The organism is Nocardia neocaledoniensis (genome assembly GCF_003182135.1).
Classification (GTDB): domain Bacteria; phylum Actinomycetota; class Actinomycetes; order Mycobacteriales; family Mycobacteriaceae; genus Nocardia; species Nocardia neocaledoniensis.
Genome location: NZ_QGTL01000009.1, coordinates 1 through 57671 on the forward strand (window position 1 = coordinate 1; position 57671 = coordinate 57671).

Below are 57671 nucleotides of genomic sequence, written 5' to 3' on the forward strand. Positions count from 1 at the left end.
AACTCGCCGACCACGTCCTGCCCGCCCTCACCGCCGCCATGACGTTGCTGGCCGACCAACCCACCGAAGCCGCCGACTTCCGCGCCACGGTCCTGGTCGCGGTCGACGCCGCCACCCACGCCGGCAAGCCGAGCCCTGCCGTCACGGCCATGGCAGCGAAGATCACCGCCGCCCTCGACGCCTGACGTGGATGGGGCTTCCGCGAGCGGCTCCGGGCTGGGTGGATGTCCTGGCTGTCGGCAAGCGCGGGCGTCACGTGGCGATGTGGGTGGGGCGGGTGGGTTCGTGGGGCTGTAATACGGTGGACGCGTGATCGTCGCGCTTATCGATTCCGGCCTCGGGCTGCTGCCTACGGCCGCCTGGTTGCGCAAGTTGCGGCCCGACGCGGATCTGCTGCTGCTGCTCGACCCCGATGGCGCGCCGTGGGGGCCCAAGCCGGAGGACTGGGTGGTCGAGCGGGTGCTGGGGGCGGCGCGGCAGGCGCTCGAGCTCGGGGCCGAAGTGATTGTGCTGCCGTGCAATACGGCCAGCGTGACCGCGCTCGCGCAGGTGCGAGCCGAGGTGGGCGAGGCGGTGCCGGTGATCGGGACCGTGCCCGCGATCAAGCCGGCGGCGGCCCAGTGCCGGTCGGTGGCGGTCTGGGCCACGGCGGCCACCACGGCCAGCCGCTACCAGGCCGACCTGATCGCCCGCTTCGCCGGTGACGCGAAGGTCGTCGGGGTGGCCTGCCACGGCCTGGCCGACGCCATCGACCGCGGCGACCTGCCCGCCATCGCCGAGTCCATCGCCGACGCGGCCGCCCGCACCCCCGCCGACGTCGAGGGCGTCGTCCTCGGCTGCACGCACTATCCGCTGGTCATCGATGCCATCGTGGCCGCACTGCCCGCCGGCGTCCGCCTGTTCGACAGCGCCCAGGCCGTCGCCGCGCAGACGATCCGCAAGATGGACGAACTGGGCCGCCCCACCACCGGCACCGGCACGGTCACGGTCCGCACCAGCGGCAGGCCGGGGGACCTGCCCACCAGCGCCGCGACCTTCGACTCCGGCCGCCTCCTCGGCGCCACCGGCCGCTAGCGGAAAGACACCGCTGACCGTCGGTGCTCCGGTGTTGAATGACAAAGGCTGGTGCAGCGCATCGATCGGAGGTAGGTCGTGACCGGGGAACCCACTGCCGCGCAGGTGCGCGCGGCCCTCGCCGAACAGGCCGATCCGGCCGACGCGATCCACCTGCAACGCTTCTTCAAGACCGGTCCGGGGGAGTACGGCGAAGGCGATGTCTTCCTCGGCGTCCGCGTGCCCGCCACGCGCCGGGTGGCCAAGGGGTTCACCACCCTCCCGCTGAAACAGATCGGCGACCTGCTCGACAGCCCGGTGCACGAGGAACGGCTCGCCGCGCTGTTCATCCTGAACGCCCGCTTCGCCGCCGCGTCGAAGCCGCGCACCAGGGACGAGCGGGCACGCGCGGAGATGGTCGAGTTCTATCTCGACGCGGTGCGGCGCGGCCGGGTGAACAACTGGGACCTGGTGGATTCCTCCGCCGAGTACGTCGTCGGCGCGTGGCTGCTCGACAAGGACCGCGCGCTGTTGTTCGAACTGGCGCAACGGGATTCGCTGTGGGAGCGCAGGGTCGCGCTGCTGTCCACCTTCGCCTTCATCAAGGCGGGCGATCCGAGCACGACACTGGAACTGGCCCTGCTGCTGCTCGACGACCGCCGCGACCTGATCCAGAAGGCGCTGGGCTGGATGCTGCGCGAGATCGGCAAGCGGAACGACCCGACGCTGCTCACCGACTTCCTCGACGCGCACGCGCCCGAACTGGGCCGCACCGCCCTGAGCTACGCGGTCGAACAGCTGACCCCGGAGCAGCGCACCGCCTACCGGGCGATGCGCTGAACCCCGCTCAGAACTGGATCTTCAGGCGATCGGTCACCGGTCGCGCCTGGCAGCCGAGGATGTAGCCGTTCTCGATGTCCTCGGGGTCGAGGATCTCGGCGTTCTCCATCTCGACCTTGCCCTCGAGCACGGTGCACGCGCAGGACCCGCACTCGCCCTCCTGGCAGGAGTAGGGCACGTCCAGGCCCTTGTCGAGCATGATGTCGACCAGGGTCTGCTTGCGTGGCCACGACAGCTCGTGCACCTGGCCATCGAGTTCCACCTCGACGGTGGCGGCGTCGGCGGCCTCCTCGTCGCTGATCTCCACGGGCGCGTGGTCGGCGAACGGGTCACCGGCCAGGGAGTTGAACACCTCGGCGTGAGTGCGGGCGCGCGGCACCTCGAGGGTGGCCAGCGCGTCGTGCACCAGGTCCATGAACGGCTTGGGACCGCACATGAACGCCTCGTAGGAGGTGTAGGGCCGCACCAGGGTGGCCAGCATGTCGGCGGTCGGCAGGCCGAGCAGCGGTTCGAGCCAGTGGATGACGCTGAGCCGCTGCGGATGCTTGGCGACGAGTTCGCGCAGTTCCTCGGCGAAGATCACCGAGCCGGCGTCGCGGTTGGCGTAGACGAGCACGATCTTGCCCGAGCCCTGCGACAGCGCCGACTTCAGGATCGACATCACCGGCGTGATCCCGCTGCCCGCGCCGAACAGCAGCAGGTCCTCGTCCAGGTTCTTCGGGGTGAACACGCCCGACGGCGGCAGCACCTCGATCTCGTCGCCGGCGGAGATGTTGTCGCACAGCCAGTTCGAGCCGTAGCCGCCCTCGGTGCGCTTGACCGTCACCTTGGGCAGGTCGTCGGTGAACGGCGAGCTGGCCAGCGAGTAGCAGCGGGCGACCGAGCCGGTCCGGTCGCTGGGGATGCGCAGGGTCAGGAACTGGCCCGGCGTGTACTTCATGCGTTCGCGGAGGTCGGCGGGCACCTCGAAGACCACGGAGTGGGTGTCGGCCGTTTCGGCGATCACCGCGGCGACCCGCAGCACCACCGAGCGCGAACCGTGCGGAACCTCGACTGTGGTCATGTCGTCCTCTCGAACAAAACTAGAACGTGTTTCAGTTTCATGCTAGGTCGGGACGCGCCTGCAGGGCAAGCTGTGCCTCGAGTCCGGCGACCAGCACCTCCATCCCGAAGTCGTAGGAGTACTTGCCGCGCAGGTCCGCCATGTACTTCGTGGCCCGTGCCACCGCCTCGGGCAACAGCACGTCGGCGGGGGCGGAACGGTCGCGCGGGTTCACCCGGCTGCGTCCGAACAGGTAGGTGTGGATGGTCGCATACGCGGCCAGCACGTTGCGGTCGCTGAACCCCGCGTCGAACAGGATCTCCATCACAGCGTCGATCAGGTCGAGCTGTTTGCCGAGCATCTGTTCCAGCAGGATGTCGCCGAGGCCGGGATGCCTGCGCAGTCTATCGTCGATCTGATCGATCAGATCGCGCAGGCGCTGCTGCCACGGTCCCGACTCGCGCGCCGGCTTGCGCACCCCGACCAGCGCGGCGCTCGCGACCAGGTCGAGCAGTTCGCGCTTGTCGGCGACGTAGTAGTACGGCGCCATCGGCGAGACGCCGAGTTCGCGGGAGAGCCGCCGCATCGACAGCTTCTCCACCCCGTCCTCCCGGACGACCCGCAGCGCCGCCTCGACGATCTCCGATTCCGAGAGGGTGGAATTCGCCCCGCTGCCCGCCCCTGCGTGGTTACGCAACCTCTGCCTCACCTCTACTGCCATCTCAGACCGTGTCGGCCCGGTTCCGTCCTGCTCTGGGCAGTCTAGAGGGGCGGCCGACCCGCGCGGGGCGCTGTGCGCCGCCGGACGCGGGACAGTGAAATTTTCGATTTCGCCTCTTTATGGCAGTCACTGACGTTATGGTCCGAAGTGACCGGCAACACCATGGAGGTAAGTCATGTCAGAGAACCCCACCCGCGCGACCGTCGAAACCGACGAGAACCTGGTCACCGAGACGCTGATCGAAGAGGTCAGCATCGACGGCATGTGCGGCGTGTACTGACGATGGCGGCAGGCGTGCTCGACCTCGACACCCGCTGGGCCCTGCACCCCAGGGTCTCGCTGCGACCGGAATCCTTCGGTGCGCTGCTGTACCACTTCGGCACTCGCAAGCTCTCGTTCCTCAAGAGCCGCGACCTGGTCGACGTGGTGCAGGCGCTGCCGGCCCACACCTCGGTGCGGGAGGCACTGCGAGCCAAGGGCGTCGGCGTATCCGACGCGCACATCAAGGCGCTGGCCCAGCTGGCCGACACCGACATGATCGTGCCCGCGCCGGGCCCGGTCACCGAGGTGTCACCGCTGCGCATGCCTGCCGCCACCGACACCACCCAGGGCGGCAGGCTGATCGACCGCTTCGAATCGGGGCTGGCCGCGCCGATCTGCCTCACCTGGGAACTCACCTACGCGTGCAACCTGTCGTGCGTGCACTGCCTGTCCTCCTCGGGCCGTCGTGACCCGAACGAGCTGACCACCGAGCAGTGCAAGGCGCTCATCGACGAGTTCGAGCGCATGCAGATCTTCTACGTCAACATCGGCGGCGGCGAGCCGACGGTGCGCCCCGACTTCTGGGAACTGGTCGACTACGCGACCGCCCACCACGTGGGAGTCAAGTTCTCCACCAACGGCGTTCGCATCAACGAGGAGGTCGCCGCCCGGCTGGCCGCCAGCGATTACGTCGACGTGCAGATCTCCCTCGACGGCGCCGACGCCGAGGTCAACGACGCGGTCCGCGGCCCCGGTTCCTACGCCACCGCCATCAAGGCGCTGGAGAACCTGGCGAACGCGGGCTTCAAGGACGCCAAGCTGTCCGTGGTGGCGACCCGCCACAACATCGCCCAGCTCGACGAGTTCAAGGCCATCGCCGACCGCTACGGCGCCACGTTGCGGCTGACCAGGCTGCGTCCGTCCGGCCGCGGCGCCGACGTGTGGGACGAGCTGCACCCGCTGCCCGAACAGCAGCGCGAACTCTACGAATGGCTGGTCCGCAACGGCGAGGGCGTGCTCACCGGCGACTCCTTCTTCCACCTGTCCGCGTTCGGCTCGGCGCTGCCCGGCCTGAACATGTGCGGCGCGGGCCGGGTGGTGTGCCTGGTCGACCCCGTGGGCGACGTCTACGCCTGCCCGTTCGCCATCCACGACCGGTTCAAGGCCGGAAACATCGTCGCCGACGGCGGTTTCGACGCGGTGTGGACGAACTCGGAGCTGTTCGGGGAACTGCGCGAGCCGGTCGACGGCGGCGCGTGCACCAAGTGCTCGCACTACGACGCCTGCCGCGGCGGCTGCATGGCGGCCAAGTTCTTCACCGGATTGCCCGCCAACGGCCCCGACCCGGAGTGCGTGCAGGGCTACGGCGAGGCCGCGCTGGCCATGCCGGGCCGCACGATTCCGCGTTCGGCGGTGGACCATTCGCGGCCGGTGCGGGCGCGCAATCGCGTGTCACTGCCGCTGACGGTGAAGCGGGCGCCCGCGAAGGCGTGCAACGAGAGTCCGCTCGGGTAGGCCGAACCGGTTGCCGAAAGTGCGCTGCCGATCTTGTTGACGCGTCCGGCTAACGGTCAGAGCGGCATTTCATGCGGACTTTCCTCCTTTTTTGTGGGGTGATGATGTCTGCGAGCGCGAGTGCGAATAGCATGCGAGGAATGCGCCATGATCGTCTGCCCGACGGCTTCGGGGTACGGATCGATCCACGGGTACGCGCATTTTCCGGGGGTCGGATCCTGATCGGCGGATCCCCCGCGCGGATGCTGCGCCTGGCCCCGGAGGCCGCCGAACTCATCGGCGACGGGTACCTGGAGGTGACCGATACCAAGTCCGCGATCGTCGCGCGGCGCCTGCTGGATTCGGGCGTCGCGAACCCGCGGCCGCGGCTGCTGCCCTCGCTCGACGACGTCACCGTCGTCATCCCGCTGTACAACAACGCCGACGGACTGATGCGGCTGCTCGCCACCCTGCGCGGGCACAACGTCATCGTCGTCGACGACGGCTCCGACGAGCCGGTGCGGATCCCGCCCCGGCAGGGCCGCGGTCAGGTGACGGTGCTGCGGCACGACACCCCGCTCGGCCCCGCCGCCGCGCGCAATGCCGGATTGCGGGCGGCGACAACGGGCTTCGTCGCCTTCCTCGACTCCGACGTGGTGCCGCGCAGCGGCTGGCTCGAGGTGATGCTCGGGCACTTCAGCGATCCGCAGGTCGCGCTGGTCGCGCCGCGCATCGTCGCGCTCGACAAGGAGTCCAACGCGCTGGCCCGCTACGAGCACACGCGCTCCTCATTGGATCTGGGCAGGCGCGAGTCGGCCGTGCACGCGCGCGGGGTGGTGTCGTACGTGCCGAGCGCGGCGCTGCTCGCGCGGCGCGCTGCCCTGCAGGGCGAGGGCGGTTTCGACGAGTCGATGCAGGTGGCCGAGGACGTCGACCTGTGCTGGCGGCTCGAACGGGCGGGCTGGCGGCTGCGCTACGAACCGGCCGCGCACGTCGCCCACGACCACCGGGTGGCCTTCCGCGCGTGGTTCGGCCGAAAGCTGTTCTACGGCACCGGCGCCGCGCCGCTGGGCAAGCGGCACGGGGGCATGGTCTCGCCGCTGTCGGTGCCCACCTGGACCGTGCTGGCGAGCCTGTTGTTCGCGACGCTGTCCAAGTGGGGTCTGCTCGGCGGGCTGGTCACCCTGGCCACGGCGCTGGTGCGGATGCGGCGGGTGTTCGCCGAGCTCGACAACCCCACCCGCATCGCGGCGGTGTATCTCGCGCGCGGCTACTTCGCCGGGATGTGGCGGCTGGCTTCGGCGATGTGCCGGGACTATTGGCCGGTGACGCTGCTCGCGGTGCTCGCCTCGCGGCGGATCAGGAAGATCGCGGTCACCATGGCGCTGGCGGACGGACTGGCCGACTGGTTCACCCACCGCGATTCCGGCGGGCTCGATCCGCTGCGCTACGTCGCCTACAAGCGCCTCGACGATGTCGCCTACGGCAGCGGCCTGTGGCTCGGCGTGATCAGGGCGCGCAGTTTCGAGGCGCTCAAGCCGAACGTGCCGCGGCGCTGAGTTCCCGCTGGTGACCAGCACGCTCGTCGTCGGCGCCGGGTCGGCCGGGTGTGTGGTCGCGGCCCGGCTCAGCGCCGACCCGGCCCACGCGGTCCTGGTGCTGGAGGCCGGACCGGTCTGGGCGTCGGCCGCCCTGATCCCGGGCCCGCTGCTCGACCCGGGGCACCTGCCGGTCGGCCCCGAGTCCGCGGTGGTCTGGCGATACCCAGGAAACCTGGTGCGCGGCAAGTTGATCGGCGGGTCCGGCGCCATCAACGGCAGCTACTTCGTTCGTCCACCCGCCGCGGACTTCGCGGCATGGAGCGCTGTCGTCGCGAGCCCGATGTGGTCTTACGAGGCGGTCCTCCCGTTCTTCGCCGCCCTCGAGACCGACCGTGATTTCGGCACCGCGCCCGGCCACGGTGCGCACGGGCCGGTCCCGGTCGAGCGCACGGCCGATCCGGCGCCGGTCAGCCGGGAGTTCGCCGATGCCTGCGCGGCATCCGGTTTCGCGGAGATCGCCGATCTCAATGGGTACGTGGGCCCCGGCCGCACCGACGGTTTCGGCCGGGTGCCGCTGGCGGTCGCGCGCGGGCGGCGAGCGGGTCCGGCCCTCACCCATCTCTACCCCGCGCTGGCCAGGCCCAACTTGACGGTGACCGGCGGGACGACGGTGACGCGGCTGCTGCTGCGTGGGTCGCGTGTGGTCGGCGTCGAATGGTCGCGGGGCCGGGGGCGGGGGACCACCTTCGCCGACCGGGTGATCGTCTGCGCGGGCGCCGTGGAATCGGCGGCGCTGCTGATCCGGTCCGGGATCGGCCCCGAACCGCTGCTTCGTTCGCTCGGCATCCCGGTGGTCCTGCCAGCGCCGGTCGGGGCCTGGTGCACCGACCATCCGGAGATCGGTGTCGAATATCCGGGGCCTGAACCGGTCCGGTCGACGGTGGCACTCGAATACGCCCTGGAACTGGACGACCTCGAACTACGCCCGTACACCCCGATGTTCACCCCTGGCCTGCGCAGACTGGGGGTCGCCCTGATGACGCCGGACACACCGGGACGGCTGACCCTGGCCTCGGCCGACCCGACGGTCCCGGCCCGGATCGACCAGGGCTACCTGCGTGCCGAACACGACCGGGCCCGGCTGCGAGCCGGTGTGCGCACCGCGGCCGAACTCCTGCGCCTGCCGCTCGGCGAGATCGACGACGCGTGGCTGCGCGCCCATCTGGGGACCTCCCAACACCTTTCGGGCACCTGTCGAATGGGTCCGGCCGACGACCGGCGTGCCGTGGTCGACCCGGCCGGCCGGGTGCACGGCATCGACGGCCTGACGATCGCCGATCTGTCCGTGCTTCCGGTGCCGATCCGCCGCGGTCCACAGGCCACGGTGCTGCTCCTGGCTGCGGTGATAGCCGAGCGGCATGCGGTGTGACGACGTGACATCTGCTACCACAATGTGACCTGCCGGACAAACCCGCACTTCTGGGGAGTCGCCCGATAACTCACCGGTACAGTTTGTAGCGGGAAAGAAAGGCAAATGGTCAGCAATCTTGCAGGTGGGCGGCCCCCACGGCAGGTGACGGAGTCGGGCGCACAGCTCGGGGCTCTGGAATCCTATGCCGCACAGGCCCATGGTTTTCTCAGCGCCGGTGGTGAACAGCTGACCCAGCTGGCCGGGCTGTTGCGTCCGCTCGTGCTCGAGTCCTGGTTGCGCAGTGTGCGCGGTGGTATCGATCCGGCGGACGTCCTCGACGGTCGCGGTCTCCGCGGCGCCGATCTGGCACGGTATCGCGATGCTCATCCGCTCGCGGTGCTGATGCCGCTGGTCGACAAACTGCTGGTCCAGGACGCGGCGCGGGCGGGACTCATCGTCACCGTCGCCGATCAGTTCGGTCGCGTGCTCTCGGTGCACGGCCACCCCGAACAGGTCGCCGCGGCCGCCGAGATCGGGCTGCGCGAGGGCGACGATCTCAGCGAGCGCCGCATCGGCACCAACGCCGTGGGCCTCGTCGTGCGCACCGGCCGCGCGACCTGGATCCACGGACCCGAACATTTCCTCCATCGCATGCACCAGATCACGGGTGCGGCGGCGCCGGTGCACGAGCCGGACGGGCGATTGATCGGCGTTCTGATGATTGCCGGCGGGATGCGGGTGGCCAAGCCCGAGATCCTCGCTCTGGTGAAGGCGGCGGCCACCGCCGCCGAGATGGATCTGGTGCTGCGGGCCATGCGCGCGGGCAACGGCGGCGCCTCGACGCGGACCGATCGCGCCGACGCCGCCGCCGAACCGGCCAGGCTCGGACTCGAAGTGCTCGGCCTCGGGCAGCCGCAGCTGAGCGTCGCGGGGGAGCGGGTGTCGCTGTCGCAGCGGCACGCCGAGATCCTGCTGCTGCTCGCCGAACATCCCGAGGGGCTCGGCGCCGATCACCTGGCGCTGCTGCTCGACGACACCGATCTGGACAACGGCACCATCCGCGCGGCGATGTCGCGGCTGCGCGCCGTGGTCGGCGCCGCGGCCGTCGGTTCCCGCCCATACCGTCTCCGGGTCCATGTCGCAACCGATGTCGAGGCCTTGCGGGCGGCTCTCGACTCCGGTGATATCGAATCCGCATTGCGCTTGTACGCGGGTCCGGTGCTGCCTCGCTCCTCCGCGCCGGGCATCTGCGACATCCGCGACGAGCTTCGGGTGCGTCTGCGCACCGCCGTGCTCGCCTCCGCCGATCCCGGCGTGCTGCGCCGGTGGACGGCGGGTCCGGAGGGCCGCGACGACGCCGCGGCATGGGCTGCCTACCGGGCCACCGTGGACCGTGATTCACCCCTGTATGCGCAGATCGAAGCCAAGATCCGGGTGCTCGATCGCCGCCTCGGCGCCGATGCAACGCAGATGCAACGTTTCGGCTCATAGTCTCCGGTTCTGAAAGTGTGGTAGCTCACACATTTGACGCGGATGTGGTGTGGCACACACTCATGCCCAGGTCGTGCGATCCGCTCGGAACATACTGGACGCCCGCTCCACTTTTTTAGCGGAAAAAGTTTCTTTTTATTAACCGAGGGCTTAGTGTCTGCATCACATGGACAGCATCCATGTGATGTAAGTGACAAAGCCGGGGCGCCGGGTATGCGCCGCGGCCGCGATGTTGGAGGAACGATCAACAGCTAGGCACCGACGGCCCTGCCGGGTCGTCGCTCTCGTCCACATGATCTGTCGGGGATCCTGCGCGAGTGCGGCGTCGCGCCCACTGCGCTCATAGCGAATTTCTCGGACCACGAAGAACTCGAGGTGTCTTCGTGCTGCCCGAAAAACGTTCGCGCTGCTGTTCTTTAGCGATTCGAGGAGGCTCTGGTGCACGGTACGGAGTTGGGTGGGTTCAGCGCGCGACCGCAGGATGCGGAGGTCGCAGGCGCGACACCGGTGCCGTTCCCGTTGACCCCCGCCCAGCTGGGTGTCTGGTACGCGCAGCTGCTCGACCCCGAGGTCCCGATCACCATCGCGCAGTACGTCGACATCAGCGGCGAACTGGATGTCGCTGTGCTGCAGCAGGTTACGGCCGAGGCGGCGCACGCGTACGGGTCCCCGCTCGTCCGCATCGGCGAGACCGACGGCGTCCCGTTCCAGGTCGTCGACCACAGCATCCCGGTCGAGACCGAGGTACCGCTGATCGACCTGCGCCACCACGACGACCCCATCGCGGCCGCGCACGAATGGATGCGCGCGGAGTTCGGCGCCCCGCTCGACCTGCTCACCGACCGGCTCGTGGCGGGCGCGGTGCTCCGGGTCGGCGAGCGGCGCTGGTTCTGGTACCTGCGCGGACACCACATCGTGCTCGACGGCTACGGCGCCTTCGCCAATTCCCAGCGCATCGCCGAGCTCTACACCGCCCGGGTGCTCGGCACCGAGCCGCCCGAGCTCACGCCGGGTGACCTGGCCGAACTGGTCGAGGGGGAGCAGCGCTACCGCGAGAGCACCCGCTTCGACAACGACCGTGCGCACTGGGCCGAGCGGATCGCCGGCCTGGACAGCCCGACCAGCCTGGACAGCCGGACCGCACCGCGTGCCGCGATCAACCTGGTGACCGGCGGCAGGCTCTCCGAGCAGCTGGTCGACCGGCTGGAAACCATTGCCGCCAGCGATGATTCGACCATCGCGGCGGTGCTGCTTGCCGCCTTCGCGGCCTACCTGGGCAGGCTCACCGACCGGCCGGACGCGGTGCTGAGCCTGCCCGTCACCGCCCGCACCACGGCGGTCATGCGCCGCTCGGCGGGCATGCTGTCCAATATCGTGCCGCTACGGCTGCCCACCGGATCGGCCGGCGCGCCGACGACGTGGGGCGAGCTCCTGCGCGCGGCGCGGGTCGAGGTGGCGGGCGCGCTGCGGCATCAGCGCTACCGCGCCGAGGACATCCGTCGCGACGCCGAGGACGACGGGCGGCCGGCGCGGCGCGCGCTGTTCGGCCCGCTGGCCAACTTCATGCTGTTCAAACGCGATCTGACCCTCGGCACCACCACCGGCCGCTACCGCGTGCTCTCGACCGGGCCGATCGAGGACCTGAGCCTCAACGTGTATTACGGCGACCGCGACCGTGTGCACGTCGACTTCGAGGCCAACCCCAACCTCTACGACGCCGACACGCTGGCCCGCCATCACGCCAGGTTCCTCGGCTTCCTGGAGCGACTCGCGGCCGCCGATCTGAGCACGCCGATCGGGTCGATCGAGGTGGCGACCGAGCTGGAATTGCAGGTCAGCACGAAGATCTGGAATGCCACCACCTTCGACGTCGCCGCCGCGCTCGCCGAGCGCGACGTGGCCGCGGCCACCCTGCCCGCGCTGTTCGAGGCCCAGCTCGCACGCACCCCCGACGCCGTCGCGGTGCGGATGGCGGGCGACGACACCGCGACCCTGACCTACCGCGAGCTGGCGCGCCGCGCGCACCGGCTGGCGCGGCGGCTACGCGCCGACGGCATCGGCCCGGAAACGCTGGTGGCACTGAGCATTCGGCGCTCGCCGGAGCTGGTCGTCGCCATGTACGCCGTCCTCGCCGCGGGCGCCGCGTACGTGCCGCTCGACCCGGATCATCCGGCCGAGCGCATCGCCCACATCCTCGACACCGCGGCCCCCGCGGTCGTGCTCACCACCACCGCCGACGGCGCGCCCGGCGCCGGCGCGCTGCCGGTGCTGGCGATCGACGCCCTCGAGCTGGACGATGTCGCGGACACCCCGCTCACCGACGCCGAGCGCACCGCGCCGCTGCGGCCGGGCCACCCCGCCTACGTGATCTTCACTTCCGGCTCCACCGGACTGCCCAAGGGCGTCGCGGTCGAGCACGCCGCGATCGTCAACCGGCTGGTGTGGATGCAGCAGACCTACCGGCTGCACGGGGTCGACGTGGTGCTGCAGAAGACCCCCGTGACCTTCGACGTGTCGGTGTGGGAGTTCTTCTGGCCCTTGCAGATCGGCGCCACGCTGCTGCTCGCCGAGCCGGACGGTCATCGTGATCCCGGTTACCTGCGCCGCGTGATCGCCGAATACGGCGTCACCGTCGCCCATTTCGTGCCCTCGATGCTGGAAGCCTTTCTCGCCCAGCAGGAGATCGCCGAGCGCACCTCCTTGCGCCTGGTCTTCGCTTCCGGTGAGGCACTGCCCGCCGCGTCGGCCCAGCGGTTGCGGCTGCTGACCGGCGCCCGCCTGCACAACCTCTACGGCCCCACCGAGGCCGCCGTCGACGTCACCTTCCATGAGGTGAACGACGCGGATCGGACTACAGTGCCGATCGGTGCGCCGGTGTTCAACACCCGGCTCCATGTTCTCGACTCGCGGCTGCGGCCGGTGCCGGTCGGGGCTCCGGGTGAGCTGTATCTGTCGGGGGTACAGCTCGCCCGGGGTTACGTCGCACGGCCCGAGCTCACCGCGGGGCGCTTCGTCGCCGACCCGAACGCGCGGGGCGAACGGATGTACCGCACCGGCGATCTGGTGCGCTGGACAACCAACGGCGAGCTGGAATACCTGGGGCGCACCGACTTCCAGGTGAAGCTGCGCGGTCTGCGGATCGAGCTCGGCGAGATCGAGGCCGTGCTCGAGGGTGTCGAGGGGGCGGCGCGCGCCGTGGTCGTCGTCCGCGACGACGCGGGCGTCGGCGAGCAGCTCGTCGCCTATGTCGTGGAGTCCGAGCCCGGCGCCGTCGCGGTGGCGCGCCTGCGGGAGTCGGCGCTGCGGGCGCTGCCCGCCTACATGGTGCCCGCCGCGTTCGTCCTGCTCGACGCGCTCCCGGTGAACGCCTCCGGCAAGCTCGACCGCAAGGCGCTGCCCGCGCCGGCGCGGACCGTCGTCGCCTACGCAGCGCCCGAAGGGCCGGTGGAACAGGCCGCGGCCCGCGTGTTCGGCGAGGTCCTCGGGCTCGACAGGGTCGGCCGCGACGACGATTTCTTCGCCCTCGGCGGCAACAGCCTGGTGGCCACCCAGGTCGCCGCCCGTCTCGGCGCCGACCTCGGCTGCCGGCTCGGGGTCCGCGACCTGTTCGGCGCGACGACCCCCGCCCGGCTGGCCGCCGCGATCGCCGACGGGGCCGGTGCGCCCGCCGCGCTGCCGGTCCTCGCCGCCGGGCCGCGTCCCGCGCTCGTCCCGCTTTCCCCTGCGCAGCAACGCATCTGGTTCCTCAACCGGTTCGACCCGACCGCCCCGGGCTACAACATGCCCTTCGTGGTGCGCCTGCCCGGTCCGGCCGACGTCCGCGCGCTCGTCGCCGCGCTCGCGGCCGTCGTCGACCGGCACGAGGCGCTGCGGACGGTGTTCCCCGCCGTGGACGCGCCGGGTGGTGAAGTCGCCGAGCAGGTCGTCCGCCCCGCCGGGGCCGTCCGGATCGACGAGCCGGCACCCGTCGCGGCCACCGACCTCGACGCAGCACTGGCCGAATTCGCGCGCACCGGTTTCGATCTCGAACACGAGGTGCCGTTCCGCGCTCGCCTGTTCGCGGTCGGCGTCTCGGCGCCGGATGCCGGGCGGCCGAACGGCGGCCGGCTCGATGACCCGAACGTTCCCCGGGACCTGGGATCCGCTGCCGCGGTCACCGTCGACCCGGCGGCTCCCGGCGTGCCGGACGCCACGGTCTCGCGCGCCGAGTCCGGAGCTGACGCGCCCGCGACCGTGCGGGAGTACGCGCTCGCCGTGGTCCTGCATCACATCGCGGCGGACGGTGTTTCGCTGCGGGTGCTGATCCGCGACGTGCTCACCGCCTACCAGGCCGTGACGGCCGGGGTCGAGCCCGCGTGGGCGCCGCTGCGTGTCCAGTACGCCGATTACGCCCTGTGGCAGCGGGAACTGCTCGGGGCCGACGACGATCCGCGGTCGCTGGCCGCGCGGGAGATCGCGTTCTGGGAGCGGACCCTGGCCGGGCTGCCCGACCAGCTCGACCTGCCCTCGGCGCGCCCGCGTCCGGTGGTGTCGAGCATGCGGGGCGCGCAGGTCGGCTTCACGATCGACGCCGCGCTGCACCGGCGGCTGACCGAGCTGGCCCACCGGGCGGGCACCTCGCTGTTCATGGTGCTGCACACCGCGCTCGCGGTGCTGCTGGCCCGGCTCAGCGGCACCACCGACATCGCGATCGGCACCGGGGTCGCCGGCCGCGGCGACCGCGCCGTCGACGAGCTGATCGGCATGTTCGTCAACACCCTCGTGCTGCGCACCGAGATCGACCCGGCCGCGAGCTTCGCCGCCACCCTCGAGCACGCCCGTGAGGTCGACCTCGCCGCCTTCGCGCACGCCACGGTCCCCTTCGACCGCCTCGTCGAGGTGGTCAACCCGGCGCGCTCGCAGGCCAGGCATCCGCTGTTCCAGGTGGCGCTGAACTTCCAGGCCGCCCTCGACACCACGTTCGATCTCGGCGGCGCGCCGGTGTCGGTGCACGAACTCGACCTCGACATCGCCAAGTTCGACCTGCAGCTCACGCTCGACGAAAAGCGCGGCGCGGCAGGAGAACCCGTCGGCATCGACGCCGTGACCCGCTATGCCACCGACCTGTTCGACGAAGGCAGCATGGTCGAGTTCGGCGCGCGGTTCGTGCGCCTGCTCGCCGCGGCCGTGGCGGCGCAGGAGGCCCCGGTCGGCGACCTGCCGCTGCTGTCGGCGGCCGAACACGACCGGCTCGTTGGGATGCGCGGCGCACCGGTCACCGCCACCGGTCTGCTTCCCGACCTGCTCGCCCGCGCCGTCGCGGCCGATCCGGACCGCGTCGCGGTCACCGACGGCGAGCGCGCGCTCACCTATCGGGAACTCGATCGGGCGTCCTCGCGGTTGGCGCGGGTGCTCATCGACGCTGCTGTCGGCCCCGACGACATTGTCGCGGTGGGTATTCCGCGCTCGGTGGAATCGGTGCTCGCCGTGTGGGCGATCGCCAAGACGGGTGCGGCCTGGCTGCCGGTCGACCCGAGCTACCCGCTCGACCGGATCACCCACATGGTGACCGATTCCGGCGCCCGCGTCGGCCTGACGGTGACGGCGGCGCAGTCGGCACTGCCCGGCCCGACCGAGTGGCTGGCGCTCGACGAGCTGAAGCTGATGGCCGAGTGCGCGGCCAGGTCCAGCGATCCGGTCGGTGACGCCGAGCGGGTGCGTCCGCTGCGCGCCCAGCACCTGGCCTACGTCATCTACACCTCCGGGTCCACCGGCCTGCCCAAGGGCGTGCTGGTGACCCAGGCCGGTATCGCCGGGTTCGCCGCCGAGGAGTCCGCGCGGATGTTCGGTACTCCCGACGCGCGGGTCCTGCAGGTGGGTTCGCCGTCGTTCGACATCTCGGTGATGGAGACACTGCTCGCCGTGAACTCCGCGGCGACGCTGGTGATCGCGCCGAACGGCCGCAATGTCGGCGCCGAACTGTCGGAACTGCTGGTCGAGCAGCGGGTGACGCACGCGCTGATGACTCCATCGGGGCTGGCAGTGCTCGATCCCGAACAGCTCACCGACCTGCGCATGGTGATGGTCGGCGGCGAGGCGTGCCCGCCCGACCTGGTCGCCCGGTGGACCGAGGGCTCGGTGCCGCGCGCGTTCGTCAATGCCTACGGCCCGTCCGAGACGACGGTCGCCACCAACATCAGCGCCCCGCTCACCGCCGACGGCCCGCTGACCCTCGGCGCCCCCCTGCGCGGCATCGCCCAGTGGGTGCTCGACGCGCGCCTGCGGCCGGTGCCCGCCGGCGTCGCCGGTGAGCTCTACGTGGCCGGCGCGCAGGTCGCCCGCGGCTACCACGGTCGCGCCGAGCTCACCGCCGCCCGCTTCGTCGCCTGCCCGTGGGAGCCGGGCGCGCGCATGTACCGCACGGGTGACCTGGTCCGCTGGAGCGCCGAGGGCACCCTCGAGTACCTGGGCCGCAACGACGACCAGGTGAAACTGCGCGGCTTCCGTATCGAACTCGGCGAGATCGAGTCCGCCCTGCTGGCCCAGCCGACGGTCCGCCGCGCGGTGGTCGTGGTCAGGGCCGATACCCACCGCGGCGACCAACTGGTCGCGTACGTGGTCCCCGACGGCGCGGCACGAGGGTCCGTCGCCGCCACGGACCCGACGCCCGGCGACGCCGTCGGGTTCGATGTCGACGCGCTCGCCGAGAGTCTGCGTGACACGCTCGCGCCGCACATGGTGCCGTCGGCGTTCGTGGTGCTGGACGCGCTGCCGCTCACGCCGAACGGCAAACTCGATCGCCGCGCGCTGCCGGAGCCGGTGTTCACGGCGCGGGAGTTCCGCGCGCCCGCCGATGGCGCCGAAACCGTGGTGGCACGGGTGTTCGGCGAGGTGCTCGGGGTCGAGCGCGTCGGCGCCGACGACGACTTCTTCGCCCTCGGCGGGAACTCGCTGGTCGCCACGCAGGTGGTCGGCAGGCTCGGCGCGGCGCTCGGTGTGACGGTCTCGCTGAAGACGCTCTTCGACGCCTCGACGGTCGCCGGGCTCGCCGAACTGCTAGGTACGCCCGACGGCGCCGCCGCGCCCGCGCCGTTGGTGGCCATGCCACGGCCGCAACGGATTCCGCTCTCGTACGCGCAGCAGCGCATGTGGTTCCTCAATCAGTTCGACGGCGATTCGGTGGCCGACAACATCGCCGCGGCCATCCGGCTGACTGGCGCGCTCGACCACACCGCCCTCACCGCCGCGGTGTCGGATGTCTTCGCCAGGCACGAGGCGCTGCGCACCCGCTACCCGGCCGTCGACGGCATCCCGTTCCAGCAGGTCCTCGGCCCCGAGCAGCTGACGATCACCCTCCAGCCCGAACCCGCCGACCCGGCCGCGCTCGACGACCGGATCCGTGCCGTCGCCGCCGTGCCCTTCGCCGTCGACCAGGAGCCGCCGGTGCGCCTGCGGCTGCTGCGCACCGGCGCCGAGGAGCACGTGCTCGTCCTGGTGGTGCACCACATCGCCGCCGACGGCTGGTCGGTGGCGCCGCTGACCCGTGACCTGATGGTCGCCTATGCCGCGCGCCACGCGGGCACGTCGCCGAGCTGGGCGCCGTTGCCCGTGCAGTACGCCGATTTCACCCTCTGGCAGCGCGCGGTGCTGGGCGCCGAGGACGAGCCGGAATCGCCTCTGGCGCGCCAGATCGCGTTCTGGACAAGTGAACTCGCCGACCTACCCGAGCTGCTCGCGCTCCCGACCGATCGGCCGCGCCCCGCCGTGGCCTCGGGGCGCGGCGCCAGGCACACCTTCACGGTGCCCGCCGCGATCAGCGAGCGGCTGCGCGCGCTCGCCGCCGGCCACAACGCGTCGCTGTTCATGGTGCTGCACGCCGGCTTCGCCACCACGCTGGCGAAACTGTCGGGGCAACAGGACATCCCGGTCGGCACGCCGGTCGCGGGTCGTGGCGACCCGGCGCTGGACGAGCTGGTCGGCATGTTCGTCAACACGCTCGTGCTGCGCGCCGTCGTCGATCCCGCCGCCACCTTCGCCGAACTCGTCGGCGAGGTCCGCGAGCGCGACCTGCGCGCCCTCGCCCACCCCGAGGTCACCTTCGACCGGCTCGTCGAGGCCGTCGACCCGGTGCGTTCCACCGCGCGGCACCCGCTGTTCCAGGTGATGCTCGACTTCCAGAACAACGTCGCCACCGAACTCGAACTCGCGGGCCTGACCGCCGCCGAGATCGAGATCGACACCCACACAGCCAAGTTCGACCTGCAACTGACGGTCCGCGACACCGTCGACGGCCTGCTCGCCCGGATCGAGTACGCCACCGACCTGTTCGACGCCGCGACCATCACGGATTTCGGCACCCGCCTCGTGCGGGTGCTGGATGCGGTGTCCGCCGATCCCAACGTCGTGATCGGCGACATCGACCTGCTCTCCGCCGCCGAGCGCACCCGGGTGCTGCGCACCTGGAACGACACCGCCTACCCGGTCGGCGCGACCATGACCCTGGCCTCGCTGTTCGCCGCGCAGGCCGCCCGCACCCCCGACGCCGTCGCGCTGAGCTTCGAGGGTGAGTCGCTCACCTACGCGGAGTTCGCCGGACGCGCGAACCGCCTCGCCCGCCTGCTGATCTCGATCGGCGTGCGCGCCGACCGCACGGTGGCCCTCGGCATGCGCCGGTCGGTCGACCTGGTCGTCGCCATGTACGCGGTGCAGGCCGCGGGCGGCGCGTACGTGCCGCTCGATCCGGAGCATCCGGCCGAGCGGCTCACCGAGGTCATCGCGGCCGCGGAGCCCGTCTGCGTGCTCACCCGCGCGGCCGACGAGCTGGACCTGCGCACCACCGCCCCGGTGCTCGAGCTCGAACAGCTCGATACAACCGACTACCCCGCCGAGCCGGTCACCGACGCCGACCGGCTCGCTACCCTCACCCCCGCGCATGCCGCCTACCTGATCTTCACCTCCGGCTCGACCGGCAAGCCCAAGGGCGTGGTGGTCTCGCACGCCGCGATCGTCAACCGCCTGGTGTGGATGCAGGACGCCTATCGCCTGACCCCCGCCGACACCGTCCTGCAGAAGACACCCGCCACGTTCGACGTGTCGGTGTGGGAGTTCTTCTGGCCCTTGCAGATCGGTGCCCGCCTGGTGCTCGCCCGCCCGGACGGGCACCGCGACCCGGCCTACCTGGCCGAGCTGATCGACGCCGAGTCGGTCACCGTGGCCCACTTCGTGCCCTCGATGCTGGCGGTGTTCGTCGCCGAGCTGGATCACGGCCGCTGCACGTCGCTGCGCATGGTGTTCGCCTCCGGCGAGGCGCTGCCGCCCGCGCCCGCGCAGGAGCTGCGTGCACTCACCGGAACGGCTGTGCACAACCTGTACGGTCCGACGGAGGCCGCTGTCGACGTCACGTTCCACGAGGTGAGCGATGCCGATGTGCTCACGGTTCCGATCGGTGCGCCCGTGCACAACACGCGGGTCTACGTGCTCGACACGCGGCTGCGGCCGGTGCCGGTCGGTGTTCCGGGTGAGCTGTACCTGGCGGGCGCTCAGCTCGCTCGCGGCTATGCCGGCCGTGCGGATCTGACCGCCGACCGATTCGTCGCCGATCCGTTCGCGCTCACCGCCGGCGCCGCGTACCCCGACGGTCCCGCCGCGGGTGCCCGCATGTATCGCACGGGCGACCTCGTGGCCTGGAACCGCGAGGGTGAACTGGAGTACTTGGGCCGCACCGACTTCCAGGTGAAGCTGCGCGGTCTGCGCATCGAGCTCGGCGAGATCGAAGCCGCGCTCACCGCACAGCCGTCCGTCGCGCAGGCCGTGGTCGTGGTCCGTTCCGACGAGCACCTCGGTGACCAGCTGGTCGGCTATCTGATTCCGGCGCCGGCGAGCGACCGCGACAGCACGCTGCCCTCCGGAGAGCCGTTCGACCTCGACGAGATTCGCGCCGAACTCGCAGGCGTCCTGCCCGGGTACATGGTGCCCACCGCCTTCGTGATCCTGGACGCCTTCCCGCTCAACGCTTCCGGCAAGCTCGACCGGAAGTTGTTGCCCGCCCCGGTGTTCGAGGCCGCAGTCTTCCGCGCGCCCGGTACCGAGGCGGAGCGCGCGGTGGCCGCCACCTTCGCGGCGGTGCTCGGTTTCCCCGCCGATCGCGAGGTCGGTCTCGACGACGACTTCTTCGCCCTCGGCGGCAACTCGCTCACCGCCACCCAGGTCGCGGCCCGCCTCGGCGCCGCGCTGGACACGCACGTGCCGGTGCGGCTGCTCTTCGACGCCCCGACCGTCGCCGGCCTCGCGGCCCGGTGCGCCGCCCAGCAGGGCAGTGGACGCGTCGCGCTCACCACTCGCGAACGCCCCCAGCGGATTCCGCTGTCGGCCGCGCAGCGCCGGATGTGGTTCCTCAACCGCTTCCTCGCCGACGCCGACGGTCCGGGCGACGCCGTCGACAACATCCCGATCGCGCTGCGCCTGTCCGGCGACCTCGATCTGACCGCGCTCGAAGTGGCGCTCGCCGACGTGATCGGCAGGCACGAAACCCTGCGCACCAGCTACCCCGACGGTCCCGACGGCGCCGAGCAGCTGATCGCCGACACCGCCGCCATCAAGCTGCGTCCCGAGCCGGTCACCGCGGCCGACCTGCCGTCGGTGCTGCTCGCCCGCGCGGCCGTCCGCTTCGATCTCACCGCCGAGATCCCGCTGCGGGCAGCGCTGTTCGCGGTGGCCGATGAGTACGTGCTGGTCCTGGTCGTCCATCACATCGCCGCCGACGGTTTCTCCCTCGGCCCGCTGGCCGCCGACCTCATGACCGCCTACGCGGCCCGTCGCGAGGGCGCCGCCCCCGCCTGGACTCCGCTGCCGGTCCAGTACGCGGACTACACCCTCTGGCAGGACGAGATTCTCGGCGCAGCAGCGGATCCCGCTTCCCTGGCACACGCGCAGCTCGCGTTCTGGCGCCGCGAATTGGCGGGTCTCCCCGAACAATTGGAGCTGCCCACCGACCGGCCGCGCCCGGAGGAGTCCAGCTTCCGCGGTGCCGTGCACCGGTTCCAGATCGACTCCGACCTGCACAGCGAGCTCCGGGAACTGGCCCGCAAGCACGAGGCCACCCTGTTCAGCACCGTGCACGCGGCGCTGGCCGTGCTGCTCTCGCGGCTGTCCGGCGGCGGTGACATCGCCATCGGCACCCCGGTCGCGGGCCGCGGCGAGGCCGCCATCGACGGCCTGATCGGCATGTTCGTCAACACCCTGGTGCTGCGAACACAGATCGACCCGCGCGCCGAGTTCGAGACCACCCTCGACGCGGTGCGCGCGGGTGACCTCGACGCGCTCTCGCACGCCGACATCCCGTTCGAGCAGGTCGTCGAGGCCGTCGACCCGGCGCGGGCTCGCAACCGGCACCCCCTGTTCCAGGTGGCGCTGGTCCTGCAGAACTTCACCGTCCCCGCGCTGACGGCGGCCGGCCTCACCGCGACCCCGGTCGACTTCGACGCCCCCGTCGCCAAGTTCGACCTGCAGTTCACCGTCCGCGAGGCCGACGACGTGGACGGCCGCGCCGACGGCATGTCCATCGAGATCGCCTACGCCACCGATCTGTTCGACGCGAGCAGCGTCGCGGTACTGGCCCGGCGGTTCACCCAGGTGCTTGCCGCCGTGGTCGCCGACCCGACGGTCGTCGTCGGTGACATCCAGTTGCTCAGCGCCGAGGAACAGCAGCGCGCGCTGCACGATTGGGCCACGATCGGCGACTCGGCGGCCGTGGGCGCCGAGACGATGCTCGACCGCTTCGCTCGGGTCGCGGCCGCCGCGCCGGCCGCCGTCGCGGTGACCGTGGACGACTCCGTGCTCACCTACGGCGAGCTCGACGCCTGGTCCAACCGGCTCGCCCGGCGTCTCGTCGGCGCCGGTGTCGGCCCGGAAAGCCTGGTCGCGGTCGCCCTGCCGCGGACGGCCGAGCTCGTCGTCGCGCTGCTCGCGGTGCTGAAGGCCGGCGGCGGCTACCTGCCGATCGACCCGAACTACCCGGCCGACCGCATCGAATACCTGCTCGACGACGCCCGCCCGCTGTGCGCGATCGCGAACGCAGGCACCGGTCTGCCCCGCGACTGGTTCGGTGGCCCGGTGCTCGACCCCGCCGCCGAGAACCTGGACGCGTTCGCCGACACTCCGCTCACCGCCGTGGACCGGCGCGCGCCGTTGCGTCCCGCGAACACGGCCTACGTCATCTACACCTCCGGCTCCACCGGGCGCCCCAAGGGCGTGGCCGTGCCGCACACGAACGTGCTCGCACTGCTGGACAACAGCGCCCGTCACTTCGGCTTCGGGCCCTCGGACGTGTGGACGCTGTTCCACTCCTACGCCTTCGACTTCTCGGTGTGGGAGCTGTGGGGCGCGCTGCTGCACGGCGGTTCGGTCGTGCTGGTCGACTACTTCACCTCGCGCTCGCCCGAACAGTTCCGCGAACTGCTCCGCACACACGGCGTGACGGTGCTCAACCAGACGCCCTCGGCGTTCTACCAGCTCATCGCTGCCGACCTCGCCGCCGCGCCGGCCGACTACGCCCTGCGCACCGTGATCTTCGGTGGCGAGGCGCTGGAGCCACAACGCCTGACCGGCTGGTTCGCCCGCTACCCGGACTCGCCCAGCCTGGTGAACATGTACGGCATCACCGAGACAACGGTGCACGCCTCCTACCGGGAGATCACCCCGGCGACCGGTTCGGCCAGCGTGATCGGCGGCCCGCTCGCGGGATTGACCGTGCGCGTGCTGGATTCGCGGCTGCGTCCCGTTCCGGTCGGCGTCCCCGGCGAAATCTATGTCTCCGGTGCGCAATTGGCGCGCGGCTACCTCGGCCGCCCCGAACTGACCGCGAGCCGGTTCGTCGCCGACCCGTACGGTCCGCCCGGTACCCGCACCTACCGCTCCGGTGATCTGGCGCGCTGGACCGGCGACGGTGAGCTCGAATACCTGGGTCGCGCCGATCAGCAGGTGAACCTGCGTGGCTTCCGGATCGAACTCGGCGAGATCGAGGCGGCCCTGCTCGCCAGCTCCGCCGCGCCTCGCGAGGCGGCTGTCCTGGTGCGCGCCGACGTGGTCGACGAGCCGCGCATCGTGGCCTACCTGGTCGCCGGGCCGGACGCCGGCCGCCTCGACACCGCGGCCCTGCGCAAGGAACTGGCCCGCACGCTGCCCGAGCACATGCTGCCCGCCGCGGTCGTGCCCGTCGAGCGCATTCCGCTCACCGTCAACGGCAAGCTGGACCGGGCCGCGCTGCCCGCCCCGGTCTTCGAGACCACCACCTACCGCAAGCCCGCCACTGTGACCGAGGAGATCATCGCGGCCGTGTTCGCCGAGGTGCTCGGCGTCGGCGAGCAGCCCGTCGGCGCCGACGACGACTTCTTCGCCCTCGGCGGCAGTTCGCTGCTCGCCGCCAAGGCCGTCGCCCGGATCGGCACCGCGCTGGACCGGCAGGTCGGGGTGCGCGCGCTGTTCGAGGCGCCGCGCGTGGCCGACCTGGCCGCGGCCGTCGAGACCGCGGCGAAGGCGGATCGCCCGCCGCTGGTCGGCCGGGCCAGGCCCGCGCGGCTGCCGCTCTCGCCCGCGCAGCAGCGGATGTGGTTCCTCAACCGCTTCGACCGGGAGTCGGTGGCCTACAACATCCCGTTCGCGTTGCGGCTCTCCGGCGAGCTCGATGTCACGGCGCTGCGGTCGGCGGTCGCCGATCTGGTCGTCCGCCATGAGTCCCTGCGCACGGTGTACCCGATGGTCGACGCGGCCGACGTCGCGGAGCCCGGCGCGGGCGGCATCGATTCGTCGGCGGTCGCCGGCTCAGCCGAGGACGGCACTCCGGTCCAGGTGATCCTGCCTGTCGCACAGGCTGTTCCGTCGCTCGAGCCGGTGACGGTCACCGAGGCGGAGCTGCCGGAGGCGATCCGGGAACTGGCCGCGACGACCTTCGACGTCACCGTGGAGATCCCGGTGCGGATGCGGCTTTTCCAGGTGGTGGATCTCGAGTCCGACACCGGGACCGGAGAATTCGTGCTCGCGGCCGTCCTGCACCACATCGCCGCCGACGGCTCCTCGGTGGGCCCGTTCGTCGCCGACCTCATGCGCGCCTACACCGCGCGCCTGGCCGACACGGCGCCCTGCTGGGAGCCGCCCGCCGTCCAGTTCGCCGACTACGCGCTGTGGCAGCGCGAACTGCTCGGCGACGAGGCTGACCCGGAATCGCTCGCGGCCCGCCAGGTCGACTACTGGCGCACTCAGCTGGCCGGTCTGCCCGACCAGCTGACCCTGCCCACCGACCGGCCGCGTCCGGCCCGGCAGAGCTTGCGCGGCGACAAGGTGAGCTTCACCGTCGACGCCGAGCTGCACGCCGCGCTCGTCGCCCTCGGTCGCGGGGCGGGCGCCACCCTGTTCATGGTGGTGCACGCGGCCTTCGCCGCCCTGCTCGCCCGCCTCTCCGGCACCGCCGACATCGCCGTCGGCACCCCGGTGGCCGGGCGCGGCGAAGCCGAGCTCGACGAGGTCATCGGCATGTTCGTCAACACGCTGGTGCTGCGCACGCCGGTCGCGGCCGACGCGCCGTTCACCGAGCTGCTCGGCGCCGCCAGTGCCGCCGACATCGCCGCGATCTCGCACGCCGACGTGCCGTTCGAGCGGCTGGTCGAGGTGCTCAATCCGGCGCGCTCCACGGCCCGGCATCCGCTGTTCCAGGTGGGCTACTCCTTCCAGAACCACGAGCGTGCCCAGCTGGAGCTGCCCGGCCTGACCGTCTCGGACATCGAATTCGATTCCGGGGTAGCCCAATTCGATTTGCACCTCTTCGCCATCGACCACTACGGCAGCGACGGCACGCCGGCGGGGATCGACCTCGCCCTGGGCTACGCGACCGATCTGTTCGACGCGGCAACGGCCGAGCGATTCGTCGGCCAGCTGCGCCGGATCCTCGAATCCGTCACCGCCGCACCGGACACCGTGGTCGGTGAGCTCGACCTGCTCGGCGCCGACCGCACGCTCGTGCTCGCGACCTGGAATGCCACCGCGCACCCCGTCGAACCGACCACGCTGTCGGATCTCGGTGCGCGGCAGGCGCTTCTGACTCCCGACTCGCTCGCGCTGGTGGACGCCGAGACCGGCGCCGCACTCGACTACGCCGCCTTCGACGCGCGCGTCAACCGGATCGCGCGGCTGCTGATCGCCGAGGGCGTCGGCCCGGAACACACGGTCGTGCTGGCCATGCGGCGCGGCCTCGACCTCGTCATCGCGATGCACGCGGTGGTGCGGGCCGGTGGCGCGTACGTGCCGATCGACCCGGACCATCCCGTCGACCGGATCGCCTACATCGTGGCGACCGCCGCGCCGCGATGCGTGCTCACCACCGCCGCGGACGGGCTCCCGATCACAGTCGATGTGCCGCTGTTCCAGCTGGATCACACCGCGCTGGAAGAACTCTCGGACGAGCAGGTGACCGATGCGGAACGGCTGGCGCCGCTTCGCCCCGAGCATCCCGCGTACGTGATCTTCACCTCCGGGTCGACCGGGCAGCCCAAGGGCGTCACCGTGCCGCACGCGGCGATCGTCAACCAGCTGGCCTGGCTGGCCGACCGCTTCACCATGACCGGCGCCGATCGGGTGCTGTTGAAGACCCCCGCGACCTTCGATCTGTCGGTGTGGGAATTCTGGTCGCCGCTGACCTCCGGCGGTGCCCTGATCGTCACCCGGCCGGGCGACGAGCGTGATCCGGACCGGTTGCGCGCCACCATGACCCGGCACGACGTCACCGTCCTGCACGCGGTGCCCTCGCTGATCGGCATGCTGCTCGCCGCCGAAGCGGCACCGGCACTGCCGGATTCGCTGCGCGCGGTGCTCGCCATCGGCGAGGCGCTGCCCGCCGCCACGGCGAGCGATTTCCTCGCGAGCGGCACCCGCGCCCGCTTGCACAACCTGTACGGTCCGACCGAGGCGGCCGTCTCGATCACCGAACACGAAGTCGCGCAGGCACCTACGCACGCCGTGCCGATCGGCGGTCCGGCCTGGAACAGCGCGGTCTACGTCCTGGACGCCCGCCTGCGCCCCGTGCCCATCGGCGTGGCAGGAGAGCTGTATCTGGCCGGCGACCAGCTGGCCCGCGGCTACCACGGCCGCCACGCCCTCACGGCCGACCGCTTCGTCGCCAACCCCTTCGCGGCGACCGCGATGTCCGGCAGCGTCGCACCGTCCGCCAGCCGTGGCGTCGCTGTGCTCGGTGCCGAGTCGGGCACCCGCGGTTCGCGGATGTACCGCACGGGCGACATCGTCCGCTGGCGGGCCGACGGGACGCTCGAGTACCTGGAGCGCGCCGACTTCCAGGTGAAGATCGGTGGGTTCCGGATCGAGCTCGGCGAGGTCGAGACGGCCCTGCTGCGCTGTGCGGACGTGCGGGCGGCGGTCGCGATCGCCAAGGTCGACGAGCGCGCGGGCGCACGGCTGATCGCGTACGTGGCGGTCGCCGACCTGGCGCCAGGTGCCGAAGCGGCGATCGCGGACCGGCTGCGCGGTGAACTCGCGCGCACGCTGCCTGCGTACATGGTGCCCACCGCGGTGGTCGTGCTGGACGCGTTGCCGCTCAATGCCAACGGCAAGGTCGACCGGGCGCGGCTGCCGGAGCCGGAGTTCGCCGAGGCGGCGTTCCGTGCCCCCGTCACCGCCGCCGAACAGCTGGTGGCGCGGACCTTCACCGAGGTGATCGGTTGCGGGAGCGTCGGCCTGGACGACGACTTCTTCGCCCTCGGCGGCAACTCGCTCATGGCCACCCGCTTGGCGGCCCGCCTCGGCGCCGCGGTGCACGCGCAGGTCCCGGTGGCCGCGGTCTTCGAGGCCCCGACCGTGGCGGCGCTCGCCGAACGACTCGGCTCGGCCGACCGCGCCGACGCCCGCCCGCCCCTGTCCCGGCGCCGCGGTGACGGACCCGCGGTGCTCTCACCCGCGCAGCAGCGCATGTGGGTGCTGCATCAGCTCGCACCCCGGTCGGCGGCCTACCACATCCCGGCCGCCCTCCGGCTCACCGGCGCCCTCGACCTGCCCGCGATGCAGGCGGCCGTCGCCGACCTGCTGGCGCGCCACGACACCCTGCGCACCCGCTACCCGGACACCCCGTCCGGCCCGGTCCAGCAGGTGATGCCCGCCTGGTCGGCGGCAGTCGAGCTCAGCCCGATCCCGGTCGCCGCCGGCGATCTCGAGGCCAGGATCGCGGCCCTGGTCGCCCAGCCGTTCGACATCACCGCGGCACCCCCGGTCCGCGTCGCCCTGTACCGCGTCCAGCGACATTCGGAGTCCGGCTCCACGCCGGGCGACCGCCCCGCCGACAGCGAACATCCTGGCGTCGCGACGCCTGTCCACGCCGCCGACGAGCACGTCCTCGTCGTCGTCATCCATCACATCAGCGCCGACGGCTACTCGATCGCGCCGCTGACCCGTGACCTGGTGCGCGCCTACACCGATCGCGCCGCGGGCTGCGAACCCGGTTGGGCGCCACTGGACATCCAGTACAGCGATTTCAGTGTCTGGCAGCACGAACTGCTCGGCACCGAGGACGATCCGGACAGCGTCCTGAACCGGCAGCTGGCCTACTGGACCCGCGAATTGTCCGGCGCGCCCGAACTGCTCGCCCTGCCGACCGATCGGCCGCGCGCCACGCGGCGCGAGATGCACGGCGCGGCGGTGGAATTCGAGGTCGACGGCGACCTGACACGACGGCTGAACGAGGTCGCCCGTGCCAACGGCACGACCCTGTTCACAGTCGTGCACAGCGCCCTGGCGGTGCTGCTGGCCAAGCAGTCCGGCTCCGCCGACATCACCATTGGCGCGCCGGTGGCCGGGCGCGGCGTCCGCGAACTCGACGACCTGGTCGGCATGTTCGTCAACACCGTGGCGCTGCGCACCGAGGTCGACTCCCGCGCGCCGTTCACCGACCTGCTCGCCCAGGCCAAGCGCCGCGACCTCGCCGCGCTGGCGCATGCCGACGTCCCGTTCGAGCAGGTCGTCGACGCCATGGGCCTGGCCCGCTCCGGCGCCTACACGCCGCTGTTCCAGGTGATGCTCACCTTCCAGAACATGCCGCCCGGCACCGTCGACCTACCCGGGCTACGGGTGGGCATCCTGGACCCTGGCCTGACCGAAGCCAAGTTCGACCTGCACCTGACCGCGCTGCAGCGCTACACCGACGACGGCGGGCTCGACGGCCTCGACCTGCACTTCGGTTACGCCACCGACCTTTTCGACGAGCGCACCGTCCGCACGCTGGCCGAGCGGTTCCGCAAGGTCCTCGCGGCCGTCGCGGCCGATCCGGCCGTGGTGGTGCGGGCCATCGACGTACGCACGGACGCGGAACAGACCCCGCGCCCACGCGACTACACCATCGCCGATCTCCCGGGCCTCGTCGGCTCGGCGGCTCGGCTCGCGCCGGCGACCGTGGCCTTCGTCCACGGCGAGCACGCCATCTCGTTCGCGACCCTCGACGCCAAGCTCACCGCGGTGCGCAAGGCGATGGGCGCCGCGATGAAACCCGAAGCGCTGGTGAACGTCGCACTGGCCGGGCTGGTCCCCGGTGTGCTCGCGGCCCTCGGCGCGTCCGGACTCACCACCACTTTGCACACACTGGTGACCGATGCCGCCGCGGTGATCGCCGGGTCGGGGTCGGCTGACGACTCGGAAGGACAACTCTGATGTCGCACACGGATTCGGTCACGGCCGCGGTCTCGATCGACGCGCTGCTGGGTGACCAGGCGAACGAACGCCGGCGTGACCCGGCGACTCTGCTCGCCGCCTTCACCACCCTGGTCCGGCAGGACCCCGACGCCGTCGCCGTGCGCGACGGCGAGACCGAGCTGAGCTACGGCGAACTCGGAGCGCGCGCCGACGCGCTCGCGGTCCGGCTGGCCGCCCGTGGCGTCGGGCCCGAGACCACCGTGGCGGTGTCGCTGCCCCGCTCGGTGGACCTGGTCGTCGCCGTCCACGCGGTGATCACCGCCGGTGGCGCCTTCGTCCTGCTCGACCCCGACGCGCCCGCCGAGGTGCGGCAGCGCACCGTGTCGCTGGCCGCGCCGGTCCTGGTCGTCACCGGGCCGGACGCGCCGCACCCGCACGGCGTTCCGGTGCTGCGCGTCGGCACCGCGGTCGACCTGTCCGCCGACGACCTGCCCGGCCCGTCCGCCGACAACCCCGCCTACCTGGTGGTCGACGTGGCCGGCGCGAGCGCGGTGGTCGTCGGCCACCGCGCCGCGCAGGCCAACGCGGTGTGGCGGCAACGGCTCTGCGGCATCGGCGCGGGCGATTCCGTGCTCTGGCACGCGCCACTGACCAGCCAGGCGACGGTGGGTGAACTGCTGCTCGCCCTGCAGACCGGCGCCACCCTCGTCCTCCCGACGAGCGACTCGCTCTCGCGCACCATCGCCGAAACCGGCGTCACCGCAGCCTGTTTCGCGCCCGACGAGCTCGCCCAGCTGGTCGAGCTGCCCGACGCCGAGGAGCGGCTCGACTCGCTGCGCGTGGTGCTGAGCTGCGGCGCACCGCTGCCTGCGAAGACGGCGGCGACCCTGCGCTCGGTGAGCGGCGCGACCCTCTGGCACGTCTACGGCAGGCCGGAGACGGCGGGCGAGGTGGTGGCCCACGAGGTGACCGGCGCCGACCTCGAGGTGGTGCCGCTTGGCTGTGCCGCCGACGACGTCGACCTGCTCGTGCTCGACGAACACCTGCGCCCGGTGCCCGACGGGGAAGTCGGCGAACTCTACGTCTCCGGCGTGCAGCTCGCGCGCGGCTACCTCGGCAGGCAGGCCACCGCCGCGACCTTCCTGGCCAACCCGATCGGCCCGGTCGACGACCGGATGTTCGCCACCGGCGACCTCGTCCGCCGTCGCCCGCCGGGTGACAGCTGGACCGCGGAACTCGAATTCGTCGGCCGCGTCGACGATCGCGCGCCCGCCGAACCACCGCGCCGCGGCGGACTGCCAGGCGAACTGCTGCTCGACGAATTCGAAGCGCAGGCCGCCGCCACCCCTTTCGACCCCGCGGTCGTGTACGCCCCCGGCGGGGGTGACGCGGCCTCGATCATCACCTATGGCGACCTGGACCGGCGCACCAACCAGCTCGCCCGGCATCTGACCGCACTCGGGGTCGGGCCGGAATCGGCGGTGCTCGTGGACATTCCGCGCTCGATCGAGCAGATCGTCGGCATCTACGCCGTGCTCAAGGCGGGCGGCGCCGTCGTGCCGGTCGACACGCCGGGACCGCTGCCGCCCGTCGCGAATCCCGCGCTGGTGCTCACCCTGCGCGAGCACGGCGTCGGCTACGACATCCCCGCGGTCGCCCTCGACGCGGTGCGCCTCGGCGACTACTCCGACGAGCCGATCTCGCGTTCGGAACGCCGCGCCCCGGTCCTGCCGCAGCACCCGGCCTTCGTGCTCTATCCCCACGGCGCCACCCACGGCATCACGATCAGCCACATCGCCGCCGTGCACCGGCTGACCGGTATCCAGGGCAGGCACGGCTTCACCGGCCGCGACGTGTTCCTGCACCAGGCCGAGGTCGGCGCCGTCACGGACTGGCACGGCTATGTGCTGCCGCTGCGGGTCGGCGCCACCGTCGTGCTCACCGAACCTCCCGATCCGGTGCGGCTGACCCGCCTGATCGCCGACTACGGCGTCACCGCCGCCGAATTCACCCCGCCGCGGTTGTCGGCGTTCACCGAGTACGTCGACGGCATGGGACTGCGCGCGGAGATCGCCGCGCTGCGCAGTGTGGTCGTGCTCGGCGCGCCGCTCTCGGCCGCCGAGGTCCGCGCGTTCGGCGCGGTGACCGGCGCCCGGCTGCACCACGACTACGGCAGGGCCGAGGCCACCGTCACCCTCACCTATCCCGCCGCTCCGCGCACCGACACCCCGGAGCCGCCCGCCGTGCGGGTCCGCGAATGGAACCGGCGCGTCTACGTCCTCGACCCGAACCTGCGCCCGACCAGTCCCGGCGTGGCGGGCGAGCTGTACCTGTCCGGCGCGCAACTGGCGCGCGGCTACCGCGACGATCCGGTCGCGACCGCCGACTGTTTCGTCGCCAATCCGTTCGGCATCCCCGGCGAGCGCATGTTCCGCACCGGCGAGCGCGCCCGCTGGGAGATCGACGGCACCGCGGCGGCCCTGGTTCGCCTCGGCGCCGACACGACGCGCACCGCGCCGCGGGCATCGGTGCTCGGCCGCGGCGCGAGCATGCGCGCCAGGGTGGGCGCGGGCGTCGGCGCCCGGATCGCCGAACTGTCCCAGGTGCACGCCGTGCCGCCGTTCGCGGTGGTGCGTGCCGCGATGACGGTGCTGCTCGCCTGGCAGTCCGGCAGTACCGACCTCGGTGGCTCACTCGCCGAAATCCTCTGCGCCGAACCCGATCCCATGATCGCCTCGACCGCCACCGCGACAAGCGAATCGTGCGCGCTGACCGGCCCGCTCGGCGCGGTGACCCTGAGCTACCTCGACACCGCCGCCGAATCCTTCGGCGTCCCCGGCCTCGAGCTCACCCCGATGTACTTCGACGGGCCGGTGGCCGACGGGGTGCACTTCATCGTCACCGGGCACGCCGACGGTCACGTCGGTCTCGAAATCGAATACAGCACAGACCGATTCGACGACCACTCGGCCGCCGCCCTGCTGCGCCGCTATGCCCGCGCACTCGGCCTGCTGACCGCCGCACCCGAGACACCCAGCGGCGCGCTCGATCTCAGTACCCCCGCCGAACGCAGAAAGGCACTCCCATGACGAACCCCTTCGACGACGAGAACGCCCAGTTCTACGTCCTGGTCAACGCCGAGGGCGAACATTCGCTCTGGCCCACCTTCGCCGCGGTTCCCGGCGGGTGGACGGTGGCCTTCGGCGCCGCCACCCGCACCGCCTGTCTGCAGTACGTGGAATCCCATTGGCTCGACATGCGTCCCAACTCGCTGATCGCCGCCATGGCCAACGAACCCTGATCCCGCCGCCGTACATTGGGGTATGCGGACCGTCACGCGTACTCGGGTGGGCTTCGCGGTGGCCCTCGTCCTCGGACTGGTCATCGGCGCGTTCCTGAGTGTCGTCCTCCGCTCGACCGACGTCTTCGATCCGCCCCGCCGCACCACCACCGCCCGCGATGTGGAACACGCCGAACAGGTGCTGTTCGCCTCGGACCGTGGGTTCCCTTCGGTACGCACCGTGCTGCGCTCGCGCGCCGACGTCACCCAGTTCGCCGGTCGCTTCTTCGACGAGGACACCGCCGACGACATCACCGAAACCCTCGCTGCCCGCGACTTCGCGGCCGAGGCCCTGATCGCCTTCGCCTGGGGCGCCGGCTGCGCACCCGGTGACGGCGCGAAGCTGACCACCACCGGGAACGCCGACTACTCCGTCCGTCTCACCGGCGCCGACCATCCGCCCGAGGAATGCGCCGCGCCCTGGGAGATCCTCGCGGTCTTCGCCCTTCCGAAGGCCGAGGTTCCGCCGGAAACCCGGCTGGGCGGCATGCGCCCCGACCCGCCAGGGCCCGCCGGCCTCGCGCATTTCGCCGCGGTCTCCGACCAGCCCGCACGCGGTATGGAGGTCTCCCAGCCGGACCAGCTCGCCGCCTTCCTCACCGGGTTCGAACCGGTCGCGGCCGACCGGGTGCGCTCGGCCGTGCGCGATCGCGCCACCGCCGATCGCGCCTTCGCTTTCGTCCTGCTCGGCTGTCACAACGACGGCGCCTACCTGGTCCTGTCGCCGGCGCGGATGGAGCCGGTGCTGACCGCGACCGAACCGGTGGTCTGCGTGAAACCCGACCACTACGTCGCGGTGTTCACGGTTCCGGCCGAGTCCGTCCCGGCCGGCGCGACCATCGGCTGACGCGTCAGCGGGCAGTCATCGGCGGTGGTTGCCAGTCGCCGTCGATCGCCCGCTCATCCGGCGCGTAGAGGCGCAGCGTGAGGGAGAAGTCGCCGGTGGCCGGGATCGGTAGCCAGTTGCCGGTGGGGACAGCGGGGCGCGGGTCCTCGTGCTGGAGCACGATGTCCACCGCGCCGTCCGGGCCGGGGACCGGCGGTGGCGCGTGGCCGACCGTGTAGATCTCGGCGGGGTTGCGGACGAGGAAGCCGTCGGGGTCGTAGGCGGTGAGGGAGGCGAAGGCGTGGGTGGGTGGCCACTGGCCCTGGTCGAAGCGGATGCGATAGGCGCGGGGGCGGCCCGTGTCGTCGGTGGTCGGGGCCCAGAGTTCGGCGTAGAGGATGTCGTGGATCGGGGCCTGACCGGGCGAGCGCATTGCGGTCGCGGCGCGGCGCAGGTAGTCGGTGCCGCTGGTGCCGCGGTCGACCGGGATCTCCCAGCCGTTGACGTGCCGGGCGGTGGGGTCCGTCCATTCCACGATCTGTCGGCGCGCCCGGCGGACGGCCTCGTCGAGCACGTCCATCGACAGGGTGTCGACGTTCCCGCCCGGCCGTACGCCGATCTGGGCGAGTCGCTCCATCAGCGGTGCGTCCGCCGCGCCGGGGGAGTCGGTGACCATCAGCCTGCACAGCCGGTCCAGATAGGTGCGGCCGTCGAGGGCGGCGATCCGTTTCACCGGTGGCTCGTTGCCCCGGTCGATCTGATGGACCCGGCTCACCGTCGAGTCGTATTCGCGGCGCTGCCACGCGACGGCGGGAATCAGCCGGATCCGCTGCTGCCAGTGGTTGACCCGCGGGCCGTCCGCCGTGCCGTTGATCTGGATGCGGCCGAGGATCGTCGCCATGTTCGACGGCATGTGCAGTTGCGTGGTGTGCGGTGGCACCGAGCCGGTCCAGTCCGGGCCGACGAGCACGTAGGTGTACGGCGGGCCCTCGGCGTCGACGGTGGTCCGCGGCTGTTCGCGGGACAGGTCGTGCACCGTGTCGCCCCACCCGTCCAGCAGCTGGAACAGCCAGAACCGGTCCGGCTCCATCCCGGGCAGCTGCAGCACCAGCGGCTGGTCGGACAGGTCGAGCCAGGCCTGCGAATACACCATGTCGTGGCCGAGCCTGGCCACCCCGCGATCCTGCGGATCGGGCAGCACGCTGTGATCGAAGGTGTTGGTCGGCGCGCTCGCGGCCCGCATCATGTCCAGCATGATCATCGGATAACCGAAGACATACGCCTCCGCCGCGAGCGCGACCCGATCCGGCGGCCCGGACGTGCGCGCAGGCGACGGCAGCGGTTCCCCGCCGCCACACCCCGGCAGCAGCGCCCCCACCCCGGCGGCCACGCCGAGCCCGAGCACCCGCCGCCTGCTCAGCCCACCAGCCCGACCATCCACGCACACCTCCATCCGAAGGCCCGAACAGCCAAACTAGCCCGCCCCCACCCCCCGCCCCTCACACACAACGGGTGAACTCCGCAGCTCAGCCGAGGAGGGCTCGGTGCATGAGGTGGGTGGCTCTGGCTCGGGAGGCGCGGGGGTCGGCGGGGTAGGCCTGGCCGAGGTCGATGATCATGGCGAAGGCGGCGTGGACGAGGAAGCGGGCCTCGGCGGGGGAGAGGGCGGGGCGGACCTCGCGGACGAGGCGGGCCCATTCCTGGACGCTCAGGCGCTGGATGTTGCGCAGGACCGCGCGTTCCTCGGCGGGCACGTGCCCGAACTCGGCGTAGTAGACGACGGCGAGGGCGCGTTCGTCGAAGGTGTCGGTGACGAACTGGTCGATCAGCACGTCCAGCGCGGCGCTGCTGTCGGGGGTACCCGCGACGGCGGGACCGATCGCGCCGGAGACGCGGTCGGCCGCGCGGCGGAAGGCGGCGGCGAGGATGTCGCTCTTGCCGCGGTAGAAGCGGTACACCGCCGAGGCCGCCGACAGCCCGGCCGCCGAGGCGATGTCCTCCACGCTCACGTTCGGGTAGCCGCGCTCGTGGAAGAGCTCCACCGCTTTGCGCAGCAGCAGTTCGTGTTTGAACGACTCCGGGATCTCGACCTTGGTCGGTGGCTCGGAAGCCGTTGCCGCGGGCGGCAATCCGGGCTCGGCGAGCGCGAAACAGGCCGCGCTGAGCAGCCTGGCGAGCGTGCGCGCGGGCAGTGCCGCGTGGTGGTCGGCGATGCTGGTGATCACGCCGAACATGGCCGTGGACAACACCCGCAGATCGGCCGCCGTGAGCTCGGGGCGCAGGACCGCCAGCTGCGTGTCGAGCGCGGCGAGGACCGCGGTGCGCTGCTCGTCGAGCACCAGCCGGTCGGCGGGCTCGAGGTAGCGGCCCTCCCAGCGCACCAGGGTGACGGTGGCGCGGTTCTCCACGGTCGCGCCGATCAGCCCGGTCAGCATGTGGCGCAACCGGTCCGCCGCGGCGGGCGTCGCCTCGGCCGAGACCGACACCGAGGCGGTGAACGCCTCGCCGACCCGCAGCAGCTCCTCCCGGAACAGCGCGTACTTGCTCGGATAGTGCCGGTACAGCGCCGCCGAGCTGATCCCCAGCCCGGCGGCGATGTCCTCCATGCTCACTCCGTGATACCCGGCGGCGCCGAACGCCATCGCCGAGGTGGCCGCGATCTGCGCACGCCGATTCTTCGGCCGCCGCCGCACACCGTCCTTCGCGCCGACAACCGATCCACGTGCTCCACGAGACTCGCCGACATTCATGCCAGAAGTGTATTAGCCCTTGTCGGTCGGGGTGATCCGGGCATACCAGTCGAGCAGGGCCGGGTCGTCGACGGCGCTGCGTTCGACGACGCGGGCGGGGTCGGCGCCCTGGAAGAGCTTCTTGATCGGCACTTCCAGCTTCTTGCCGGTGCGGGTGTGCGGAATGCCGGGGGCCTCGCGGATCTCGTCGGGGACGTGGCGCGGGGAGACCTCGGTGCGAATCGCGGTGCCGATGCGGGTCTTCAGGTCGTCGGTGAGTTCCACGCCGGGGGCGAGGACGACGAACAGCGGCATCCAGTACCCGCCGTCGGGCTGTTCGGCGCCGATCACCAGGGCCTCGGCGATCTCCGGGAACTGCTCGACCACCTGGTAGATGTCGGCGCTGCCCATCCGGATGCCGTGCCGGTTGAGGGTGGAATCGGAGCGGCCGTGCACGACGACGCTGCCCCGCTCGGTGCGGGTGATCCAGTCGCCGTGGCGCCACACGCCGGGGTAGGTGTCGAAATAGGCGTCGTGGTAGCGCTTTCCGTCTTCGTCGCGCCAGAAGCTGACGGGCATCGACGGCATCGGCTGGGTCACCACCAGCTCGCCGACCTCGCCGCGCACCCCCCTGCCGTTCTCGTCGTAGGCGTCGAGCGAGACCCCGAGGTAGGGCGCGGACAGCTCGCCCGGCCACACCGGCACGGTCGGCACGCCGCCGATGAACGCCGACACCACATCGGTGCCACCGCTGATCGAGTTCACCTGCACGTGCTCGCCCGCGTTCTCGTTCAGCCACAGCGCGCTCGAGACCGGCAGCGCCGAGCCGGTGATGCCGACGGTGCGCAGCGCCGACAGGTCGTGCTCGGCGCGCGGCACCGCACCGGCCTTGATGCACCCGAGCACGTAGCCGGGGCTGGTGCCGAGGACGGTGGCGCGCACCTGGGCGGCCATGCGCCACAGCGCGTCCGGGCCGCCCGCGGTCGGGCTGCCGTCGTAGGTGACGATCGTGGCGCCGGTCAGCAGCCCGGCGACCTGGAAGTTCCACATCATCCAGCTGGGGCTGGTGTACCAGAAGAAGGTGTCCTCCGGCCCGATGTCGGACTGCAGCGCAACGGCTTTCAGGTGCTCGAGCAGCACGCCGCCGTGGCCGTGCACGATGCCCTTGGGCAGCCCGGTGGTACCGGAGGAGAACACGATCCACAGCGGATGATCGAAATCGACCGGGGTGGTCTCGATGATGCCGAGTCCCGGATCGGCCACGGCGTCCGACCACGCCAGGCTGTCGGGCACCTCGAGGCCGAGCTGCCCGACGACGACGGTCGCCCGCAACCCGGGCAGACCCTCGCGCAGCGCGGCGATGTCGGCGCGCTTGTCGTGCTCCTTGCCGCCGAACCGGTAGCCGTCGGCGGTCACCAGCACGGTCGGTTCGAGCTGCCCGAGCCGGTCCAGCGCCGCCTTGGCCGAGTAGTCCTGCCCGCACGCGCTCCACACCGCGCCGAGGCTCGCGGTGGCCAGGAAGGCGACGATCGCCTCCGGGATGTTGGGCAGGTACCCGATCACCCGGTCGCCCGCCTCGACGCCCTGCTCACGCAGCGTGGTCGCGAAAGCGCCGACCTGCTCGATCAATTCGGCCCAGGAGATCTCCCGTGGCTCGGCGTCCTCGCGCAGTGCGATGACGGCGGGCCGATCGGGCCGCGCCTGCCGGATGATCTGGTCGACGTAGTTCAGCCGGGTACCGGGGAACCACTGCGCGCCCGGCATCGACCGATCGCCGAGTACGCCGTCGGCGACCGGGCCGAGTTCGAAGTAATCCCACAGCGCCTGCCAGAACGCGGCGATGTCATCCACCGACCACTGCCACAGCGCCTGGTAGTCGGGGTACTCCTGGCCGGTCCGTCCGCTGACGAAGGCGGCGAAGTCGGTGATCCGTGCCGACGCGATGTCCTGGGCGGTCGGTTCCCATTGCGGTTGCACCGGATGTCCTCCTCGTACTGGGGTTGCGCAGGCCGGGACGGCCCGGCCGATGATTACCCCGGCGCGCGAGCCGTACTCGGCCCGCGCGCCGGGCGGTGCTCAGCCGGACAGTTCGGCCCGGCGGACGATCCGCTCCGCGTGCCGCAGAACCGGCGCATCGACCATGCGGCCCTCGAACGCGAAGACGCCACGGTGATTCGGCACCTCGGCGAGTACCCGCCGCGCCCAATCGATCTCGTCGGGGTCGGGCGCGTAGCCTTCGCGGATGACGGCCACCTGGCTCGGATGGATGGCGACCTTGGCGTCGAAGCCGACCGCCACCGCGTCCAGCGTCTCCACCGCGAGCCCCTCCAGATTCTTGATGTCGAGGAACACCGAATCCAGGGCGAACCGGCCGAACGCCTTGGCCGCCAGCAGACTCGTCGAGCGCACGTGCCGGGCGACATCGCGGTAGCTGCCGTCGGCGTGCCTGCTGGAGTTGCCGCCGAGCCCCGCGACCAGATCCTCGGCGCCCCACATGACGCCGATGGCGTTCTCGGCGGCGACCGACTCGGCCACCCGCACCGCGCCCAGCGGCGACTCGACCAGCACGATCACCTCGTAGCCCACCAGGCTCCGAACCTGTTCGGCCGATTCGCATTTGGGCAGCATGATCCGGCGGTAGCCGGTCTGCGCGAGGGCGGCGAGATCGGCCGCGTACTCGTCGGTCTCCACCGCGTTCACCCGGACCACGGTGTGCCGCGGGTCGAGCGGGGTCTCGATCAGCGCCTTGCGCGCCGCGACCTTGTCGCCCGCGGCGACGCCGTCCTCGAGGTCGAGGATCACCACGTCGGCCACGGCGGCCGCCTTGGCGAAGCGCTCGGGGCGGTCGGCCGGGCAGAACAGCCAGGCCGGCCCGCTCGGCTCCCACGGCGCGGCGCTGTCTCCGGTCATCGTCATGCGGGGGCCTTCCTGACCAGCGTCTGGCGGACCGCCTTCGCCACGATCACGCCGTCCTGATTGCGGGCGGTGTGGGTGAGGCTGACGATGCCCTCGCCGGGGCGGCTCTTGGACTCGCGCTTGTCGGTGACCAGCGTTTCGGCGTACATCGTGTCGCCGTGGAACAGCGGCGCGGGCAGTGACATCTCGGAGAAGCCCAGATTGGCGACCAGCGTGCCCTGGGTGAGCTGGGCGACCGAGAGCCCGACCAGCGTCGACAGCGTGAACATCGAGTTCACCAGCCGCTGGTTGAACGGCGGCTGCGCGTCGGCGAAGTGCGCGTCCAGGTGCAGCGCCTGGGTGTTCATGGTGAGTGTGGTGAACAGGACGTTGTCGGCCTCGGTGATGGTGCGGCCGGGCCGGTGCTCGTAGATCGTGCCGATCTCGAACTCCTCGAACCACAGCCCACGCTGGACGACCCGCCGCGTCTCGGTCACAGACCCAGCTCCCTTGCGATCAGCATCAGCTGCACCTCCGTCGTGCCCTCACCGATTTCCAGGATCTTGCTGTCACGGTAGTGCCTCGAGACGGGGTATTCGTTCATGAAGCCGTTGCCGCCGAAGATCTGGGTGGCGTCGCGGGCGTTGTCCATCGCGGCCTCGCTGGCCACCATCTTGGCGATGGAGGCGGCCTTCTTGAACGGCTTGCCCGCCAGCATCAGCGCGGCGGCGTCGTAGTAGGCGGTGCGGGCGACGTGGGCGCGCGCCTCCATCCTGGCGATCTTGAACGCGATGGCCTGGTTGCGGCCGATGGCCTGTCCGAACGCCTGGCGCTCGTTGGCGTAGCGCACGCTCTCGTCCACACAGCCCTGCGCGGCGCCCACCGCCAGCGCGGCGATGGCGATGCGGCCCTCGTCGAGGATGCGCAGGAAGTTGGCGTAGCCGCGGCCGCGCTCGCCGAGCAGGTTCTCCTTGGGCACCCGCACGTCGGTGAAGCTGAGCGGATGGGTGTCCGAGGCGTTCCAGCCGACCTTGTTGTAGGCCGGTTCGGCGACGAAACCGGGGGTGGAGGTCGGCACCAGGATGGTGGAGATCTCCTTCTTGCCGCCGTTGGTGCCGGTGACCGCGGTGACGGTGACCAGGCGGGTGATGTCGGTGCCGGAGTTGGTGATGAACTGCTTGGCGCCGTTGATCACCCAGCTCTCGCCGTCCTCGATCGCGGTGGTGCGGGTGCCGCCCGCGTCGCTGCCCGCGTCGGGCTCGGTGAGGCCGAAGCCCGCCAGCGCCCGCCCTCTGGTGAGCTGGGGCAGCCACTCGTTCTTCTGCTTGTCGTCGCCGAAGCGGTAGATCGGCATGGCGCCCAGCGAGACGCCGGCCTCGAGGGTGATGGCCACGCTCTGGTCGACCTTGCCGAGTTCCTCGAGCGCCAGGCACAGGGCGAAGTAGTCGCCGCCCATGCCGCCGAACTCCTCCGGGAACGGCAGCCCGAACAGGCCCATCTCGGCCATGCCCGCGACGACCTCGTACGGGAAGCTGTGCTCGGCATCGTGTTTCGCCGACACCGGCGCGACGACCTGCTGCGCGAAATCGCGCACGGTCAGGGCCAGCTGGCGATATTCCTCCGGCAGCGAGCCGGTGGACAGGTAATCGGTCATGCGGGGATTCCTTCGCGTTCGGTCGCCGGCTCGGCGGCGTCGGTGGGATGGGCGACGACGCGGACCAGCACCTGATCCAGCGTCACCTGCGCACCCGGTTGCGCCAGCACCTCGACGGTGCCCGCGACGGGCGCGGTGAGCGTGTGCTCCATCTTCATGGCCTCGATGACGATCACCGGGTCGCCGACCTCGACGGTCGCGCCGTCGGTGACCGGCGCGGCGATCACCGAACCCGGCATGGGGCTGCGGATCTCGGCGTCGCCGACGTGGGCGGCGTCGCCCCGCACGCTCGCCTCGGCGAGCTCGCGCAGCACGGCCAGGCGCCCCTCGCCGCTGAGCCACAGCTGGCCGTCGGCCTCGGCCACGCGCAGCACGCGGCGCAGGCCGTCGATCGTGACGGCGAGGCCGTCGTCGAGCAGGGTCGCCGAGAGCGTGCTGGTCTCCGGGGCCTCGGTCTCGTCGGCCAGCCGCACCGTCGCGGATTCCGGTGTGCCCGTGATGAAGACGTGGCGCGCCTGGTCACCGGCCGCGAGGCGGATGGTGGTGGGCGCGGGAGCGCCGAGCCGCCAGCCCGAGGGGGTGGACCAGAGGTCGCCGCCGGTCGCGGGCCAGCGGCGCAGCCAGTGATAGGTGGCGGCGGCGACGAAGTCCACGTCGGTGACGGCGGCGGGGACGAAGTCGCCGACGCGGCGATCGAGCAGGGCGGTGTCCAGGCGGCCCGCCTGCACGTCGTCGTCGGCGAGCAGGAAGCGCAGGAACTCGATATTGCTGGTGACGCCGAGCAGCACGGTCTGTTCCAGCGCGCGATCGAGCGCGGCCAGCGCGTCGGCGCGGGTGGTGCCGCGGGCGATCACCTTCGACAGCATCGGGTCGTAGTCGCTGCCGACCACCGTGCCTGCCGACAAGCCCGAATCCACCCGGATGCCTTCGCCTTCGGGCTCCGACAGCGCCAGCACGGTGCCGCCGGTGGGCAGGAAGCCGCGCCCCGGATCCTCGGCGTAGACCCGCGCCTCGATCGCGTGGCCGACCAGGTGGATCTCCTCCTGGGTACGGGCCAGCTTCTGGCCCGCGGCCACCCGCACCTGGCATTCCACCAGGTCGACGCCGGTGACCATCTCGGTCACCGGATGCTCCACCTGCAGGCGGGTGTTCATCTCCATGAAGAAGAACTCGTCGGGCCGGTCGGCGGAGACGATGAACTCCACCGTGCCCGCGCCCACGTAGTCGACGCTGCGCGCCGTGTTGCAGGCGGCGGTGCCGATCCTGGCCCTGGTCGCGGCGTCGAGCAGCGGCGAAGGGGCCTCCTCGATCACCTTCTGATGCCTGCGCTGCAAGCTGCATTCACGCTCGCCCAGATGCACGACATTGCCGTACTTGTCGGCCAGGACCTGCACCTCGATGTGCCGCGGCCGGGTGACGAAGCGCTCCAGGAACAGGGTGTCGTCGCCGAAGGCGGCCGCGGCCTCGCGGCGTGCGGAGACCAGGGCGGCGGGCAGGTCCTCGGGCTGGTCGACCCGGCGCATGCCCTTGCCGCCGCCACCGGCCGACGGCTTCACCAGGACCGGGTAGCCGACGTCGGCCGCCGCGGTGATCAATTGGTCGTCCGTGAGGCCGGGCTCGGCGATGCCGGGCACCACCGGCACACCGAACGCGGTGACGGTCTTCTTCGCGGTGATCTTGTCGCCCATCACCTCGATCGCCTTGGCGGGCGGGCCGAGGAACACGATGCCCGCGTCGGCCAGCGCGGCGGCGAACGCCGAATTCTCCGACAGGAAGCCGTAACCCGGATGCACTGCCTTGGCGCCGGAGCGCACCGCCGCGTCGACGACCTTCTCGATCGACAGGTAGCTCTCGCGCGCGGGCGCCGGACCCAGGCGCACCGCCACATCGGCCTCGCGCACGTGGCGCGCGTTCGCGTCGGCGTCGCTGTACACCGCGACGGAGCGAATGCCCATGGCGCGCAAGGTCTTGATGACCCGCACCGCGATCTCGCCGCGATTGGCGACCAGGACGGTGTCGAAGTCGACGGGGTGGGATTTGTTCAGCATGTCTCTCACATCCGGAAGACGCCGTAGGAAACGGGCTCGAGCGGCGCCTGCGCGCACACCGAGAGGGCAAGTCCGAGCACGGTTCTGGTGTCGGTGGGCGCGATCACGCCGTCGTCCCAGATGCGCGCCGTCGCGTAGTACGGGTTGCCCTGGGTCTCGTACTGCTCGCGGATCGGGGCCTTGAACGCCTCCTGATCCTCCGCCGACCACGGCTTGCCCGCGCTGTCGAGCTGATCGCCGCGCACGGTCGCCAGCACCGAGGCCGCCTGCTCGCCGCCCATCACCGAGATCCGCGCGTTCGGCCACATCCACAGGAAGCGCGGCGAATACGCGCGCCCGCACATGGAGTAGTTGCCCGCGCCGTAGGAGCCGCCGATCACCACCGTCAGCTTCGGCACCCGCGCGCAGGCCACCGCGGTGACCATCTTGGCGCCGTGCTTGGCGATGCCACCCGCCTCGTAGTCGCGCCCGACCATGAACCCGGTGATGTTCTGCAGGAACAGCAGCGGGATCTTGCGCTTGTCGCACAGCTCGATGAAATGCGCGCCCTTCATGGCGGATTCGGCGAACAGCACGCCGTTGTTGGCGACGATGCCCACCGGATGCCCGTGGATGCGGGCGAACCCGGTGACCAGGGTCTTGCCGTATTCGGCCTTGAACTCGTGGAAGCCGGCCTCGCCGTCGACGATCCGGTCGATCACCTCGCGCACGTCGTAGGGGGTGCGCGGGTCGACCGGGACCACGTCGTAGAGCTCGTCCTCCGGCTTGGCGGGTGGCGTGCTCGGCAGCACCTCCCACGGCGCCTCGGGACGCGGGCCGAGGGTGCCGACGATCTGGCGGACGATGCGCAGCGCGTCGCGGTCGTCGTCGGCCAGGTGGTCGGTGACGCCGGAGGTGCGCGAGTGCAGCAGGCCGCCGCCGAGTTCCTCGGCCGTGACCACCTCGCCCGTCGCGGCCTTCACCAGCGGCGGGCCGCCGAGGAAGATGGTGCCCTGGTCGCGCACGATGACGGCCTCGTCGGCCATGGCGGGCACGTACGCGCCGCCCGCGGTGCACGAGCCCATCACCGCCGCGATCTGGGCGATGCCCTTGGCGCTCATGTTCGCCTGGTTGTAGAAGATGCGGCCGAAGTGCTCGCGGTCGGGGAACACCTCGTCCTGGTGCGGCAGGAAGGCGCCGCCGGAATCCACCAGGTACACGCACGGCAGGTTGTTCTGCGCGGCCACCTCCTGCGCGCGCAGGTGCTTCTTCACCGAGATCGGGTAGTAGGTGCCGCCCTTGACCGTCGCGTCGTTGGCCAGCACCAGGCACTCGCGGCCCGCGATGCGGCCGATGCCGGCGATGACGCCCGCGCCGGGGCACTCGTCGCCGTACATGCCGTTGCCCGCCAGCGCGGACAGTTCGAGGAAGGGACTGCCTGGGTCGAGCAGCTGGTCGACCCGCTCGCGTGGCAGCAGCTTGCCCCTGGCCACGTGTCGTTCGCGCGCCTTCTGTGGACCGCCGAGGGCCGTGGTCGCCAGCCGCTGCCGCAGCTCGCCGACCAGCGCCTCGTGCGCGGCCCGGTTGGTCGTGGGGGCCGCGGTGTCGTTGTCGAGGTCGTGCGTAACCGTCATCACGCCATCCTGCCATCCGGTTAATCGCCAATAACTGGAATTCAGGTTAATCTTGACTAACCGAGTTGTCCAGACCCGGGTGAAAGGAGTCGAGGTGGCCACGGTCGAACCCGCCCCGGTGACCCGCCGGGAAGCGTTGAAAGCCCAGCGTCGCGAACAGTTGCTCGACGCGGGCGCCCGGCTGATCGCCGACCGCGGATTCTTCGGCGTCCGCCTCGACGATCTCGGCGCCGCCGTCGGCATCAGCGGCCCCGCCGTCTACCGGCACTTCGCGAGCAAAGAGGCGCTGCTGGTCGAGTTGCTCGTCGGCGTCAGTGAGCGGCTGCTCGCCGGCGGTCGCGCGGTCGTCGCCGCGGCGGGCTCGGCCGACGAGGCACTAGAGGGCCTGGTCGACTTCCACCTCGACTTCGCCTTCGGCGACCCCGAACTCATCCGCATCCAGGACCGCGACCTCGACAACGTCCCCGCCACCGAACGTCGCACCCTGCGCCGCACCCAGCGCCAATACGTCGAGATCTGGGTCCAGGTACTGCGCGAAGTGCACCCCGACCTCGCCGAGGACACCGCCCGCGTCCAGGCCCACGGCGCCTTCGGCCTGCTCAACTCCACCCCGCACAGCGCCACTCCGGCAAGTGCCACCAAGGCCCGCCCGGTCTTGCGCCGGATGGCATTGGCGGCACTGACGCAGACGCCGTCGCGGACGACTCGTGCCCGCAAACCTAAACAGCCCGCCTCGGAACCCGTTCGTATCAGCGGCACTGTCTCCGATCTGATAGACGATCAGCGTCGCTGACGAGCAGCTCGGGACGGACGTGCTCTCTGGTGGGCCACGCCTTCGGGGGTTATAGTTTATCTATATGGCCTAGATATACTGTATAGATGGAGTGTCGATGTCCAAGCTCATGATCGAGGTCGATGACGAGGCGCTCGCCGAGGCGCAGCGACTACTGGGGACAACGACCAAGAAGGACACGGTCAACGCCGCGCTCGCGGAGGTGTCGCGACGGCTCAAGCGCGTCAAGGCGCTGAACGGACTGGCGGAGATGGCCGAGCAGGGTGACTTCGACGCCCTGCTGGACAAGAGCAATTATCGGCGGTGATCAGCTATCTGATCGACACATCGGCCGTCGCTCGGCTGCTGGCGAACCCCGGCGTTCGCAGAGCCTGGCAGGAGACGGTGACGGCGGGCGTCATCGCCGTGTGCGACGCCGTCGAACTGGAACTGTTGTTCACGGCGACCTCGCCGGCCGACCGGAGGCGGAAGAAGGAGCTGCTGGACGACTTGTTCGGCTGGGTGCCGACGCCGGACGGGGTGTGGACGCGCGCGCAGCAGGTTCAGCTGCTGCTCACCGAACAAGGTCATCATCGCAGTGCCGGTGTGGCCGACCTGGTGATCGCGGGCACCGCGGAGGCGAACCGGCTCACGATCCTGCACTACGACCGTGACTTCGAAACGGTCGCGAAAGCGACCGGCCAGCCGACGCAATGGATCGCGCCACCGGGAACCGTTCCCTGATTCACCCGAGTTGGTCTCGGAGCCACGTGGGGCCGACGGTGGCGGCGCCGTGGGCTTCGACGCGGGAGCGGAGTTCGCGGTCGGCGGTGACGACGGTGATGTCGTCGGTCGTCGACGCGGCCACCACCTCGACGATCGTGTCGTCGCCCGCGTGGTCGGCCAGGACGACAGTCATGCGTGGCGCGGTCGGTTCAGTGCCGTCGACGGCGCGTTTGGCGGCGCCCTCCAGGACCACGGTGAGGGAGCTCGTCTCGGGGAGCCTGGTCGTCAGGTCCGCCAGCTCGGCCAGGAGTCGTCGGGCGGCTCCGGCGCGGTCCTTCCACCAGCCGTCGGCTCGGGAGCCGACGACATTGGCGGCGTCGACCACGATCAATCGCTGCGCTTCGGCCATGGGTTCAGTCTGCTCGGCGGGCGTTGGCGCCCACGACACGGGTGTTCACGCTGTCGCGGCGACGGGCGTCTCGAGCTGACCCAGCTTGCCGTCGACCATGCGGTACACGGCGTCCATCCGGTGCAGGTGGGTGGGGTCGTGGGTGACCAGGACGGTGGCGGCGCGGTGGGTGCGGGCGATCGTGGTGATGAGGTCGATGATCGCGGCGCCGCGTTCGGAGTCCAGCGCGCTGGTGGGTTCGTCGACGACGAGCAGGGCGGGGTCGTTCATCAGGGCGCGGGCGATGTTGACGCGCTGCCGCTGGCCGCCGGAGAGCTGGGCCGGGCGCTTGTCCGCGTGCGCGGACAGGCCCACCGCATCGAGCAGTTCTTCTGCGCGCGAGCGTGTTTCGCGACGTGAGAACACTCGTCGGCCGCCCAGGTGCGCGGTGACCTCCAGCTGTTCGGCAGCGGTCAGCGCGGGAACGAGATTCGGCTGCTGGAAGACGATGCCCATCCTGGTGCGCCGGACGGCGGCGGCCTCGCGTCGGCTCAGTGTCGCGAGATCGACTCGGTCCGTGCCGGTTTCGAGTGTCACCGCGCCCGAGTCGGGACGGATCAGCGTGGCGGCGACGGCGAGCAGGCTCGACTTGCCCGACCCGGAGGGGCCGGTGACCGCGGCGATCGTGCCGCCGGGGACGCGCAGGTCCACCTTGTCGAGAGCGGTGAGCCGACCGGCGCCGTCGGGGTAGGTGAGGGTGACATCGGCGAGGGTGAGCGCCATGGGGGAGTCCTTCAGCGGGCCGCGCCGAGCGCGGTCAGTGGGTCGGTGGTGAACAGGAAGCGCAGCGCGAACGCCGCACCGGCGAGGCCGAGCGCGATCAGGGCCAGCGCCGGCACCAGGGTGGTCGAGAGCGAGAGCACGAAGGGCATGGCGTCGCCGAGGAACAGCGAGGTCACCGCGGTGATGCCGAGGCCGACCGCCACACCGGTGACCAGCACGATCGCCGCCTGGGCCAGGGCATCGACCACCAGCGAGCCGGTGGTCGCGCCGAGGGCCTTCAAGGTGGCGATGTCCGGCTGCCGCTGCACCGTCCACACGGTGAAGAAGGCGCCGATCACCAGCGCGGAGATGGCGAACAGCAGCACCGTCATCAGGGTGAGCGAGCTGTTCTCGGCCTGGTAGGAGCCGATCGCCTCGACCGCCTTGTCCGCGGGCACCGTGCGGGTGCCCGCTTCGGCGTCGAGGTCGTCGCGCGGGGCGTCGCCGAGCACGGCGAGCACGGTGGCGGCGCCGGCACGGGGGCTGGCCGCCTGCCAGTCCGCCATGCTCGTCCAGACCACCGGGGTGTGGCTGTACCACTCGTCGCCGGCGACGTCGGCGACGGTGAACTCGTGCCCGGCCAGCAGCACGGTGTCGCCGGTGTCCGCGGCCAGTTCACGCGCCGCGTCTGCGCTCAGCACCACCGCGCCCGGTGCGGTTGCGGGGTGATTGCCGAAGGCCGACGGGTCGCCGCCGAACACCGCGACCTGTTCCGGGCTCGCGCCCGCGTGCTCGGCCCTGGCCCGCGAGATGCCGACCGGGGTGACCTCGATGCCGCCCGTCGCCCGCCACCGCGCGATCTGCTCCTCGGTGAGGACCGAGGAGTCGAAGGACGGATCGGCGCCGGTCTCGGCGAAGACCACCTGGTCGGCGCGCAGGCCCTGCACCGCGGAGATGTTCTGATGGGCGAGCCCGGCGGTGAGACCGCTGAGGAAACTGACCAGCACGGCGACCAGCAGGACGACCGTGGTGATCAACAGGAACCGCCCGCGGGCGGCCCGCAGATCTCGGAGTGCGACGAACATGCCTCCACTCTCGCCGGGCGCGGCCTTCGCGCCATCGCACCGGCGCAGGAAAACCGGTCCATCCAAGGTCGGCACGGCTTTACACCTTTCGATGGATGCCGGTCCGGTTGCCGCACATAAGCTGGTCGGGTGAACTCGTCCCCGCTGACGCCGGTCGTCACCACGCTGCGGCTCGGCCTGCATGTGCTGGTGACGGTGCTCGCCGTGGTCGTCGCGGTGCGGGCGGTGCTGCCGGGCGGGGGCGGGCACGGATTCCTGGTGGTGGGGTTGGCGATCGTCTGGCTGGCCGTCTACTTCGCCGGTACCGAACTGCCGCGCCGCTCGGGTGATCGGCGGGTGCCGGGAGTTCCGCCTTCCGTTGGGGACGAGACCGCCTCTCGGGCAGGTCGCACATCGGCATCGCCTGCGAATCCGATGGCGCCGGTGTGGAATTCGTGGAGCGTGTGGGTGTGGCTGGCTTCGCTCACCGTCCTGTGGCTGGCGCTGCTCGCCCTCACCCCCGACGCGGTCTATCTCGCCTTCGGCCTGTTCTTCGTCTATCTGCATCTGCTGCCGAGGCCGTGGAGCCTGGTCGCGGTGGTGCTGGCCACGGCGGTCGGGGTGGTCGGGTTCGCGGCCCATCGCGGCTGGTCGGTGGGCGCGGTGGTCGGGCCGGTACTCGGCGCGGCCGTGGCCATCGGGATCGGGCTCGGGTATCAGGCGCTCCATCGCGAGGCGGTGGAGCGGGAGCGGTTGATCGACGAATTGCTCAGTACCAGGGCGGTTCTCGCCGAGCGTGAACGCACGGCGGGCAAGCTCGCCGAACGGGAGCGATTGGCCAAGGAGATCCACGACACCGTCGCCCAGGGGCTCAGCAGTATCCAATTGCTGTTGCACGCCGCGGAACAGGCCGCGCCGGATCACCCCGCACTGGACCGGATTCAGCTCGCGCGCGAGACCGCCGCCGCCGACCTGGCCGAAACCCGCAGGCTCATCGACGAATTGGCGCCCGCCGCACTGGACGGTCAGTCGCTGGCCGAGGCCCTGGAACGGATCTGCGAGCGCGCCAGCTCGGCCACGCTGGCCACGCAACTGCTGGTGGAGGGCGAACCGGAACGGCTGCCCATGCCGATCGAGGCGGCCCTGGTGCGCATCGCGCAGAGCGCCGTCGCCAATGTCGTGCAGCACGCGGGCGCCGCGCGCATGCGGGTCACCCTCACCTACGACGACACCGACGTGCACCTCGATATCGTCGACGACGGCATCGGCATCGATGCCGAGATCCTGCGCAGGCCACGCTCCGGGGCATTCGGGCTGGCCGCCATGCGCAGTCGCGTCGAGCAGCAGGGCGGACGGATGACGATCGAATCGGAACCAGGGCACACAGCCGTCACCGTGTCCTTCCCGCTGGGCGCGGCCGCGTGATCCGGCTGCTGCTCGCCGACGACCACGCCATCGTGCGGGCCGGGCTGCGCGCCCTGCTCGAGGCGGCCGAGGACATCACCGTCGTCGGCGACGTCGCCGACGCCGACGCGGCGGTGGCCTTCTGCGCCGCGAACCCGGTCGACCTGGTGCTGATGGATCTGCGCTTCGGCGACGGCCGCACCGGCGCCTCCGCGACGGCGAGCCTGCGCGCGCTCGCCGATCCGCCCGAGGTCCTCGTGGTCACCAACTACGACACCGACGCCGACATCCTCGGCGCCATCGAGGCGGGCGCCGTCGGCTACCTGCTCAAGGACACCCCGCCCACCGAGCTCCTCGCTGCGGTGCGCGCCGCGGCGGCGGGGGAGAGCGTGCTCTCGCCGACGGTCGCCTCGCGGCTGATGACCAGGGTCCGGCGCGCCGACACCACCCTGAGCCCGCGCGAGGTCGAGGTGCTGCGGCTGGTCGAGGCAGGCTTGTCCAACCGCGACATCGCCAAGCGGCTGTTCCTCAGCGAGACGACGGTGAAATCGCATCTGGTGCACATCTACGCCAAGCTCGGGGTGAAGTCGCGGACCTCGGCCGTGGCGACCGCCCGTCAGCAGGGCGCGCTCTGACCTCCGGCGTTGCGGGGCGCTCGCCGGCGCGGATGCGCGCCTAGGCTGGCCCGCATGGCATCTCTCTCCGATTCCCGGGTGCGCGAGTTCCTCTCCCACGGCACACGAACGGGCAAGGTGGCCTACACCGGCGCCGACGGCCGTCCGCTCGTCACGCCGGTGTGGTTCATCGTCGAAGGTGACGAGCTGGTGTTCAACACCGGCAAGAGTTCGGCCAAGGCCAAGGCGTTCGCGCGCGATCCGCGCATCGCGGTGTGCGTGGATCTCGAGGAACCGCCGTACGGGCTGGTCACGGTGCAGGGCACGGTGACGGTCTCGGAGGACCTCGACGAACTCGTGCGCACCGCCACCGCCATCGGCGGGCGCTACATGGGCGCCGATCGCGCGGAGGAGTTCGGCAAGCGCAACGGTGTGCCGGGCGAGCTCGTCGTCCGGGTGCGGCCGAGCAAGGTCACCGCGCACTTCGACATGACCGGCTAGCGCCTGGTCACCGCGGGGTCGGAACGCCGCCCTCCGGGAGGCCGGGAAGGCCGCCGTCCGGGATCGTCGTCGTGGCACCGGGGCTGCCGTCGACGGCGCCGGGGCCGGGGGTGCTCGGGTCGTACGGCGGCGGGTTGCGCCGGTCGAAGATCGGATTCGAGCACGTCGCGCCCGGTTCCGGTGTGGTGTAAGGGTTTTCGCGGAAGGCGACGATGAACTGGTCGATCCGTGGGTCGTCGGCGCTATCGAGCTTCAGCTGATGACCCCACGCCTGCAGCGAGATCGGCTCGGCCATCCCGGGAATCGGTGACATCAGGGTGTAGGGCCTGCTCTGGACCCGGGCGGCCAGCGCCGCGCGGGCGTCGCCGGTGACCCGGGCCGGGTCGTAGGCGATCCACACCGCCCCGTGCTCGAGCGAGTGCACCACGTTCTCGGTGCGGACGCCGGTGTCGTACACGACGCCGTCGCAGGCCGCCCACGCGCTGTCGTGCGGACCGCCCAGCGGCGGCACGGCGGGATAGGCAACCCGCTGCGTGCTGGTCACGTGCAGGCCGGGTGGGAACTCGGTGATCGTCACGCCGGCGATCTCGCGGGACGGGTCCTGGTTGTCGGCGGACGGGGCGAAGGAGTCCATCGAGGTCGTGGCGGTGCCGTCGACCTTGTCGCCCAGCGCGCAGCCTGCCGCGAGCGCCGCGATCGCGAAAGCCGTTGCGGCGGTACGTGCCCCTCGTGTCGTGCCCCGATCGCGCACTGCGTCCCCTGTCGTCGGGTCGGCGGTGTGCCGACGGGTCCGAACTTACTCGGCCGCGCGCCCCGCCACCCGACGACTGCCTGGCATGGCCCGCCCACCACCACGATGACCTGCAGAAATGTGCGCGTCGCTGGCGGGTTGAGGCGACAACCACCGCTACCGTTTCGGCAAGTTTCGTAAGCAACGGCGCTGGCGAACGGAGTTCTGGCATGGCCGGACGGGCTGCGGCTCACGCGTGGATGGCCGTTTTTCTCGGTGTGGTGCTCGTCCTCGGCACCGCGACTCTCGCGCGGTCCCAGCCACCCGGCCCGGCCGCCGCGCGCACGTCCGACCATTTCGACGACCCGGAATCCGGCCTGTCGATCGACGTGTTCTATTGCTCCGACCGGACCCAGACCTACCGGGTTCCCGCCGGCACCACGAGCCTCTACATCGAGGCGGTCGGTGGCCAGGGGCAGACGCCGAATCCGAACTTCACCGGCATCGGCGGCCTCGGCGGGCAGGTCAGCGGTGGCCTGCGGGTGACGCCGGAGCAGGAGTTCCAGGTGCAGGTCGGGTGCGCGGGCGGGGAGAACGGCGGCTTCTCGCCGTACGCGTCCGGCGGCGCCAGGGGCGAAGCCGTCGATCAGCTGACGAACTTCGGCACGGTCTACTCGAGCGGCTGGAACGGTGGCGGCGGCGGTGGCGCCTCGGCCGTGCTCGGACCCGACGACGCGCCGGTGCTGGTCGCGGGCGGCGGTGGCGGGGCGGGCGGCAACGCGCCCGACTGCTTCTCCGTGTCGCCCGTGCAGGATTCGACGTTCTTCTACTGCGGCGGCGGTTCCCGCCGCGACGGCGGTGACGGTGGCGACGGCAGCGCGGCGGTCGGCTGGCAGGAGGGCCCGCCGTGGACCGGCGGCGCGGGCGAGAACAATCCGGCGGGCACCACGCCGAGCGGGCTCACCTGCGGTGGTCCGCGCACGGGCGGCGCGGGCGGCACGTTCGACAAGACCGGTGGTGGGGGCGGCGGTGGCGGCGGTGGCGGCGGCTACCTCGGCGGCGCCGGGCAGGGCGGCGGCTGCGGCGGCGCGGCGGCGCCGGAGACCCCCATCTCGCACGGTCCGCACGCCGCGCCGGGCGCGGGCGGCGCGGGCGGCGGCGGTGGCACCTCGTACGCGTCGCCGAGCCTGTCGAAGGCGAGTGTGACCACCGCGTCGGTCTCCGGCGACGGGTACGTCCTGTTCCTCACCTCCGCCGACGGCGTCCGGACCACGACCTTCGGCGTGCACGGCGAGTCCGCGCAGTACTACTGCGTCGGCGACGGCGTGGACGAGATCTTCGCCGACGTGCTCGGCGGGTCGGGCGCGGGCGGCGGGCACGACTTCGGCGATGTCGGCACCGGTGGCGCGGGCAGCGGGGTGCAGGCGGTGATCGCCGTGCAGGAACGCAAACAGCTCAAGATCGACGTCGGCCACTACGGCGGGCCCGACGGCGGCTGGGGCTACGGGATCGGCGGCGATCGCGGCACTGCGGATTCCGGCGCCTCCTACAGCGGTGCGGGCGGCGGTGGCGCGTCGGCCGTGAGCCAGAACGGCGCCGACTGCGGCACCCGGCCGTCGTCGCAGAACCGGCCGATCGTCGTCGCGGGTGGCGGCGGTGGCGGCGGTGGCAACGGCTTCAGCGCGGACGGCGGCGACGGCGGCACCGGCGGACCCCAGCCGGGCGACGGCACCAGCGGCGGTTTCGGCGGTGGTTTCGGCGGCGAGGGCGGCAGCGAGCACGGCACGCACGGCGGGCACGCCACCGGCAGTTCCACCGGCGGTGGTGGTGGCGGCGGTGGTGGCGGCAGCCACGGCGGCGGCAAGGGCCACGGCGCGCAGGACGGCAACGACGGTGGCGGTGGTGGCGGTGGCGGCGGCGAATCCGTCGTCGACAGCGTCGCGAACCAGCCGCCGCACTTCTACAACGGGCCCGACGGCAGTCACGGCAATCGGGATCGGCTCAACGAGGGCAAGGTCCAGCTGATCGTGCCGATCCCCTCGAAACGCAGCCGGGTGGAGCTGATCTCGGGCAACAGCCAGAGCGCCTACTCGGGTCAGCCGTTCGCCGAACCACTGCGGGTGCGGTTCGTCGACGCGATCCACGGACCGCAGGCGGGCAAGTCGATCACCTTCGCCATGCCCGCCGGTCAACCGCCCGCCGCCGTGTTCGACAACGGCAGCGACACCATCCGGGCCACCACCGACGCCGACGGCTACGCCGAGGTGAACCTGTCCGCGCTGGACGCGACCCGGCAGGGCGAGCTGCCCGGCGGCTTCCTGGTCGACGCCTCGGCCACCGATGACCCGGCCCACCTGATCGGCGGCGCGGTGTTCCGGCTGCACGACGCCCAGGTGCCGACCGAGATCGCGGTGACCACGAGCGCGCCGAACCACGTCGCCCAGGTCGGGGAGCCGGTCAGCTTCAGCGCGAAGGTGAGTCAGAAGCCGGGCACCACACCGCCGTTCGGGACGCCCGAGGGGCACGTGCGCTTCGAGATCGACGGCGTCGCGACGCCGGGGCCGATCGAACTGGTCGACGGTGTCGCGACGCTGCCCGCGATCGACGGGCTGCGGCCCGGCGCCCACCACGTGCTCGCCACGTATCTGGCCGACGACCCGAGCCGGGTTTTCGCACCGGTCTTCGGCAGTGTCGGGGTGCTGGTGCAGACGGTGAAGGTGCCCACCGAGGTCCATCTGACGCTGCCACCGCCGCCGGTGCTCGCCGGCGCGGTCGTCGGCGCCACCGTCACCGTGCCGACGCCGAAGCCGGACGCGCCGAACCCCACCGGCGCGATCCAGTTCTCGCAGAACGGGTCCCCGCTGGGCGACCCCGTGGACATCGGCGCGGACGGCACCGCGAGTTCGCCGCCGCTGCGGGCGGGCAGGGGCACTGTCGAGGTGCACTACCTCGGTGACGAGGTCTACGAACAGTCGACCGGACGCGCCGAGCTCACCGTCTACTCGGCGACCTCGACGACGACGGTGAGCGCGAACCACAACCCGGTCACCTACTTCGAGCAACTCGACCTCACCGCCACGGTGACCCGCGACCCCGCCGGCGAGATCGACACCGGCACCGTCCAGTTCGCCGCCGACGGCAAGCCGCTCGGCGCGCCGGTCCCGGTCGACAACGGCATCGCCATCGCCCGGAACGTCGACGTCTCGCATCTCGGGTTCGGCACCCATCTGGTCACGGCCGACTATTCCGGCGACAGCGAGTCCGGGGTGGCGCCGAGCCGCGGCACGATGACGCTGTGGGTGCTGAAGGCGGGCCAGTCACCGGGCGACCACCCGGCCGATATCGGCGTCCACCTGGACGTGCCGCGCACGGCCGACCCCGGCTCCCGGGTGACGGCGACGGTCACCGTCACCAATGTCGGCGGCAGGCAGGCGACCGGCGTCGAAGCCAGGCTCTCGACCCAGGGCTGGGCCCGCCTGCTCGATCCCGGCGGCGGCGAGACCCAGCCGACGCACCTCCGGTTCCGCCTCCCCACCCTGGAAGCGGGCGAGACGAGGACCTACACCGTCGTCTTCGAGGCACCCCGCCGCCTGTCCCTGATCACCTCGTTCCTGCACGCCTCGACCACGAGCACCGACATGAACCCGGCCAACAACCTCCACCTCGCCTCCACCTTCGTCCGCACTGCGATGAGCTGAGACGTGACCGTGGTACGAAAATGTGTCACAATCGCTGACATGGCCACAGTTCCGGTACGCGAGCTCTCGCATCACACCGCACGGTGCCTCGCCCTCGTCAAGGCGGGCGAAGCCGTCGACATCACCGAGCGCGGGCGCGTCATCGGCCGGATCGTTCCGGTCGAGCCGGAGGACGACGCGCGAGCGCGGCTGATCGCGCATGGTCGCGTGCGCCCGGCGACCAGGGGTCGTGCCGAACTACTGGCACAGCTGCGCCGCGAGGCCGCCGGTGCGACCACCGACGAGGACAATGCGGTCAGCGACGCGCTCCAGGACCTTCGCGACGGTGAACGCTACTGATGCTCTACTTCGATACGAGCGCGTTGGTGAAGCTGGTCCACCGCGAACGCGAGACCGATGCCCTGGTGGATTGGCTCGTGGATCGGTCGGAGGTGCCGTGGATGACCTCGGCGTTGACCGAAGTCGAGCTGGTTCGAGCCGTCCGGGTCGCCGCTCCGCAGGATCTGGTCAGCGTCCCCGGCGTGCTGGCGCGGGTCGATCGGATCGACATCGACCCGATCGTCCGGGCGAACGCCGCCGCGGTGAGTCCGCCGACGGTTCGTAGTCTCGACGCGATCCACCTGGCGACCGCGCAGGAACTGTCCGCCGATCTCGACGCCTTCCTCACGTTCGACAAGCGGCTGGGCGAAGCGGCGGAGCTGGCCGGGCTCGTCTGGATGTCCCCGGGAGCCGCCCGATGAACCGGTTGCCGCGTCACGCGGAGGGTCGCGCGTCATGACTGTGCACTTCATCGGGGCCGGCCCCGGCGCGGCCGATCTGCTGACGGTGCGCGCGGTGAACCTGCTGCGGGAGAGCCCGGTCTGTCTGTACGCGGGGACCTATCTGGACCCCGACGTGCTGGCGCATTGCGCGCCGGAGGCCGAGTTGATCGATACGCAGGGGCTGGATCTGGACCAGATCACCGCGCATCTCGTCGCCGCGCACGCGGCGGGCAAGGACGTGGCACGGCTGTGCTCGGGTGACCCGTCGCTGTACTCGGCCGTCACCGAGCAGACCCGGCGGCTCGACGCGCACGGCGTGCCCTGGGACATCACCCCCGGCGTGCCCGCCTACGCGGCCGCGGCGGCCGTTCTCGGCGCCGAACTGACCGTCCCCGAGGTCGCCCAGTCGGTGATCCTGACCCGCACCCAGGCCCGCTCCACCGCCATGCCACCCGGCGAGGCCCTCGCGAACTTCGCCGCCACCGGCGCCACCCTCGCCCTGCACCTGGCGATCACCCGCATCCGCCCCCTCGCCGAAGAACTGTCCGCCGACTACGGCCCGGATTGCCCCGTCGCCGTCGTCTACCGCGCCAGCCAGCCCGAACAACTGGTCCTGCGCGGCACCCTCACCGACATCGCCGACCAGGTCGAGTCCGCCGGCCTCCGCCAAGCCGCGATCATCCTCGTCGGCCGCGCCATGACCACCGGCATCGACTGCGCCCAGTCGCACCTTTACGACCCGGCGCGGGTTCGTCCGCCGATAAGCTGACACCGACCGGTTGGTGTGATCCACGCCTCGATTCCCGTGCTCACGAATGGGTCCCCGAACGATGTGAGAACACCGACAAGCGTCAGCAAACTGACGTCGGCGGCCCTACCTGGCCCGATGTGCGACAGCTATGGAGGTGGTTGGTTGCCGGGCGAGCGCACCGGTAGATTGGTGCGATGGTTTGCGACGAGCACACCGGCGCTGCCGGTCCGGCGGTCATGAGCATGGTCTCGGCCATGTAACAAGACCGGACGGCCTGACAGATAGTGCCAATGGACATTTTTTGCCTGATTGATTTCGAGAATTGAACCCGAGACGCAGGCGCCACGCTAGTTCTGGCTGAGGCGCCTGCGTTCCGGTGTCGTCGGGGAGCGCCTACCCAGGTGTTCCGGAAGCGAGGTTTGGGTTGGACCGGCTGGATTTCGGCGGAAACGGCGAAACTGGTGACGGACGTGGAGACTCTGCGGAGTACTTCCCGCTCTCGCCCGCTCAGCTGGGTATCTGGTACGCGCAGCACGTCGACCCACAGGTGCCGATCAACATCGCCCAGTACGTCGACCTGCGCGGCCGCCTCGACGTGCCGACCCTCGAGCGCGCCAGCTCCGCGGCGGGTGCCGAGCAGCAGTCGCCGTTCCTGCGCATCGTCGAGATCGACGGCGAGCCGATGCAGACCGTCGACCTCACCCTCGACGACACCCTGATCTACGTCGACCTGCGCGGCGAGGCCGATCCGGAGGCCGCGGCGGCGGAGTGGATGCGGCGCGAGTACAGCCGTCCGCTCGACATCGTCAACGACCGTCTCGTGCAGGCGGCGGCGCTGCAGCTCGAGGACGAGCGCTGGTACTGGTACGCCCGCGTGCACCACATCGTGCTCGACGGCTTCGGCGCCAACAACTTCGTCAACCGCACGGCACAGCTCTACACCGCGGCGGTCACCGGCACCGAGGCGCCTGCGGGCAAGGCCACCGATCTGCGCACCCTCTACGACTCGGAGATCGCCTACCGCGAGAGCTCCCGGTTCGAGACCGACAAGGCGCACTGGGCCCAGCGCGTCGCCGGGCTGGAAGAGGGCAGCAGCCTCACCGGTCGTTCGGCGCCGCCGTCGCCGGTCAACGATGTCACCAGCGCGGCGCTGAGCCCGGCGCAGGACGCGCTGTTCAGCGAGGCCATCGAGCGCCACGACACCACCTCGGCACCGCTGCTGATCGCGGGCTTCGCCGCCTACCTGGCGCAGATCACCGGCACCTCCGACGTGATCCTGAGCCTGCCCGTCACCGGCCGCACCACGGCCGTGATGCGCCGCTCGGGCGGTGTGACCTCCAACATCGTCCCGCTGCGCCTGCGCGTCGGGCACGACACCACCGTCGCCGAGCTGCTGCGCTCGGTCACCACCGAGGTGTCGGGCGCCCTGCGTCATCAGCGTTACCGGCACGAGGACATCCGCCGTGACGCGGCGGGCGACGGCATGGTCGCCACGGAGTTCTTCGGCCCGTGGGTCAACATCATGCTGTTCGACAACGCGCTGCGCTTCGGCGAGATGGACGGCACCCTCAACGTGCTCTCCACCGGCTCGATCGAAGACCTGGGCGTCAACTTCTATCAGTCGCACGGCGGCACCCGCTCGCACATCGACTTCGAGACCAACCCGAACCTGTACTCGGCGCAGGACGCGCGCACCCACCACGCTCGCTTCCTGGAGTTCTTCGACCGTTTTCTCGCCGCCGCCGCCGAGGCGCCGGTGTGGAGCCTGCCGGTCACCGGCGCCGCCGAGCTGGAGCGCTCGCTGACCGAGTGGAACGACTCGGCGCACGAGGTGCCCGCCACCACGCTGCCCGCGCTGCTGGACGCGCAGATCCCGCGCACCCC

The 57671-nt window shown here is 71.4% G+C and carries 35 protein-coding genes and 2 pseudogenes (1 of these 37 running past the window's edge); 23 read left to right on the forward strand and 14 right to left on the reverse strand.

The window, feature by feature from the left end; translation table 11 throughout:
* The 3 genes and pseudogenes from DFR69_RS22640 to DFR69_RS22650 all read left to right on the forward strand — a co-directional run.
* Nucleotides 1–185: pseudogene (locus DFR69_RS22640) on the forward strand (hypothetical protein); the annotation flags it as partial.
* Between the two features lie 124 nt (nucleotides 186–309).
* Nucleotides 310–1074, forward strand: coding sequence for a glutamate racemase (locus tag DFR69_RS22645; protein ID WP_110039641.1), 765 nt, complete (start codon nucleotides 310–312; stop codon nucleotides 1072–1074).
* Between the two features lie 78 nt (nucleotides 1075–1152).
* Nucleotides 1153–1893 carry a DNA alkylation repair protein gene (locus DFR69_RS22650; RefSeq protein ID WP_110039642.1) on the forward strand — a complete coding sequence of 247 codons (741 nt, stop codon included), beginning with the start codon at nucleotides 1153–1155 and terminating at the stop codon, nucleotides 1891–1893.
* Nucleotides 1894–1900: 7 nt separating this feature from the next.
* On the opposite strand, the gene DFR69_RS22655 is transcribed toward DFR69_RS22650, so the two are convergent.
* Both DFR69_RS22655 and mftR2 read right to left on the reverse strand, forming a co-directional pair.
* Nucleotides 1901–2956, reverse strand: coding sequence for a ferredoxin--NADP reductase (locus DFR69_RS22655; protein ID WP_110039643.1), 1056 nt, complete (start codon nucleotides 2954–2956; stop codon nucleotides 1901–1903).
* A 37-nt stretch (nucleotides 2957–2993) separates the two neighbouring features.
* The gene (gene mftR2 / locus DFR69_RS22660) at nucleotides 2994–3632 is read right to left on the reverse strand and encodes a mycofactocin system transcriptional regulator MftR2 (protein ID WP_233000858.1); all 639 of its coding nucleotides are present in this window, start codon (nucleotides 3630–3632) and stop codon (nucleotides 2994–2996) included.
* Nucleotides 3633–3831: 199 nt separating this feature from the next.
* On the opposite strand from mftR2, the gene mftA reads away from it, so the two are divergent.
* The 9 genes from mftA to DFR69_RS22710 all read left to right on the forward strand — a co-directional run bounded on the left by mftA (nucleotide 3832) and on the right by DFR69_RS22710 (nucleotide 32698).
* The gene (mftA, locus tag DFR69_RS22665) at nucleotides 3832–3936 is read left to right on the forward strand and encodes a mycofactocin precursor MftA (RefSeq protein WP_110039645.1); all 105 of its coding nucleotides are present in this window, start codon (nucleotides 3832–3834) and stop codon (nucleotides 3934–3936) included.
* Between the two features lie 2 nt (nucleotides 3937–3938).
* Nucleotides 3939–5432, forward strand: coding sequence for a mycofactocin radical SAM maturase (gene mftC / locus DFR69_RS22670; protein ID WP_110039646.1), 1494 nt, complete (start codon nucleotides 3939–3941; stop codon nucleotides 5430–5432).
* Between the two features lie 140 nt (nucleotides 5433–5572).
* Nucleotides 5573–6970, forward strand: coding sequence for a mycofactocin biosynthesis glycosyltransferase MftF (gene mftF / locus DFR69_RS22675; protein ID WP_110039647.1), 1398 nt, complete (start codon nucleotides 5573–5575; stop codon nucleotides 6968–6970).
* 10 nt (nucleotides 6971–6980) lie between these two features.
* Nucleotides 6981–8381, forward strand: a complete 1401-nt coding sequence (gene mftG / locus DFR69_RS22680; protein WP_110039648.1) for a mycofactocin dehydrogenase MftG — start codon at nucleotides 6981–6983, stop codon at nucleotides 8379–8381.
* Between the two features lie 105 nt (nucleotides 8382–8486).
* Nucleotides 8487–9854, forward strand: a complete 1368-nt coding sequence (locus DFR69_RS22685) for a GAF domain-containing protein (RefSeq protein ID WP_167456374.1) — start codon at nucleotides 8487–8489, stop codon at nucleotides 9852–9854.
* A gap of 438 nt (nucleotides 9855–10292) precedes the next feature.
* Entirely contained in the window at nucleotides 10293–28529 is an 18237-nt protein-coding gene (locus DFR69_RS22695) for a non-ribosomal peptide synthase/polyketide synthase (RefSeq protein WP_244198407.1), read from the forward strand.
* On the forward strand, nucleotides 28529–31600 hold the full coding sequence (locus DFR69_RS22700; RefSeq protein WP_110039649.1) for an AMP-binding protein: 3072 nt from the start codon (nucleotides 28529–28531) through the stop codon (nucleotides 31598–31600). The genes DFR69_RS22695 and DFR69_RS22700 overlap by 1 nt, the downstream gene beginning before the upstream one ends.
* A complete protein-coding gene (locus DFR69_RS22705) occupies nucleotides 31597–31812 on the forward strand; it encodes an MbtH family protein (protein ID WP_110039650.1) in 216 nt (71 codons plus the stop codon). Before DFR69_RS22700 ends, DFR69_RS22705 begins: the two co-directional genes overlap by 4 nt.
* A 22-nt stretch (nucleotides 31813–31834) precedes the next feature.
* Complete coding sequence (locus DFR69_RS22710; RefSeq protein ID WP_146229402.1) at nucleotides 31835–32698, forward strand: hypothetical protein; 864 nt, start codon at nucleotides 31835–31837, stop codon at nucleotides 32696–32698.
* 4 nt (nucleotides 32699–32702) lie between these two features.
* On the opposite strand, the gene DFR69_RS22715 is transcribed toward DFR69_RS22710, so the two are convergent.
* From DFR69_RS22715 to DFR69_RS22750, 8 genes are all read right to left on the reverse strand, one after another.
* Nucleotides 32703–34118, reverse strand: a complete 1416-nt coding sequence (locus DFR69_RS22715; RefSeq protein ID WP_167456375.1) for a DUF1254 domain-containing protein — start codon at nucleotides 34116–34118, stop codon at nucleotides 32703–32705.
* Between the two features lie 85 nt (nucleotides 34119–34203).
* Nucleotides 34204–35427, reverse strand: a complete 1224-nt coding sequence (locus DFR69_RS22720) for a TetR/AcrR family transcriptional regulator (RefSeq protein ID WP_110039653.1) — start codon at nucleotides 35425–35427, stop codon at nucleotides 34204–34206.
* A gap of 12 nt (nucleotides 35428–35439) precedes the next feature.
* The gene (locus tag DFR69_RS22725) at nucleotides 35440–37383 is read right to left on the reverse strand and encodes an acetoacetate--CoA ligase (protein ID WP_110039654.1); all 1944 of its coding nucleotides are present in this window, start codon (nucleotides 37381–37383) and stop codon (nucleotides 35440–35442) included.
* 99 nt (nucleotides 37384–37482) lie between these two features.
* A complete protein-coding gene (locus DFR69_RS22730) occupies nucleotides 37483–38322 on the reverse strand; it encodes an HpcH/HpaI aldolase/citrate lyase family protein (protein ID WP_373867103.1) in 840 nt (279 codons plus the stop codon).
* Entirely contained in the window at nucleotides 38319–38798 is a 480-nt protein-coding gene (locus DFR69_RS22735; RefSeq protein WP_110039656.1) for a MaoC family dehydratase, read from the reverse strand. The genes DFR69_RS22730 and DFR69_RS22735 overlap by 4 nt, the downstream gene beginning before the upstream one ends.
* Complete coding sequence (locus DFR69_RS22740) at nucleotides 38795–39955, reverse strand: acyl-CoA dehydrogenase family protein (RefSeq protein ID WP_110039657.1); 1161 nt, start codon at nucleotides 39953–39955, stop codon at nucleotides 38795–38797. The genes DFR69_RS22735 and DFR69_RS22740 overlap by 4 nt, the downstream gene beginning before the upstream one ends.
* On the reverse strand, nucleotides 39952–42003 hold the full coding sequence (locus tag DFR69_RS22745) for an acetyl/propionyl/methylcrotonyl-CoA carboxylase subunit alpha (protein WP_110039658.1): 2052 nt from the start codon (nucleotides 42001–42003) through the stop codon (nucleotides 39952–39954). Before DFR69_RS22745 ends, DFR69_RS22740 begins: the two co-directional genes overlap by 4 nt.
* A 5-nt stretch (nucleotides 42004–42008) precedes the next feature.
* Complete coding sequence (locus DFR69_RS22750; protein ID WP_110039659.1) at nucleotides 42009–43616, reverse strand: carboxyl transferase domain-containing protein; 1608 nt, start codon at nucleotides 43614–43616, stop codon at nucleotides 42009–42011.
* A 94-nt stretch (nucleotides 43617–43710) separates the two neighbouring features.
* Here DFR69_RS22750 and DFR69_RS22755 point away from each other — a divergent pair.
* From DFR69_RS22755 to DFR69_RS22765, 3 genes and pseudogenes are all read left to right on the forward strand, one after another.
* Nucleotides 43711–44298, forward strand: a pseudogene (locus DFR69_RS22755) (SACE_7040 family transcriptional regulator); the annotation flags it as partial.
* A 208-nt stretch (nucleotides 44299–44506) separates the two neighbouring features.
* On the forward strand, nucleotides 44507–44716 hold the full coding sequence (locus DFR69_RS22760) for a type II toxin-antitoxin system VapB family antitoxin (protein WP_110039834.1): 210 nt from the start codon (nucleotides 44507–44509) through the stop codon (nucleotides 44714–44716).
* The gene (locus tag DFR69_RS22765; RefSeq protein ID WP_110039660.1) at nucleotides 44713–45132 is read left to right on the forward strand and encodes a PIN domain nuclease; all 420 of its coding nucleotides are present in this window, start codon (nucleotides 44713–44715) and stop codon (nucleotides 45130–45132) included. Before DFR69_RS22760 ends, DFR69_RS22765 begins: the two co-directional genes overlap by 4 nt.
* 1 nt (nucleotide 45133) lies before the next feature.
* Here DFR69_RS22765 and DFR69_RS22770 read toward each other — a convergent pair whose 3' ends face one another.
* From DFR69_RS22770 to DFR69_RS22780, 3 genes are read right to left on the reverse strand one after another with little or no spacing between them, the layout of a single operon-like run.
* Nucleotides 45134–45523 carry an NYN domain-containing protein gene (locus tag DFR69_RS22770; protein ID WP_110039661.1) on the reverse strand — a complete coding sequence of 130 codons (390 nt, stop codon included), beginning with the start codon at nucleotides 45521–45523 and terminating at the stop codon, nucleotides 45134–45136.
* 45 nt (nucleotides 45524–45568) lie between these two features.
* Nucleotides 45569–46285 carry an ABC transporter ATP-binding protein gene (locus tag DFR69_RS22775; protein ID WP_110039662.1) on the reverse strand — a complete coding sequence of 239 codons (717 nt, stop codon included), beginning with the start codon at nucleotides 46283–46285 and terminating at the stop codon, nucleotides 45569–45571.
* Nucleotides 46286–46296: 11 nt separating this feature from the next.
* On the reverse strand, nucleotides 46297–47349 hold the full coding sequence (locus DFR69_RS22780; protein WP_110039835.1) for an ABC transporter permease: 1053 nt from the start codon (nucleotides 47347–47349) through the stop codon (nucleotides 46297–46299).
* A 129-nt stretch (nucleotides 47350–47478) separates the two neighbouring features.
* Here DFR69_RS22780 and DFR69_RS22785 point away from each other — a divergent pair, with 129 nt between their 5' ends.
* From DFR69_RS22785 to DFR69_RS22795, 3 genes are read left to right on the forward strand one after another with little or no spacing between them, the layout of a single operon-like run.
* On the forward strand, nucleotides 47479–48753 hold the full coding sequence (locus tag DFR69_RS22785; RefSeq protein ID WP_110039663.1) for a sensor histidine kinase: 1275 nt from the start codon (nucleotides 47479–47481) through the stop codon (nucleotides 48751–48753).
* Nucleotides 48750–49367: a response regulator gene (locus DFR69_RS22790; RefSeq protein WP_110039664.1), complete on the forward strand. Its 618-nt coding sequence runs from the start codon at nucleotides 48750–48752 to the stop codon at nucleotides 49365–49367. Before DFR69_RS22785 ends, DFR69_RS22790 begins: the two co-directional genes overlap by 4 nt.
* A gap of 54 nt (nucleotides 49368–49421) precedes the next feature.
* On the forward strand, nucleotides 49422–49847 hold the full coding sequence (locus tag DFR69_RS22795; RefSeq protein WP_110039665.1) for a PPOX class F420-dependent oxidoreductase: 426 nt from the start codon (nucleotides 49422–49424) through the stop codon (nucleotides 49845–49847).
* Nucleotides 49848–49854: 7 nt separating this feature from the next.
* Here DFR69_RS22795 and DFR69_RS22800 read toward each other — a convergent pair whose 3' ends face one another.
* Nucleotides 49855–50598, reverse strand: a complete 744-nt coding sequence (locus DFR69_RS22800; RefSeq protein WP_244198409.1) for a DUF3105 domain-containing protein — start codon at nucleotides 50596–50598, stop codon at nucleotides 49855–49857.
* 209 nt (nucleotides 50599–50807) lie between these two features.
* Between DFR69_RS22800 and DFR69_RS35595 the strand changes: the two genes are divergently transcribed.
* The 5 genes from DFR69_RS35595 to DFR69_RS22825 form a co-directional block, all read left to right on the forward strand.
* Entirely contained in the window at nucleotides 50808–54275 is a 3468-nt protein-coding gene (locus DFR69_RS35595) for an Ig-like domain-containing protein (RefSeq protein ID WP_167456376.1), read from the forward strand.
* Between the two features lie 39 nt (nucleotides 54276–54314).
* Nucleotides 54315–54614 (forward strand): type II toxin-antitoxin system Phd/YefM family antitoxin, encoded by a 300-nt coding sequence (locus DFR69_RS22810; RefSeq protein WP_110039667.1) that lies wholly within the window; start codon nucleotides 54315–54317, stop codon nucleotides 54612–54614.
* Nucleotides 54614–55015 (forward strand): type II toxin-antitoxin system VapC family toxin, encoded by a 402-nt coding sequence (locus DFR69_RS22815; protein ID WP_110039668.1) that lies wholly within the window; start codon nucleotides 54614–54616, stop codon nucleotides 55013–55015. Before DFR69_RS22810 ends, DFR69_RS22815 begins: the two co-directional genes overlap by 1 nt.
* 34 nt (nucleotides 55016–55049) lie before the next feature.
* Nucleotides 55050–55805: a precorrin-4 C(11)-methyltransferase gene (gene cobM / locus DFR69_RS22820; RefSeq protein WP_110039669.1), complete on the forward strand. Its 756-nt coding sequence runs from the start codon at nucleotides 55050–55052 to the stop codon at nucleotides 55803–55805.
* A gap of 406 nt (nucleotides 55806–56211) precedes the next feature.
* Nucleotides 56212–57671, forward strand: partial view of a non-ribosomal peptide synthase/polyketide synthase gene (locus DFR69_RS22825; protein WP_110039670.1) — the 5' portion only. Its footprint extends 42616 nt past the window's final position; only the first 1460 of its 44076 coding nucleotides appear in the window; its start codon is at nucleotides 56212–56214; its stop codon lies beyond the right edge, outside the window.

What these genes read in the sequence shown, in the direction of transcription:
- DFR69_RS22780 (WP_110039835.1), bottom strand. Translation starts at nt 47,349, where the DNA reads ATGTTCGTCGCACTCCGAGATCTGCGGGCCGCCCGCGGGCGGTTCCTG.
- mftC (WP_110039646.1), top strand. Translation starts at nt 3,939, where the DNA reads ATGGCGGCAGGCGTGCTCGACCTCGACACCCGCTGGGCCCTGCACCCC.
- DFR69_RS22685 (WP_167456374.1), top strand. Translation starts at nt 8,487, where the DNA reads ATGGTCAGCAATCTTGCAGGTGGGCGGCCCCCACGGCAGGTGACGGAG.
- DFR69_RS22720 (WP_110039653.1), bottom strand. Translation starts at nt 35,427, where the DNA reads ATGAATGTCGGCGAGTCTCGTGGAGCACGTGGATCGGTTGTCGGCGCG.
- DFR69_RS22795 (WP_110039665.1), top strand. Translation starts at nt 49,422, where the DNA reads ATGGCATCTCTCTCCGATTCCCGGGTGCGCGAGTTCCTCTCCCACGGC.
- DFR69_RS22750 (WP_110039659.1), bottom strand. Translation starts at nt 43,616, where the DNA reads ATGACGGTTACGCACGACCTCGACAACGACACCGCGGCCCCCACGACC.
- DFR69_RS22655 (WP_110039643.1), bottom strand. Translation starts at nt 2,956, where the DNA reads ATGACCACAGTCGAGGTTCCGCACGGTTCGCGCTCGGTGGTGCTGCGG.
- mftF (WP_110039647.1), top strand. Translation starts at nt 5,573, where the DNA reads ATGCGCCATGATCGTCTGCCCGACGGCTTCGGGGTACGGATCGATCCA.
- DFR69_RS22745 (WP_110039658.1), bottom strand. Translation starts at nt 42,003, where the DNA reads ATGCTGAACAAATCCCACCCCGTCGACTTCGACACCGTCCTGGTCGCC.
- DFR69_RS22740 (WP_110039657.1), bottom strand. Translation starts at nt 39,955, where the DNA reads ATGACCGATTACCTGTCCACCGGCTCGCTGCCGGAGGAATATCGCCAG.
- DFR69_RS22730 (WP_373867103.1), bottom strand. Translation starts at nt 38,322, where the DNA reads ATGACGATGACCGGAGACAGCGCCGCGCCGTGGGAGCCGAGCGGGCCG.
- DFR69_RS22775 (WP_110039662.1), bottom strand. Translation starts at nt 46,285, where the DNA reads ATGGCGCTCACCCTCGCCGATGTCACCCTCACCTACCCCGACGGCGCC.
- DFR69_RS35595 (WP_167456376.1), top strand. Translation starts at nt 50,808, where the DNA reads ATGGCCGGACGGGCTGCGGCTCACGCGTGGATGGCCGTTTTTCTCGGT.
- DFR69_RS22710 (WP_146229402.1), top strand. Translation starts at nt 31,835, where the DNA reads ATGCGGACCGTCACGCGTACTCGGGTGGGCTTCGCGGTGGCCCTCGTC.
- DFR69_RS22770 (WP_110039661.1), bottom strand. Translation starts at nt 45,523, where the DNA reads ATGGCCGAAGCGCAGCGATTGATCGTGGTCGACGCCGCCAATGTCGTC.
- DFR69_RS22815 (WP_110039668.1), top strand. Translation starts at nt 54,614, where the DNA reads ATGCTCTACTTCGATACGAGCGCGTTGGTGAAGCTGGTCCACCGCGAA.
- DFR69_RS22810 (WP_110039667.1), top strand. Translation starts at nt 54,315, where the DNA reads ATGGCCACAGTTCCGGTACGCGAGCTCTCGCATCACACCGCACGGTGC.
- DFR69_RS22760 (WP_110039834.1), top strand. Translation starts at nt 44,507, where the DNA reads ATGTCCAAGCTCATGATCGAGGTCGATGACGAGGCGCTCGCCGAGGCG.
- DFR69_RS22700 (WP_110039649.1), top strand. Translation starts at nt 28,529, where the DNA reads ATGTCGCACACGGATTCGGTCACGGCCGCGGTCTCGATCGACGCGCTG.
- cobM (WP_110039669.1), top strand. Translation starts at nt 55,050, where the DNA reads ATGACTGTGCACTTCATCGGGGCCGGCCCCGGCGCGGCCGATCTGCTG.
- mftA (WP_110039645.1), top strand. Translation starts at nt 3,832, where the DNA reads ATGTCAGAGAACCCCACCCGCGCGACCGTCGAAACCGACGAGAACCTG.
- DFR69_RS22705 (WP_110039650.1), top strand. Translation starts at nt 31,597, where the DNA reads ATGACGAACCCCTTCGACGACGAGAACGCCCAGTTCTACGTCCTGGTC.